This window comes from Pseudomonas sp. NFPP12 (genome assembly GCF_900103205.1).
Classification (GTDB): Bacteria; Pseudomonadota; Gammaproteobacteria; order Pseudomonadales; family Pseudomonadaceae; genus Aquipseudomonas; species Aquipseudomonas protegens.
In genome coordinates this window covers 900,583-949,127 of sequence record NZ_FMWW01000003.1, presented here as the reverse complement: position 1 = coordinate 949,127, position 48,545 = coordinate 900,583, and the positions used below count along the sequence as shown (strand labels likewise).

Annotated in this window: 40 protein-coding genes and 1 rRNA gene (1 of these 41 running past the window's edge); 25 read left to right on the top strand and 16 right to left on the bottom strand. The window is 64.6% G+C overall.

All coding sequences use genetic code 11. The features are described from left to right. The first annotated feature begins 184 nt into the window (after positions 1-184). The 7 genes from rrf (at position 185) to BLS75_RS17080 (ending at position 12,155) form a co-directional block, all read left to right on the top strand. Positions 185-300: ribosomal RNA gene (gene rrf, locus BLS75_RS17110) — 5S ribosomal RNA — on the top strand. A 163-nt stretch (positions 301-463) separates the two neighbouring features. After that, positions 464-3,916, top strand: a complete 3,453-nt coding sequence (gene recC, locus BLS75_RS17105) for an exodeoxyribonuclease V subunit gamma (protein WP_072451346.1) — start codon at positions 464-466, stop codon at positions 3,914-3,916. After that, positions 3,913-7,605 (top strand): exodeoxyribonuclease V subunit beta, encoded by a 3,693-nt coding sequence (gene recB / locus BLS75_RS17100; RefSeq protein WP_072451345.1) that lies wholly within the window; start codon positions 3,913-3,915, stop codon positions 7,603-7,605. Before recC ends, recB begins: the two co-directional genes overlap by 4 nt. Further along, positions 7,602-9,683, top strand: coding sequence for an exodeoxyribonuclease V subunit alpha (gene recD / locus BLS75_RS17095; RefSeq protein ID WP_072451344.1), 2,082 nt, complete (start codon positions 7,602-7,604; stop codon positions 9,681-9,683). Before recB ends, recD begins: the two co-directional genes overlap by 4 nt. A gap of 116 nt (positions 9,684-9,799) precedes the next feature. Beyond that, a complete protein-coding gene (locus BLS75_RS17090) occupies positions 9,800-10,381 on the top strand; it encodes a regulatory sequestration protein YfiR (RefSeq protein WP_072451365.1) in 582 nt (193 codons plus the stop codon). Continuing rightward, complete coding sequence (locus BLS75_RS17085) at positions 10,378-11,646, top strand: diguanylate cyclase DgcN/YfiN (RefSeq protein ID WP_041115800.1); 1,269 nt, start codon at positions 10,378-10,380, stop codon at positions 11,644-11,646. Before BLS75_RS17090 ends, BLS75_RS17085 begins: the two co-directional genes overlap by 4 nt. Positions 11,647-11,660: 14 nt before the next feature. Continuing rightward, a complete protein-coding gene (locus BLS75_RS17080) occupies positions 11,661-12,155 on the top strand; it encodes an outer membrane lipoprotein YfiB (protein ID WP_015634043.1) in 495 nt (164 codons plus the stop codon). A gap of 46 nt (positions 12,156-12,201) precedes the next feature. On the opposite strand, the gene BLS75_RS17075 is transcribed toward BLS75_RS17080, so the two are convergent. Then, entirely contained in the window at positions 12,202-13,152 is a 951-nt protein-coding gene (locus BLS75_RS17075; protein ID WP_011059110.1) for a LysR family transcriptional regulator, read from the bottom strand. 149 nt (positions 13,153-13,301) lie between these two features. On the opposite strand from BLS75_RS17075, the gene BLS75_RS17070 reads away from it, so the two are divergent. Further along, the gene (locus tag BLS75_RS17070) at positions 13,302-14,828 is read left to right on the top strand and encodes a CoA-acylating methylmalonate-semialdehyde dehydrogenase (protein ID WP_019096001.1); all 1,527 of its coding nucleotides are present in this window, start codon (positions 13,302-13,304) and stop codon (positions 14,826-14,828) included. Between the two features lie 10 nt (positions 14,829-14,838). Then, positions 14,839-15,726, top strand: coding sequence for a 3-hydroxyisobutyrate dehydrogenase (gene mmsB, locus BLS75_RS17065; RefSeq protein WP_011059112.1), 888 nt, complete (start codon positions 14,839-14,841; stop codon positions 15,724-15,726). Between the two features lie 328 nt (positions 15,727-16,054). Here mmsB and BLS75_RS17060 read toward each other — a convergent pair whose 3' ends face one another. From BLS75_RS17060 to BLS75_RS17050, 3 genes are all read right to left on the bottom strand, one after another. Beyond that, complete coding sequence (locus BLS75_RS17060) at positions 16,055-16,573, bottom strand: RES family NAD+ phosphorylase (protein ID WP_011059113.1); 519 nt, start codon at positions 16,571-16,573, stop codon at positions 16,055-16,057. Beyond that, on the bottom strand, positions 16,570-17,055 hold the full coding sequence (locus BLS75_RS17055) for a type II RES/Xre toxin-antitoxin system antitoxin (protein ID WP_015634047.1): 486 nt from the start codon (positions 17,053-17,055) through the stop codon (positions 16,570-16,572). Before BLS75_RS17055 ends, BLS75_RS17060 begins: the two co-directional genes overlap by 4 nt. 126 nt (positions 17,056-17,181) lie before the next feature. Beyond that, a complete protein-coding gene (locus tag BLS75_RS17050; RefSeq protein ID WP_011059115.1) occupies positions 17,182-17,526 on the bottom strand; it encodes a cupin domain-containing protein in 345 nt (114 codons plus the stop codon). Positions 17,527-17,812: 286 nt separating this feature from the next. Between BLS75_RS17050 and kynB the strand changes: the two genes are divergently transcribed. From kynB to BLS75_RS17035, 3 genes are all read left to right on the top strand, one after another. Continuing rightward, complete coding sequence (gene kynB / locus BLS75_RS17045; protein WP_011059116.1) at positions 17,813-18,466, top strand: arylformamidase; 654 nt, start codon at positions 17,813-17,815, stop codon at positions 18,464-18,466. Between the two features lie 93 nt (positions 18,467-18,559). Continuing rightward, positions 18,560-19,411, top strand: coding sequence for a tryptophan 2,3-dioxygenase (kynA, locus tag BLS75_RS17040; RefSeq protein ID WP_011059117.1), 852 nt, complete (start codon positions 18,560-18,562; stop codon positions 19,409-19,411). 265 nt (positions 19,412-19,676) lie between these two features. Beyond that, positions 19,677-21,176, top strand: coding sequence for a MocR-like pyridoxine biosynthesis transcription factor PdxR (locus tag BLS75_RS17035; RefSeq protein WP_011059118.1), 1,500 nt, complete (start codon positions 19,677-19,679; stop codon positions 21,174-21,176). A 27-nt stretch (positions 21,177-21,203) separates the two neighbouring features. On the opposite strand, the gene BLS75_RS17030 is transcribed toward BLS75_RS17035, so the two are convergent. From BLS75_RS17030 to antA, 5 genes are all read right to left on the bottom strand, one after another. Beyond that, complete coding sequence (locus tag BLS75_RS17030) at positions 21,204-22,412, bottom strand: benzoate/H(+) symporter BenE family transporter (protein WP_015634051.1); 1,209 nt, start codon at positions 22,410-22,412, stop codon at positions 21,204-21,206. A 186-nt stretch (positions 22,413-22,598) separates the two neighbouring features. Continuing rightward, positions 22,599-23,999 (bottom strand): amino acid permease, encoded by a 1,401-nt coding sequence (locus BLS75_RS17025; RefSeq protein ID WP_011059120.1) that lies wholly within the window; start codon positions 23,997-23,999, stop codon positions 22,599-22,601. Between the two features lie 67 nt (positions 24,000-24,066). Further along, positions 24,067-25,089, bottom strand: a complete 1,023-nt coding sequence (gene antC / locus BLS75_RS17020; RefSeq protein WP_065364671.1) for an anthranilate 1,2-dioxygenase electron transfer component AntC — start codon at positions 25,087-25,089, stop codon at positions 24,067-24,069. Between the two features lie 17 nt (positions 25,090-25,106). After that, the gene (gene antB, locus BLS75_RS17015) at positions 25,107-25,598 is read right to left on the bottom strand and encodes an anthranilate 1,2-dioxygenase small subunit (protein WP_053156267.1); all 492 of its coding nucleotides are present in this window, start codon (positions 25,596-25,598) and stop codon (positions 25,107-25,109) included. 2 nt (positions 25,599-25,600) lie between these two features. Beyond that, on the bottom strand, positions 25,601-26,989 hold the full coding sequence (gene antA, locus BLS75_RS17010; RefSeq protein ID WP_011059123.1) for an anthranilate 1,2-dioxygenase large subunit: 1,389 nt from the start codon (positions 26,987-26,989) through the stop codon (positions 25,601-25,603). Positions 26,990-27,357: 368 nt separating this feature from the next. Here antA and BLS75_RS17005 point away from each other — a divergent pair, with 368 nt between their 5' ends. Next, positions 27,358-28,371 (top strand): AraC family transcriptional regulator, encoded by a 1,014-nt coding sequence (locus BLS75_RS17005; RefSeq protein WP_011059124.1) that lies wholly within the window; start codon positions 27,358-27,360, stop codon positions 28,369-28,371. Positions 28,372-28,377: 6 nt separating this feature from the next. On the opposite strand, the gene BLS75_RS17000 is transcribed toward BLS75_RS17005, so the two are convergent. Continuing rightward, positions 28,378-28,851, bottom strand: coding sequence for an Lrp/AsnC family transcriptional regulator (locus tag BLS75_RS17000; RefSeq protein ID WP_011059125.1), 474 nt, complete (start codon positions 28,849-28,851; stop codon positions 28,378-28,380). A gap of 187 nt (positions 28,852-29,038) precedes the next feature. On the opposite strand from BLS75_RS17000, the gene kynU reads away from it, so the two are divergent. Together kynU and BLS75_RS16990 are read left to right on the top strand one after the other, a co-directional pair. After that, the gene (kynU, locus tag BLS75_RS16995) at positions 29,039-30,289 is read left to right on the top strand and encodes a kynureninase (protein WP_065364669.1); all 1,251 of its coding nucleotides are present in this window, start codon (positions 29,039-29,041) and stop codon (positions 30,287-30,289) included. Between the two features lie 110 nt (positions 30,290-30,399). Beyond that, positions 30,400-31,803 carry an amino acid permease gene (locus tag BLS75_RS16990; RefSeq protein WP_011059127.1) on the top strand — a complete coding sequence of 468 codons (1,404 nt, stop codon included), beginning with the start codon at positions 30,400-30,402 and terminating at the stop codon, positions 31,801-31,803. Positions 31,804-31,824: 21 nt separating this feature from the next. Here BLS75_RS16990 and BLS75_RS16985 read toward each other — a convergent pair whose 3' ends face one another. The 3 genes from BLS75_RS16985 to BLS75_RS16975 form a co-directional block, all read right to left on the bottom strand. After that, entirely contained in the window at positions 31,825-32,196 is a 372-nt protein-coding gene (locus BLS75_RS16985; RefSeq protein ID WP_019095167.1) for a MerR family transcriptional regulator, read from the bottom strand. A gap of 64 nt (positions 32,197-32,260) precedes the next feature. Further along, entirely contained in the window at positions 32,261-32,836 is a 576-nt protein-coding gene (locus BLS75_RS16980) for an NAD(P)H-dependent oxidoreductase (RefSeq protein WP_019095168.1), read from the bottom strand. Positions 32,837-32,892: 56 nt separating this feature from the next. Beyond that, positions 32,893-33,774 carry a LysR family transcriptional regulator gene (locus BLS75_RS16975; RefSeq protein WP_011059130.1) on the bottom strand — a complete coding sequence of 294 codons (882 nt, stop codon included), beginning with the start codon at positions 33,772-33,774 and terminating at the stop codon, positions 32,893-32,895. A gap of 213 nt (positions 33,775-33,987) precedes the next feature. Here BLS75_RS16975 and BLS75_RS16970 point away from each other — a divergent pair, with 213 nt between their 5' ends. Continuing rightward, positions 33,988-34,752, top strand: a complete 765-nt coding sequence (locus BLS75_RS16970) for a sulfite exporter TauE/SafE family protein (RefSeq protein ID WP_072451343.1) — start codon at positions 33,988-33,990, stop codon at positions 34,750-34,752. A 9-nt stretch (positions 34,753-34,761) separates the two neighbouring features. On the opposite strand, the gene BLS75_RS16965 is transcribed toward BLS75_RS16970, so the two are convergent. Further along, on the bottom strand, positions 34,762-35,076 hold the full coding sequence (locus BLS75_RS16965) for a putative quinol monooxygenase (protein WP_011059132.1): 315 nt from the start codon (positions 35,074-35,076) through the stop codon (positions 34,762-34,764). Between the two features lie 203 nt (positions 35,077-35,279). Between BLS75_RS16965 and BLS75_RS16960 the strand changes: the two genes are divergently transcribed. The 8 genes from BLS75_RS16960 to BLS75_RS16925 all read left to right on the top strand — a co-directional run bounded on the left by BLS75_RS16960 (position 35,280) and on the right by BLS75_RS16925 (position 44,764). After that, a complete protein-coding gene (locus BLS75_RS16960; RefSeq protein ID WP_072451342.1) occupies positions 35,280-35,870 on the top strand; it encodes an NADPH:quinone oxidoreductase MdaB in 591 nt (196 codons plus the stop codon). A gap of 67 nt (positions 35,871-35,937) precedes the next feature. Next, complete coding sequence (locus BLS75_RS16955; RefSeq protein ID WP_011059134.1) at positions 35,938-36,849, top strand: LysR family transcriptional regulator; 912 nt, start codon at positions 35,938-35,940, stop codon at positions 36,847-36,849. Positions 36,850-37,068: 219 nt separating this feature from the next. Further along, on the top strand, positions 37,069-38,736 hold the full coding sequence (ggt, locus tag BLS75_RS16950) for a gamma-glutamyltransferase (protein ID WP_072451341.1): 1,668 nt from the start codon (positions 37,069-37,071) through the stop codon (positions 38,734-38,736). A 228-nt stretch (positions 38,737-38,964) separates the two neighbouring features. Then, complete coding sequence (locus BLS75_RS16945) at positions 38,965-40,410, top strand: SulP family inorganic anion transporter (protein WP_011059136.1); 1,446 nt, start codon at positions 38,965-38,967, stop codon at positions 40,408-40,410. A gap of 190 nt (positions 40,411-40,600) precedes the next feature. Then, entirely contained in the window at positions 40,601-41,950 is a 1,350-nt protein-coding gene (locus tag BLS75_RS16940) for a GntT/GntP/DsdX family permease (RefSeq protein WP_072451340.1), read from the top strand. Further along, the gene (locus BLS75_RS16935; RefSeq protein WP_072451339.1) at positions 41,951-42,811 is read left to right on the top strand and encodes a MurR/RpiR family transcriptional regulator; all 861 of its coding nucleotides are present in this window, start codon (positions 41,951-41,953) and stop codon (positions 42,809-42,811) included. A gap of 1 nt (position 42,812) precedes the next feature. Beyond that, entirely contained in the window at positions 42,813-44,279 is a 1,467-nt protein-coding gene (locus BLS75_RS16930) for an N-acyl-D-amino-acid deacylase family protein (protein ID WP_072451338.1), read from the top strand. 116 nt (positions 44,280-44,395) lie between these two features. Next, positions 44,396-44,764, top strand: coding sequence for a glyoxalase superfamily protein (locus tag BLS75_RS16925; RefSeq protein ID WP_011059140.1), 369 nt, complete (start codon positions 44,396-44,398; stop codon positions 44,762-44,764). A 6-nt stretch (positions 44,765-44,770) separates the two neighbouring features. On the opposite strand, the gene BLS75_RS16920 is transcribed toward BLS75_RS16925, so the two are convergent. Beyond that, entirely contained in the window at positions 44,771-45,799 is a 1,029-nt protein-coding gene (locus BLS75_RS16920) for an AraC family transcriptional regulator GliR (RefSeq protein WP_053156284.1), read from the bottom strand. A 172-nt stretch (positions 45,800-45,971) separates the two neighbouring features. Further along, positions 45,972-47,891 carry a HAMP domain-containing methyl-accepting chemotaxis protein gene (locus BLS75_RS16915; RefSeq protein ID WP_011059142.1) on the bottom strand — a complete coding sequence of 640 codons (1,920 nt, stop codon included), beginning with the start codon at positions 47,889-47,891 and terminating at the stop codon, positions 45,972-45,974. A gap of 360 nt (positions 47,892-48,251) precedes the next feature. Here BLS75_RS16915 and BLS75_RS16910 point away from each other — a divergent pair, with 360 nt between their 5' ends. Beyond that, positions 48,252-48,545, top strand: partial view of a lipopolysaccharide core heptose(II)-phosphate phosphatase PmrG gene (locus BLS75_RS16910; protein ID WP_072451337.1) — the 5' portion only. 384 nt of this gene lie beyond the right edge of the window; 294 of the gene's 678 nt are visible here — the first part of the coding sequence; it begins with the start codon at positions 48,252-48,254; its stop codon lies off the right edge, out of view.

The following is a 48,545-nucleotide window of genomic DNA, read 5'->3' as shown; positions in this document are numbered from 1 at the left end:
GAGGCGTTGAGCTAACCAATACTAATTGCCCGTGAGGCTTGACCATATAACACCCAAGCAATTTGCTTAAGAAGCGAGTTGCGGTGTGTGAAGACGATACAAACCGAAAGTTTGCGAACACACAAACCTATTACATACCCATTCGCTGGCACGTTGCACAAGCAACGGACTGGCTACCGAATTTCTTGACGACCATAGAGCGTTGGAACCACCTGATCCCATCCCGAACTCAGAAGTGAAACGATGCATCGCCGATGGTAGTGTGGGGTTTCCCCATGTGAGAGTAGGTCATCGTCAAGATTAAATTCCGAAACCCCAACTGCGCATGCAGTTGGGGTTTTGTTTTTGCGCGACATAAAAGCCCGGCGCTTTCTCTGTCACTGTTTGCTCGACCTGGCTGCCACTGCCCGGTGACAGTGCTAAGGTTCCGCCCTAGCTTTTTGCATTCTCCAAGGAAGCCTTTATGCCGGACGCCTCGTCCCTCAACCCTGGTTTCATGGTGGTTCACGGTAACCGCCTGGACGAGTTGCGCAGCCTGGTGGTCAGCTGGATGCGGCGTTATCCCCTGGCGCCCCTGGAAAATGAAATTGCCCTGGTACAGAGCAACGGTATCGCCCAATGGCTGAAACTGGCCCTGGCCGAAGACCCCGAAGTGGATGACGGCGGTGGCTGCGGTATTGCCGCTGCCATTGATGTGCAATTGCCGGGCAGTTTCATGTGGCAGTTGTACCGCCTGGTCCTGGGGCGAGACGAAATCCCCCCCAAATCCCTGCTGGATAAAGCTCCCCTGACCTGGCGGCTGATGCGCCTGTTGCCGGAGTTGATCGATGAGCCGCATTTCGAACCCCTGCAACGCTTCCTGACCCACGACAGTGACCTGCGCAAGCGCTATCAATTGGCCGAGCGTCTGGCCGATCTGTTCGACCAATACCAGGTATATCGAGCCGACTGGCTGGAGGATTGGGCCGCCGGCCGCCACCAACTGCGCAATGGTCGTGGTGAAACCAAGGCCCTGACGCCTGCCAACTGCTGGCAGGCCGAGCTATGGCGCGCGCTGCTGTTGGATGTCGGCACCGAGGGGATGGCCCAGAGTCGCGCAGGCGTTCACCAGCGCTTTATCGAGCGGATCAACCAACTGGAGGTAGCGCCCAGGGGCTTGCCGTCCCGAGTGATCGTTTTCGGTATCTCTTCGCTGCCAGCCCAGGCCCTGGAGGCACTGGCCGGGTTGGCCCGCTTCAGTCAGGTGCTGCTGTGTGTGCACAACCCTTGTCGCCATCACTGGGCCGATATCGTTGCCGACAAGGACCTGCTGCGCCACCAATACAAACGCCAGGCGCGCAAGGCCGGCATGCCTCAGGCCCTGGATCCGCAAACCCTGCACCAGCACGCCCACCCGCTGCTGGCCGCCTGGGGCAAGCAAGGCCGTGACTACATCAACCTGCTGGACAGCTATGACGATCCCAACAGCTATCGCAGCGCTTTTCGCGATGGCCGGATCGATCTGTTCAGTGACAGCCAGCCGGCCAGCATGCTCCAGCAATTGCAGGACGACATTCTCGAACTGCGCCCGCTGAACGAAACACGTGAGTTGTGGCCGCAGGTTGATATCCAGCACGATCAATCGATCCGCTTTCACATTGCCCACAGCGCCCAGCGAGAAGTGGAAATCCTTCACGACCAGCTCCTGGCGCGCTTCAGTGCAGAGCCCGACCTGCGGCCCCGGGATGTGATCGTCATGGTCCCGGACATCGACAGCTACGCCCCGCATATCCGCGCGGTGTTCGGCCAGCTGGAGCGGGATGACCGGCGCTTCATTCCCTTTACCCTCACTGACCAGGGCCAGCGTGGCCGTGACCCGCTGCTGATCGCCGTCGAACATCTATTGAAGCTGCCGGACAGTCGTTTTCCGGTCAGTGAGATTCTCGACCTGCTGGACGTTCCAGCCCTGCGTGCGCGTTTTGGCGTCGACGAAGCCGACCTGCCGACCCTGCACCGCTGGATTGAAGGTGCCGGCATCCGTTGGGGAATGAATGCCGAGCAGCGCGCAGAACTGGGGCTCCCCCCGGAACTGGAGCAGAACAGCTGGCGTTTCGGCTTGCGGCGCATGCTCCTGGGTTATGCCGTCGGCCGCTCCGACGCCTGTGACGGTATCGAGCCTTATGACGAGATCGGTGGCCTGGATGCGGCGCTGATCGGTCCCCTGGTCGCCCTTCTTGACGCCCTGCAGATCGCCTACCAGCAACTCACCCAGCCGGCGGATCCGGCGGAGTGGGGCGAGCGCCTGCACAACCTGCTGGAACAGTTCTTCCTTGCCAGCAACGAGCACGATGATTACCTGCTGGGACAGCTCGACGACCTGCGGGAAAACTGGCTGGAAACCTGCGAGTCTGTGGGCCTGCAAGATCAGTTGCCGCTGACGGTGGTCCGCGAAGCCTGGCTGGCTGGCCTGGACCAGGGGCGCCTGTCCCAGCGTTTCCTCGCCGGAGCGGTGAACTTCTGCACCCTGATGCCGATGCGCGCCATTCCCTTCAAGCTGGTGTGCCTGCTGGGCATGAACGATGGCGATTACCCCAGGGCGCAGCCGCCTCTGGACTTCGACCTGATGGGCAGCGACTACCGCCCCGGCGACCGATCACGGCGCGAAGACGACCGTTACCTGCTGCTTGAAGCCCTGCTCTCGGCGCGTGACCAACTTTATGTCAGTTGGGTTGGCCGCAGCATTCGCGACAACAGCGAGCGCCCGGCCTCGGTCCTGATCGGCCAGTTGCGCGATCACCTGGCCAGCGGCTGGCGACTGCCCGATGAGCAGGACTCCCTGCTGGAGGCCCTGACCCAGGAGCATCCCCTGCAACCCTTCAGTGCCCGCTATTTCCACGACAGCGACACGCTGTTCAGCTACGCCCGGGAGTGGCAAGTGCTGCATCAGGTCCGAGAGGAACTGGGCGCAGTCGAACGCCTGGAACCCTATGTCCAGGACGAGCCCCTGAGCCTTGCCCAGTTGCAGGATTTCCTGCGCAACCCGGTGCGGCATTTCTTCAGCCAAAGGCTCAAGGTGTTCTTTGAAGCCATGGAAGCACCGCTGGCCGATGAAGAGCCCTTCGTGCTCGATGCCCTGCAGCGCTACAGCCTCAGCGACAGCCTGCTGGAAGCGGCGCTGGGCGACGCAGCGCAGCCCGAGCAAGCCTTGCAGGCCCAGGCCCAGAGGCTGCAAGCCAGTGGCCTGTTGCCCATGGCCGGTTTTGGCGAATGCCTGCAGCGCGAACTGCTGGAGCCCCTGCCGGACCTGTTGCAGCGTTATCGGCAACTGCTCGACCTGTGGCCGACCCCGGTAACCAGTGCGCTGCCGGTGAGCCTGGAACTGCAAGGCGTGCGCCTGGAAGGTTGGCTCAGCAGCCTGCACCAGCGAGCTGATGGCGGGTTGTTGGCTGTGAGCGCCATCCCCAACGGCATCGGCTCGACCAAGACCCGTAAATGGCATCGGCTGATCAAGCCTTGGGTCAATCATCTGCTGGCCTGCGCCAGTGGTTACTCCTTGACCACCGCGCTGGTGGCCAGCGATGACAGCCTGTTGTTGCCGCCGCTGGAGCAGGAGGTGGCCCGGCAGATTCTCGGCAGCCTGCTGCAGGCCTGGCAGGCCGGCATGCGCCTGCCGCTGCCGGTGGCGATCAAGACCGCCTTCGCCTGGCTGGGCCAGAGCGACCCGGACAAAGCCGCGGCCGCTGCACGCAAGACCTACGATGGCGACGGCCAGAACAGCGAGGGCGAACGCCGGCAAAGCCCGGCCCTGGCCCGCCAATTCGCCGACTACAACGCACTGATCGCCGATGAAACCTTCAGCGGTTGGGCCGAGACCCTTTATCGACCCCTGTTGAATGCTCCCTGGCGTTCGGCGCTCGGCGAGGAGGCAGGCGCATGACTGCACAAGCTCCCCTGGCCCTGGCATTTCCTCTGCGCGGCAGCCAGTTGATCGAGGCCAGTGCCGGTACCGGCAAGACTTTCACCATCTCCGCGCTCTACTTGCGCCTGGTGCTGGGCCATGGCGGCGAGGCGGCGGGTTTCGGGCGTGAATTGCTGCCGCCGCAGATACTGGTGGTGACCTTTACCGATGCCGCCACCAAGGAATTGCGCGAGCGCATTCGCACGCGCCTGGCGGAAGCCGCGCGCTTCTTTCGCGATGAAACCAGTGCCCCCGATGGCCTGATCGTCGAGTTGCGTGAGCAATACCCCGTCGAGCAGTGGGCCGCCTGTGCCAATCGCCTGGACATCGCCGCGCAATGGATGGATGAGGCCGCGGTCTCGACCATCCACAGTTGGTGCCAGCGCATGTTGCGCGAACATGCGTTCGACAGCGGCAGCCTGTTCACCCAGACCCTGGAAACCGACCACAGCGACCTGCTGGGCCAGGTTCTGCGCGATTACTGGCGGCTGTTCTGCTACCCGATGCAGGGTGATGCCCTGAACTGGGTGCGCAGCCATTGGGTCGGGCCGGCCGAACTCATGCCCCGAGTGCGGGCAATGTTCGGCAACGAGCGTCGGGACCCACCCGAACAGACGCCGAGCGAGTTGATCGAAGCCTGCCTGCAAGAACGTCGTGAAGCCCTGGTGCAGATCAAGGCGCCCTGGCGCGAGTGGGCCGCGCAACTGCGGGAGATCTGCCTGCAAGGCGTGGCCAGCAAGAGCGTCGACGGGCGCAAGATGCAGGCCCGGTTCTTCGAGCCCTGGTTCGAAAAGATCAGTGCCTGGGCCGAGGATGAATCCGTCGAGCAACTGGACATCGGCACCGGCTTCACCCGCCTGACCCCCGAAGGCATGAGCGAGGCCTGGAAAGGCGCGGCCCCCGATCACCCCGGGCTCGACGCCATGGCCGGGCTCAAGGCCAGCCTCGATGCCTTGCCCAGCCCGGATGCGGCGGTCCTGCAACACGCCGCGCAATGGGTGGGGGCACGTTTCGAAGAAGAGAAGCGGCGGCGCGCCGAGATGGGCTTCGACGACATGCTGCTGCGCCTGGACAGCGCCCTGCAGAGCGATGGCGGCGAGCGCCTGGCGACCCTGATCCGCGAGCAGTTCCCGGTGGCCCTGATCGACGAATTCCAGGACACCGACCCGGTGCAGTACCGGATCTTCGAAAGCATCTACCGGATCGAGGCCAACGACCCCGAGACCGGCCTGTTCCTGATCGGCGATCCCAAGCAGGCGATCTACGCCTTCCGTGGCGCCGATATCTACACCTACCTGCGGGCACGCCAGGCCACCAGCGGGCGCCTGCACACCCTGGGCACCAACTTCCGTTCCAGCCAGGCGATGGTCAGCGCGGTCAACCATGTGTTCCTGCAAGCCGAACAGCGGCCGCAGGGACAGGGGGCCTTCCTGTTTCGCGAAGCGGATGGCGAGAACCCGGTGCCATTCCTGGCGGTGGCCGCCCAGGGGCGCAAGGAGCAATTGCTGGTCGACGGCCAGCCGGTGCCGGCACTTAACTTCTGGCAATTGCCTTCGGAACAGCCGCTGTCCGGGGCCCAGTATCGCCAGCATCAGGCGGCGGCTTGCGCCACTGCGATTGTCGGCCTGCTCAATGGCGGCCAGCAGGGGCGCAGTGGGTTTGTCCGTGAGCAGCAAGCGCTGAAAGGCTTGCTGCCGGCGGATATCGCGATCCTGGTGCGCGATGGCAAGGAGGCCCAGGCCGTGCGCGGCGAGCTGGCGGCCCGCGGGGTGCGTAGCGTGTACCTGTCGGACAAGGACTCGGTGTTCGCCGCCCAGGAAGCCCGGGATGTGCTGGTGTGGCTCAAGGCTTGCGCCGAGCCGGACGTGGAGCGGCCGCTGCGCGCGGCCCTGGCGTCCCTGACCCTGAACCTGCCGCTGCTGGAGCTGGAGCGGCTCAACCAGGATGAACTGGCCTGGGAAGCGCGGGTCATGCAGTTCCGTGGCTACCGGGCGATCTGGCGCAGCCAGGGCGTGCTGCCGATGCTGCGGCGCCTGCTGCATGACTTCCAGCTGCCCCAGGCGCTGATGGCCCGCAGTGATGGCGAGCGGGTGCTGACCAACCTTCTGCACTTGTCCGAGCTGCTGCAACAAAGCGCCGCCGAACTCGACGGCGAGCAGGCCCTGATCCGCCATCTGGCCGAGCACCTGGCGCTGTCCGGGCAGGCGGGGGAGGAGCAGATCCTGCGCCTGGAAAGCGATGAGCAACTGGTCAAGGTGGTGACCATCCACAAGTCCAAGGGCCTGGAATACCCCTTGGTGTTCCTGCCCTTCATCTGTTCCACCAAGCCGGTGGATGGCAGCCGCTTGCCGCTGCATTACCACGATGCTGCCGGCAAGCCCCAGGTCAGCCTGCGGCCCACCCCGGAGCTGATTGCCCTGGCCGATGAAGAGCGCCTGGCGGAAGACCTGCGGCTGCTCTATGTGGCCCTGACCCGGGCCCAGCATGCCTGCTGGCTGGGGATGGCCGATCTCAAGCGGGGCAATCACAGCAGCTCGGTATTGCACCTTTCGGCCCTGGGTTACCTGCTGGGCGGCGGCGATGTCCTGGGCGAATCCAGTGCCTTGTTGCGCTGGCTGCTGGACCTGCAGCAGGGCTGCGCTGCGATTGGCGTGTCCGAGCTGCCCGTCGTCGATGACCAGCGCTATCAGCCACCGCGCAACGAGGCCACTCTGCTGGCGCCGCTGACGCCCAGCCGCCGCGCCGCGGAAAACTGGTGGATTGCCTCCTACAGTGCCTTGCGCATCAGCGACATCCTGGGGGCGGGCAGCACCGAGGCGCCGGAAAACCCCCAGGCGCAGAAACTCTTCGACGACGAACGCCTGGACCCCGAAGCTCCTCGGGAAACCCTGGCCAGCGGCGGCGATATCCACCGCTTCCCCCGCGGCCCGAACCCCGGGACCTTCCTTCATGGCCTGCTGGAGTGGGCTGGGGAGGAGGGTTTTGCCGCTGCCCCCGAGGCGATCGAGGACGCCGTGGCCCGGCGCTGCAATCGCCGCGGCTGGCAAGGCTGGATCCCGACCCTGAGCGACTGGCTGCAGCACCTGCTGCAAGCGCCCTTGCCCCTGGGCGAGGGCCAGGCACCGGTGGTGCTCGGGCAGTTGACCCAGTACCGGGTCGAGATGGAGTTCTGGTTCGCCAGCCACAAGGTCGATGTGCTCAAGCTCGATGAGCGGGTACGCCAGCAAACCCATCAGGGCGCGCCCCGAGTCACGGCCGAGCCGGTATTGCTCAACGGCATGTTCAAGGGCTTTATCGACCTGACCTTCGAATACCAGGGCCGCTATTACGTGGCCGACTACAAATCCAACTGGCTGGGCGCGGACGACGCGGCCTACACCGAGCAGGCCATGGAACAATCGATTCTCGACAACCGTTACGACCTGCAATACGTGCTGTACCTGCTGGCCCTGCACCGGCAATTGAAGGCCCGGCTGGCGGACTACGACTACGATCGCCATGTGGGCGGCGCCTTGTACCTGTTCCTGCGGGGCACCCGTGCCGCCAGCCAGGGGGCCTACTTCGCCCGGCCGCCTCGACAGTTGATCGAGCAACTGGACCGCATGTTCCAGGGCCAGCCCGAGCCACCCAAGGCCGAGCCCACCTGGGAGCAGGGAGTGCTGCTATGACCCAGGACCTGTTCGATGCACTGGACCAGGCGCCGCAACCGGCCTTCGACCTGGTGCCCCTGAGCCGCGCCGACGACTTGCTGCTGTTGCTTGAGCGCTGGGTCGAGCGCGGCTGGCTGCGTTCCCTGGACCGGGCCTTTGTCGGCTTCCTGCATGAGCTGGACCCGGGCTGTGATCCGCTGGTACTGATGGCCGCGGCCCTGACCAGCCATCAGCTGGGGCACGGGCATGTCTGCCTGGACCTGTTCGAAACCCTCAAGGAGCCGGACTTCGCCCTGTCGCTGCCGCCCGAAGGCGACGCACAAAACGGCGCACCGGCGCTGCCGTCCCAGGTGTTGATGGGGCTTGAAGGGGCGCACTGGTGCAAGGTCCTGGCCGGCAGCCGCCTGGTGGCCCTGGCGGCGGATCATGCCGAGTCTTCCCGGCAGCGGCCGCTGGTGCTGTCCGGCAAGCGCCTGTACCTGCGCCGCTACTGGGCCTATGAGCGGCGTATCGACAACGCCTTGCGCCAGCGCCTGGCCTTGGCCGAGGCCACGCCGGAAAACCTCGCGGCGCGCCTCGACGGGCTGTTCGGCCCGGCCAAGGCGGCGGGGCCCGTCGACTGGCAGAAACTCGCCTGCGCTCTGGCCACCCGGGGCGCCTTCAGCATCATCACCGGCGGCCCCGGCACCGGCAAGACCACCACCGTGGTGCGCCTGCTGGCCTTGCTCCAGGGCCCGGCGGTGGAAGCACGCAAGCCGCTGCGCATTCGCCTGGCGGCGCCTACCGGCAAGGCCGCGGCGCGCCTGACCGAGTCCATCAGCTTGCAGGTGCGTTCCCTCGCGGTGCCCGATGAGGTGCGGGAAATGATCCCCAGCGAGGTGACCACCGTGCACCGCTTGCTGGGCAATCGCCCGGGCACCCGGCATTTCCGCCATCACGCCGGCAACCGCTTGCCCCTGGATGTCCTGGTGGTGGACGAAGCCTCGATGATCGACCTGGAAATGATGGCCAACCTGCTGGACGCCTTGCCCATCCATGCACGCCTGGTGTTGCTGGGGGACAAGGACCAGCTGGCCTCGGTGGAAGCCGGCGCCGTGCTCGGCGACCTGTGCCGTGACGCCGAGGCCGGTTGGTACAACCCGCAGACCCGGGCCTGGCTGGAGGCGGTCAGCGGCGAGCACCTGGGAAACAGCGGCCTGCAGGAGGACAGCGCCCACCAGCATCCCCTGGCGCAGCAGGTGGTGATGCTGCGCCATTCCCGGCGTTTCGGCGAAGGCAGCGGCATCGGCCAGCTGGCGCGTTGGGTCAACCAGCAGCAGGCCGATGAAGCCCGGCGCCTGCTGGCGGCTCGCAGCCATGCCGACCTGTATGGCCTGAGCCTCAAGGGCGAGCAGGATCGGGCCCTGGAACGGCTGCTGCTGGAGGGCCATGGCGAGGGGCCGCAAGGCTACCGCCACTACCTGAATGTACTGCGCAGCCAGCGCCCGCCGCCGGGTACGCCTCTGGAGGATCGGCGCTGGACCGACTGGGCGCGCCATGTCTTGCAGGCCTTTGATCGCTTCCAATTGCTGTGCGCGGTGCGCAAGGGCCCCTGGGGTGTCGAAGGCCTGAACCTGCGGATCACCCAGGCGCTGTTCAAGGCCCGGCTGATCGACAGCGACCAGCAATGGTACGAGGGCCGCCCGGTGCTGATGACCCGCAACGATTACGGCCTGGGCCTGATGAACGGTGATATCGGCATCGCCCTGAAACTGCCGGAGCAGGAAGGCTCGGAGGCGGGGCGTCAGGTGCTGCGCGTCGCCTTTCCGCGCAACGATGGCCAGGGCGGGGTGCGGTTGGTGCTGCCAAGCCGGCTCAATGACGTGGAAACCGTTTACGCCATGACTGTGCATAAGTCCCAGGGCTCGGAGTTCGCCCACACCGCGTTGATCCTGCCCGACGCTTTGAACCCGGTGCTGACCAAGGAACTGATCTACACCGGTATCACCCGGGCCAAGGACTGGTTCAGCCTGATCGAGCCCCGTGCCGGAGTGTTCGAAGAGGCTGTTCGGCGCAAGGTCAAGCGTCTGAGCGGGTTGATGCTGGAGTTGGACTGACGCCCATGTTTCCGGCTTTTCTCAGGCATCGTGCTCGGGCGCTGGTCTCGCTGCATTTTCCCGGGCTGTGCTATCGTTGCGGCATCATTTCCGTGAAAATCAAAGAGAATCCCTGCATGGACGTGGCTGTCTTGAGGACAGAGCGCATTTTGGGGTGGAGACAGTGTGTGCTGTCGACCATTCTCTGCCTGTTCAGCCTGTTGGCCATCGCGCAGTCGGAGCCACCGGCGGCCGCGAGCCTGGCCGAGCAACGGGCCAAGGCTGTAACCCAAGTGGTGCTGGGCATTCTCAGCTACGCTCGCTGGCCCGTGGAGCCTGCGCAACTGCGTCTGTGCGTGGTTGGCCCCACCGAATACACCGATGACCTGCTCAAGGGCGCGACCCAGGCCACCGGCCGCCCGGTGTTGGTGCGGCGTCTGCTGGCCAACAACCCGTCGTTGGCCAGTGAGTGCGATTCGGTCTATGTCGGCAAATTGTCCAATGATGAGCGTACCCGCCTGTTCAACTCGCTGATCGGGCAGCCGGTGCTGAGCATCAGCGAGGGGGGCGACCAGTGCACCGTGGGCAGCCTGTTCTGCCTGCGGGTCGGCGACAGCCAGGTGTCGTTCGAGGTCAACCTGGATTCCGTGGCCCGCAGTGGGGTGAAGATTCATCCCAGCGTGCTGCAGCTTTCCCGTCGTCGTCCGGCGGCCCCATGAAACTGTTCAAGCCCAACGCCCGCCCTACACTGCGGTCGGTCATCGGTCGCGGCCACCTGATCGTCGCTCTGCTGGCGATCTCCATGGCCAGCCTGTCCCTGACCTTTCTCGGGGTGTTGGCCCTGCGCGTGTACGCCGATCACAACCTGCACCTGATCGCCCGCTCCATCAGCTACACCGTGGAAGCTGCAGTGGTGTTCAACGACAGTGTGGTGGCCACCGAGGCCCTGGCCCTGATCGCCTCCACCGAAGAGGTGGCCGACGCCAAGGTGTATGACAGCCAGGGCCAGTTGCTGGCCAGCTGGCAGCGCCCGGAAAGCGGCTTTCTGACCAACCTGGAAATGCACGTCGCCAGCGCCTTTCTGGAAAAGCCCATCAGCCTGCCGATCCTGCACCAGGGGCGGGAAATCGGCACCATCAATGTCACCGGCCATGGCGGCAGCCTGTTGCGGTTTCTCCTCAGTGGCCTGGTGGGCATCGTGCTGTGCATCGCCCTCAGCGCCTGGTTGGCGCTGTACCTGGCGCGCCGCCAGCTGCGGGGCATCACCGGGCCGTTGCGCAGCCTCGCCGATGTGGCCCACGCGGCCCGGCGCGAGCGGGCCTTCGATCAGCGGGTGCCGCCTGCGGAAATCGCCGAACTGGACAACCTGGGCAACGACTTCAACGCCCTGCTCGATGAGCTGGAAGCCTGGCAGACCCATCTGCAAAGCGAGAATGAAACCCTGGCCCACCAGGCCAGCCACGACAGCCTGACCGGACTGCCCAACCGGGCGTTCTTCGAAGGCCGGCTGATCCGTGCCCTGCGTAGCGCCAACAAGCTCAACGAGCGCATGGCGGTGCTGTTTCTCGACAGCGACCGGTTCAAGGAGATCAACGATAACTTCGGCCACGCCGCCGGCGATGCGGTGCTGGTGGCTGTGGCCACGCGGATTCGCGCGCAGTTGCGCGAGGACGACCTGGTGGCGCGCCTGGGCGGGGACGAATTTGCCGTGCTGCTGACCCCGCTGCACCGGGTCGAGGATGCCCAGCGCATCGCCGACAAGATCATCAGCAGCATGGAAGTACCGATTCAACTGCCCGGCAGCCTGTCGATCCTGACATCGCTGAGTATCGGTATTGCCGTGTACCCGGATCATGGCGCGACACCGGGCAGTCTGTTGAATGCCGCCGACGCGGCCATGTACCAAGCCAAGCGCGGTTCGCGAGGCGGGCAACACACAGTGGGGGCGGAGCTCCCTATCGTTCAGGTTCAAAACAGGAGCTAATTCCCTTGTTCTCGATGACGCAACGTTCGGTTCGACTGTTCAGCACTCTGGTGTTCATGGCCCTGCTGGCCCTGGCCGGCTGTCAGAGCGTGCCGCCCAAAGGTCTGACCCCGAAACAGATCGCGGTACTGAAACAGGAGGGCTTCGAACTGACGGATGAAGGCTGGGCCTTTGGCCTGTCGGGCAAGGTGCTGTTTGGCAGCGATGTGGAAACCCTGAACCAGGCCAGCACCGAGATCGTCCAGCGCATCGGCAAGGCGCTGCTCAGCGTCGATATCCAGAAGGTCCGGGTCGACGGTCACACCGACGCGTCGGGCAAGGAGGCCTACAACGTGCAACTGTCCGTGCGCCGGGCCAAGAGCGTGGTCAAGGTGTTGACCCAGGTTGGCATGCGTGAAGAAAACATCCAGCTGCGCGGCCTGGGCAGCAGCGAGCCGGTGGCCTCCAACAGCACCGTGGCCGGGCGTACCGAGAACCGTCGGGTGTCGATCGTGGTGATCGCCGACTGATCGACGACCTGCCGGGTTGCGGCTGCCGCCTTGCGGCCGCTAAGGGTCAGGGGGCGGCGAAGCGCATGCTGCGACTCTCGCCCATGAGCAGCGGCCGATTCTGCTCGGTCACCTCGCGGATGTAATCCCATAACAGGGTGATCCGCTTCAACTTCCTGAGATCCTCCCGGCAGTACATCCAGAATTGCCGGGTCAGGTTGATTTCCTTGGGCAGCACTGGCAGCAGGCGCGGGTCCTGGGCCGCCAGGAAGCACGGCAGGATCGCCAGCGAGCGGCCCTGCTGCGCTGCCACGTACTGGGCAATCACGCTGGTGCTGCGCAGGTTGGCGCTGGCCCCGGGCACCACATTGGCCAGGTACAGCAGCTCGGAACTGAAGGCCAGGTCATCCACATAGCTGATGAATTGATGCTCGCCCAGGTCGCCGGGGCGGCGGATCGGCGGGTGGCGGTCGAGGTATTCCTGGGTGGCGTACAGCTGCAGGCGGTAGTCGCACAGCTTGCAGCACACATAGGGGCCGTGCTCCGGGCGTTCCAGGGCGATGACGATATCCGCCTCGCGCTTGGACAGGCTGATGAAGTGCGGCAGCGGCAGGATATCCACCGAGATTGCCGGGTAGGCGTCGAGGAAGTGGCTGAGTTGCGGGGTGATGAAGAAGGTGCCGAAGCCCTCGGTGCAGCCCATGCGCACATGGCCGGACAACGCCACTCCGGAGCCCGAGACCTGCTCGCACGCCATGTGCAGGGTGCTTTCGATGGACTCCGCATAACCCAGCAGGCGCTGGCCCTCGGCGGTGAGGACAAAGCCGTTGGTGCGGGATTTTTCGAACAGCAAGGTGCCCAGGGCGGTTTCCAGGGACCCGATGCGCCGCGATACCGTGGTGTAGTCCACCGCCAGGCGCTTGGCCGCGCTGCTGGCCTTGCGAGTGCGCGCCACTTCGAGGAAAAACTTCAGGTCGTCCCAGTTCAGGGTGCTTAGCGAGGTGATGTTTTTTTGCATGATGGACCGGATTTTATGTGCGTTCTTATTAGAAGTTTGCACATCTATACTCCAAAAACCGTCCGATACCAACTCGCGACAGCCCCTCTTTCAAGGCGCTTGCCCGCCTTGGTTTCCCTGCATAAGAACTCAAGAAGTCAGGAGACCCCATGAACGCATCCCTCAAGCCCGACGGCACCACCCTGCAACAGGTCAAACTGCTGATCGACGGTGAATGGGTCCAGTCCCAGAGCCAGGAATGGCACGACATCGTCAACCCGGCGACCCAGGAAGTGCTGGCCAAGGTGCCCTTTGCCACTGCCGCTGAAGTCGACGCCGCGATCGCCGCTGCCCAGCGCGCCTTCCAGACCTGGAAACTGACCCCGATCGGCGCGCGGATGCGCATCATGCTCAAGCTCCAGGCCCTGATCCGCGAGCACTCCAAACGCATTGCCGTGGTCCTCAGCGCCGAGCAGGGCAAGACCATCGCCGACGCCGAGGGCGACATCTTCCGCGGCCTGGAAGTGGTGGAGCATGCCTGCTCCATCGGCACCCTGCAGATGGGCGAATTCGCCGAAAACGTCGCCGGCGGCGTGGACACTTACACCCTGCGCCAGCCGATCGGCGTGTGCGCCGGGATCACCCCGTTCAATTTCCCGGCAATGATTCCGCTGTGGATGTTCCCGATGGCCATCGCCTGCGGCAACACCTTCGTCCTCAAGCCTTCCGAGCAGGACCCGCTGTCCACCATGCTGCTGGTGGAGCTGGCGGTGGAAGCCGGGGTGCCGGCCGGTGTGCTCAACGTAGTGCACGGCGGCAAGGACGTGGTGGATGCGCTGTGCACCCACAAGGACATCAAGGCGGTGTCCTTCGTCGGTTCGACTGCGGTCGGCACCCACGTCTATGACCTGGCGGGCAAGCATGGCAAGCGCGTGCAATCGATGATGGGCGCGAAGAACCACGCCGTGGTGCTGCCCGACGCCAACCGCGAACAGACCCTCAATGCCCTGGTGGGCGCCGGCTTCGGCGCGGCCGGCCAGCGATGCATGGCCACCTCGGTGGTGGTGCTGGTGGGGGCAGCGAAACAATGGCTGCCGGACCTCAAGGCCCTGGCGCAGAAACTCAAGGTCAACGCCGGCAGCGAGCCGGGCACCGATGTCGGCCCGGTGGTCTCCAAGCGTGCCAAGGCGCGGATTCTGGAGCTGATCGAAAGCGGCGTGAAAGAAGGTGCCAAGCTGGAGCTCGATGGCCGCGACATCAAGGTTCCGGGCTACGAGCAGGGCAACTTCATCGGCCCGACCCTGTTCTCCGGGGTGACCACCGACATGCAGATCTACACCCAGGAAATCTTCGGCCCGGTGCTGGTGGTGCTGGAGGTGGATACCCTGGACCAGGCCATCGCCCTGGTCAACGCCAACCCCTTCGGCAACGGCACCGGCCTGTTCACCCAGAGCGGTGCGGCGGCGCGCAAGTTCCAGAGCGAAATCGACGTCGGCCAGGTGGGCATCAACATCCCCATTCCGGTGCCGGTTCCATTCTTCAGCTTTACCGGCTCCCGCGGTTCCAAGCTCGGCGACCTGGGCCCCTACGGCAAGCAAGTGGTGCAGTTCTACACTCAGACCAAGACCGTCACCAGCCGCTGGTTCGACGATGACAGCGTCAATGACGGTGTGAACACCACCATCAGCCTGCGTTGAGGAGCCTGACATGAACATTGCATTTATCGGCCTGGGCAACATGGGCGCGCCCATGGCCCGCAACCTGATCAAGGCCGGCCATCAGTTGAACCTGTTCGATCTCAACCAGAGCGTGCTGGCCGAGCTGGCGCAACTGGGCGGGCGTATCAGTGCTTCGCCCAAGGCCGCTGCCGAAGGCGCCGAACTGGTGATCACCATGCTCCCCGCTGCGGCCCATGTGCGCAGCGTCTGGCTGGGCGAGGATGGGGTGCTGGCGGGTATTGGCCGCGGCATTCCGGCGGTGGATTGCAGCACCATCGACCCACAGACCGCCCGTGAAGTGGCCGCAGCCGCCGCCAAGCAGGGCGTGGCCATGGCCGATGCACCGGTATCCGGTGGCACCGGCGGCGCCCAGGCCGGGACCCTGACCTTCATGGTCGGCGCCAGCGCCGAACTGTTCGCCACCCTGCAACCGGTGCTGGCGCAGATGGGTCGCAACATCGTGCACTGCGGTGAAGTGGGTACCGGGCAGATCGCCAAGATCTGCAACAACCTGCTGCTGGGGATTTCGATGATCGGCGTCAGCGAAGCCATGGCCCTGGGGGATGCCCTGGGCATCGACACCCAAGTGCTGGCGGGGATCATCAACAGCTCCACCGGCCGGTGCTGGAGTTCCGACACCTACAACCCGTGGCCGGGCGTGATTGAAACCGCCCCGGCGTCCCGCGGCTACACCGGAGGCTTTGGTGCCGAGCTGATGCTCAAGGACCTGGGGCTGGCCACCGAAGCCGCGCGCCAGGCCCACCAGCCGGTGGTGCTCGGTGCCGTGGCCCAGCAGCTGTACCAGGCCATGAGCCAGCGTGGGGAAGGTGGCAAGGACTTCTCGGCCATCGTCAACAGCTACCGCAAGCCGCAGTAAGGCGTCGCTTGTAGGGAGGGGGCGCTGGCGGGTTTGCGCGGCAATCTCGCCGCCAGTGGCTGGGTATCGTCAAACAAGGTCCTGCGGCTCAGCAGCGGCTACAAGGGGCGGTGTAGCCGCTGCCGCAGGCTGCGAACGGCTCCGCAGGAGACGCAGCGGTCTCAAACCCGGCAGAGGTTTGTCTGGGTATCGCCAGGCAAGGCCCTTCGGTCCTTTTCGCAGCTTCGCGGGCTCAGCAGCGGCTCCACGCGTCATTGAATGCAGCCCCTTCAGCCGGGGCATTTGCGGGAACCTGCGTCGGGCAGGTTCCCGCTTTTTTTTGCCCGGCTCAGTTCGGCCGGCTGGCAACGGTGCCGGAGGGAGGGTTGAGGCGGGTGTCGAGGCCGAAGCGTTCCTGGATCACCACCTGGTACAGCCCCTTGGCCAGCAGCGGATTGATCAGGATATTCCAGCTGTGCCGGGAAACCGACGAGGGCACCAGCACGAAAGGGTGGTCCGCCAGCAACTGATCGGCGAACTTCTGCTGGCCGGCGCTGGGAATCCCCGGCACCAGCCAGTTGGGGTTGGGAATACGGTTTTCATCGACTCGGTAGATGGCGGTCGGGTCCTGGATCAGGGCGCCGGTGAGTACATGGGGCACGCTGTCCAGGGCGGCAAAACCCTTGTGCACCGCCACTTCCAGAATCGCCGTGGCCGGATCGGCGCTGGCGTACACCGCCTTCACGCCCTTGGAGTTCCAGCGGCCGCCACACAGCTCGGCGCCAATGCCGCTGTCCCAGCTGTCGGCGTGCCGGGCGGCGTCCAGCCGCCAGAAGTGAAGGGTGCTGCTGCCCGGCACACTGATCACTGATAGACCCCGTATTCCAGGCGGGTGAGGAACTCGTCCACCAGTTCGAAACCGATGGGGTTGGTCAGCAGGTCCACCGGTTTGTGGCCGTCCAGGCCCATCACCGGCTTGGCCATCCACTCCTGGGCCTCTTCACTGCTGCCGAAGATGTCCTCGGCCTTGGCCAGCACCTGGGCGAAGCGCACCGCACGGGCGCTCTGTTCCGGGTTCAGCGGCTCGTCCGGGGTTTTCAGGCGCCGGTGCAGGGTGCGTTCGGAAAGGCCGATGATCTTGGCCAGGACCTGTTCGTCCTTGAGCATGGGCACCGAGGAGACGAACTTGATGATCGCCGTCAGCGGGATGCCCTCCTCGGTCAGGCGATAGATCGAGATACGATCGTCAAAGCGTGCCCGGCCACCCAGAAGGATGTCCGAGGACTGCTCTTTCAATACCAGTTTGCCTCGCCGCTTGGGAACGAGGCCGGTGCCTGTCAGCGCGACCATGAGTGCAGCTCCTGCCTTTTGCCATTTGGCAGTGATTATATAGACATTTGGCAAAAGGCGCTGGCTTGAATCGCAACACGGCCAGGGGAGCCCGGCTGGCGCGGGCTCCCGGTATCGAGGGAGGGCTCAGGCGAAGACGAAGTACTTGCGCACGGTTTCCACCACTTCCCAGGTGCCTTTCATCCCGGGCTCCACCACGAAGATATCGCCGGCGCGCAGGTGGATGGGGTCGCGGCCGTCCGGGGTGATCACGCAGTAGCCTTCCTGGAAATGGCAGTACTCCCACTTTTCATAGGCCACCCGCCATTTGCCCGGGGTGCAGATCCAGGTGCCCATGATCTTGCTGCCATCCTCGCTGGTGTAGGCGTTGAGGTTGACGGTGTGCGGATCGCCCTGGAGTTTTTCCCACTTGCAGGCGTCGAGCACCGGCAGCGGATGAGTGTCGCGAAGAACGGTGATGGGTTGGGACATGCTGTGCTCCTAGCAGGCAGAGAACTGAAGCCGCACCCTATAGCGCCTGGCGGGCAGGGGGTTGTCTGTACTCGACCTCGGGGTATCCAGAAGCGCAGCGCGGCCCCGAGTCGAGGTGGCTGGGCGCAGGGCCGGGAAGAGGCGTGGCGGTTGCAAGATTCATTCGACAATCAGGGCTTTGTTAGCAGTAATTGCGAAATATCCGCGGCTGCCCGAGTTATTTCGCAAGAATCTTTACCGGTTTCGCTCGTATCATTCAGCTCGGAGTGACCTAAGAGCCGCACGAATGGAAAATACACCACGCTGGTGGGATATCAGCCCGCCGTTGAGTACCGCAACCCCGACCTGGCCGGGAGATACGCCGTTCCAGGAGGAGCGCGTCTGGCAGTTCGGCCCCGAGTGCCCGGTGAATGTCGGGCGGGTGACCCTGTCGCCCCACACCGGTGCCCATGTCGATGCGCCCCTGCATTACCGGCCGGACGGCCTGCCCATCGGTGAAGTATCGCTGGATGTCTACATGGGCCCGTGCCGGGTCCTGCACTGCCTGGACAGCGGTGCTCTGGTGCAGCCCGAGGCGTTGCTCGGGCGCCTCGAAAACTTGCCTGCGCGAGTGTTGCTGCGTACTTATCCACAGGCTCCGCTGAGTGCCTGGGACCCGGACTTTACTGCCGTTGCTCCAGCCACTGTCGAGCTGCTGGCCAGCCTCGGCGTGCGCCTGATCGGCATCGACACCCCGTCCCTCGACCCCCAGCAGTCCAAGACCATGGACGCCCACAACACCGTGGCCCGCCATGGCATGGCGATCCTCGAAGGCGTGGTTCTCGATGAGGTTGCCGAAGGCGACTACGAACTGATTGCCCTGCCACTGCGCTTCGCTCACCTGGACGCCAGTCCGGTGCGGGCGATCCTGCGCCCCCTGGCCGATTCATTCCTACAATAAATACACAGCTGGCCCTTCGCGCCGTTGTGCATCCCGATCCGGGCTGCGCAGCCAGCGATGGGCAACCGCTGCCTGAGGCGAGGAGCCCACGCGATGAGCCAATGTCCCTTTTCAAGCAATCCGCCGGCTGAGTGGCATAACGCCGAGCTGAATTTTTCCGACTCCATGAGCTACGGCGACTACCTGGACCTGGGGCGCATCCTCAGCGCCCAGCATCCCCTGTCGCCGGACCACAACGAGATGCTCTTCATCATCCAGCACCAGACCTCGGAGCTATGGATGAAGCTGATGCTGCACGAGCTCAAGGCGGCCCGCGAGCATGTGCGCCAGGGCCAGTTGCCGCCGGCGTTCAAGATGCTGGCGCGGGTTTCGCGGATTTTCGATCAACTGGTGCACGCCTGGGCGGTGCTGGCCACCATGACGCCGTCCGAGTACAAGTCGATCCGGCCTTACCTGGGCCAGTCCTCGGGCTTCCAGTCGTTCCAGTATCGGGAGATCGAATTCATCCTCGGCAACAAGAGCGCGGCCCTGCTGCGGCCCCATGCCCATCGTCCCGAACTGTTGCAATCGCTGGAAGCGTCGATTGCCACCCCGTCCATGTATGACGAGGCGATTGCCCTGATGGCCCGCAGCGGCTTGAGCATCGACCCTGCGCGCCTGGCACTGGACAGCACCACCACGACTCAGCATGACCCGTCGGTGGAAGCGGCCTGGCGCGAGGTCTACGCCAACCCTTCGGCCTATTGGGACCTGTACCAGTTGGCGGAGAAGTTCATCGACCTGGAAGACTCCTTCCGCCAGTGGCGCTTTCGCCATGTGACTACGGTGGAGCGCATCATCGGCTTCCAGCCCGGTACCGGTGGTACCGAGGGCGTGGGCTACCTGCGCAAGATGCTCGACACCGTGCTGTTTCCCGAACTGTGGCGAGTGCGCTCCTCGCTCTGACCCGAAAACGCCCCGCCTGCCGGGGCGTTTTCATGTGCCTGCCGGCGTCTGACTCCCTGAGACCCTGGTGCGGCCGCTGCCGCAGACTGCGATCGGCAGCGCAGCAGACGCGTTCTTGAGGTCTGGAAGGTCCTCCGGACCTTATCGCAGCCTGCGGCAGCGGCTACAGAGGTCGTTAGAGAGCAGCGGGCGCTGGCGGCAGTTGCGCTCTGGGGATAAGGTGGCCGCCTTCGGTGCACCATTTTTACTCTCTAAGGCAGACCACATGTCCCGGACCTTCGAGCTTGAAACCCTCAAGATGCGGCTCAGCGATCCTGAGTTCCGCCCTCTGGACCTGCACCAGCGCATCCAGCGCGCCTTGCGCGGGCTGATCCTCGACGGCGCCCTGGGCCCCGGCGTGAAGCTGCCGGCGACCCGGGCCCTGGCCAAGTCGCTGGCGGTATCGCGCGACACCGTGGAAAACGCCTATGTGCAGTTGCAGCGCGACGGTTTTGTCCTGCGGCGCAAAGGCTCGGGGAGCTATGTCTGCGAAACCATCGGTGCCCAATTGCGTGGCCCGTCCCGCCGGCGCCAGCTCCAGCAGGGGTTGCCGGCCCACAGCCCGGAACCGGGAGCGGGCCTGAGCCGGCGCGGCGCGGCACTGTTGGCGCGGGGTGGGGTCAGCGATCAGCAGGCGGTCACGGCCTTCGCTACCGGTTTGCCGGAAACCCGCAGCTTCCCGCTGGAGGTCTGGGAGCGCCTGCAACGCCAGGCATTGAAGGATTACCGTGCCAGCGTGCTGCTGCATGGCGATCCCCAGGGCGCGCTGCCCCTGCGCAAGGCGATTGCCGCCTACCTCAACCTGGAACGCGGGGCCAAGGTGCAGCCCGAGCAGATCCTGGTGCTGAGCAGCACTCGCCAGGCGCTGTTCCTGTGCGCGCAACTGCTGGTGGACGCCGGCAAGCCGATCCTGATGGAGAACCCAGGCTACTTCGGCGCGCGCAAGGCCTTCGAGGCGGCCGAGGCGCGGATCGTGCCCATTGATGTGGATGGCCAGGGCATCCGCACCGACCTGTTGCGAGCCGACCGCAGCGGCGCCCGCTGTGTCTATGTGACGCCCTCGCACCAGTACCCCACGGGTGCCACCCTGTCCCTGGAGCGCCGCCTGGAGCTGACCCGCTGGGCCGCCGAGCACGACCGATGGATCATCGAGGACGACTACGACAGCGAGTTCCACTACGAGGGCCTGCCCACCGCCTGCGTCCAGGGCCTGGACCCGTTTCGGCGCACCCTGTACATCGGCACCTTCAGCAAGACTCTCTATCCGGGCTTGCGCATGGGCTACATGATCCTGCCCGCCGAACTGGTGGGGGCCTTCAGCAGTGCCCGCAGCATCATGGACGGGCACACGCCGCAGATCCTCCAGCTGACCCTGGCGCGGTTCATGGAGGAGGGGCACTACAACGCCCATGTACGGGCCATGCGCAAGCTCTACGCCGGGCGCCGGCAGGCCATGCTCGAGGCCATAGGCCGGCATTTGCCGGGCATTGCCAGGGCCTTGCCGCCACCCGGCGGGTTGCAGGTCCCGTGTCTTCTGGAGCCCGGCTGGAGCGAGGAGCTGACCCAGCAACGCGCGGCCAGGGCTGGCATCCAGTTGCCGGGGCTCAGCCGGCTTTATGCGGGCGAGCAGAAGCAGCAGGGCTGGCTATTGGGCTATGCGTCCCTGAGCGCCCATGAGATCGAGGCGGCGATGGCGCGTCTGGCCCAGGCCCTGGGAAAGGCCTAGCCAGCGGCCTTTTTCCAGCGCCGGCGGTCAGGGCTTGGCGCGTTCCAGTGCCAGGGCGCTGCGCGGGCCCAGGATCAACAGGTGCACGGTCAGCCCGGCAACCAGCCCCCAGAAGGCACCACCGATCCCCAGCAGAGTGACGTTGGCGGCAGTGGCAAGGAAGGTGATCAGCGCGGTTTCCCGAGTGGCCGTATCGGCCATGGCGTTGGCCAGGCTGCCGCCGATTGCCCCCAGCAATGCCAGGCCGGCCAGGGTGGTGATAAAGGCCTTGGGCAAGACCATGAACAGGGTCGCCAGGGTGACCCCGAAGGTCCCCACCAGGATGTAGAAAACGCCGCAGGCGATACCGGCGATATAGCGTTTGCCCGGGTCCGGGTGGGCATCCTCGCCGGTACAGATCGCCGCGGTGATCGCCGCCACGTTGAATGCGTGAGCGCCGAACGGCGCCATGATCAGCGAGCCCAAACCGGTGACCGTGAGCAGCGGGTTGGCGCTGGTCTGGAAGCCGTCATTGCGCAACACCAGCATGCCCGGCATGTACTGGCCGGTCAGGGTGATGACGAACAGTGGCAGGGCCACGCCGAGCAAGGCCGACACGGAGAACTGTGGCGCAGTGAACAGGGGAGCGGCGAAGCTCAGGTGCACGCTGGCGAAGTCGACCCGCTCCTGGACGATCAGCAACGCCAGGCCGATGAACAGGATGCCCACCACGGCAAAGCGTGAAGTGAAGCGCCGCAGCACCGCATAGGACAGTACCAGCACGATCACCAGCAGTGGATCGGCACTCGCGCCGCCAAAGGCGTTGATCCCGAACTGCAGCAGGATGCCTGCCAGCAAGCCAGCCGCGATGCCCTTGGGAATCAGGCGCACCAGCTTGTCGAAAGCCCCGGACCCGCCCAGGACGATGAACCCCAGGGCGCAAACCAGGTAGGCGCCGATCACCTCGGCATAGGGCGTGAAGGGCATCACCGTGGCCAGGAAGGCCGCCCCGGGGGTAGACCAGGCGGTGATGATCGGCGCCTTGTAGCGCAGGCTCAGCCACATGCCGCTCAGGCCCACGCCCAGGGACACGGCCCAGACCCAGGAGGTGGTCTGGGCGGGTGTCAGCCGGGCCAGTTCAGCGGCCTGGAACACCAGGATGAAGGTCCCGCCATAGTTCACCAGCACTGAGATCAGTGCCGCCACGGTGGGAGAGAAGATATCGGCCGGTCTAAGGCCTGTCGCGGTTCTGTTCATAAGCCACTCTCCGTCAAGGAACAGGCTCCCTGGCCCAAGCGCCGGGAGAGGCCCGATTCTAGGTAACGGATGGACTATCGTTTCGAGCCACATTCTTGTTTGCTGGCAGACCACTTTGGCGGCGCCGACAAAAAAGCCCGGCCTTGGATAAGGCCGGGCTCGGGGGTGTGGCGTGAACCTGTGGGCTTAGCGCAGGGCGGGTTGCGAAGCTTTCTTCGCCCGGCTCAGGAGGTAGAAGCCCCAGATCACCAGGACCCACACCGGGATCGCGTACACCGAGGCACGAATGCCGGGGATCATCCACATCACGCCGACGATCATCACCATGAAGGCCAGGCACAGGTAGTTGCTCAGCGGCGACCAGAAGGCCTTGAACGAAGGCACCACGCCCTGCTCGGCCATGGCCTTGCGAAAGCGCAGGTGGGTCAGGCTGATCAGCGCCCAGTTGATCATCAATGCGGCCACCACCAGGGCGAACAGCAACTCCAGCGCTTCATGGGGCGCCAGGTAGTTGACCAGCACGCAGAGCAGGGTGATCAGCGCGGAAATGCCCAGGGCCAGGATCGGCACGCCCTGCTTGTTGAGCTTCATCAGCGCCTTGGGTGCGTCACCCTGTTCGGCCAGGCCATAGAGCATGCGGCTGTTGCAGTACACGCCGCTGTTGTACACCGACAGCGCCGCAGTCAGGACCACGAAGTTGAGGATCTGCGCTGCGGCATCACTGCCGATCAGCGAGAAGATCTTCACGAACGGGCTGCTGCTGTAGGCGTCGCCGCCAGCGTTGAGGCTCACCAGCAGTTCGTCCCACGGGTACAGCGACAGCAGCACCGCCAGGGCGCCGACGTAGAAGATCAGCACCCGGTAGACCACCTGGTTGATGGCCTTGGGAATGACCTTGCGCGGTTCGGCGGCTTCGGCGGCAGTGATGCCCACCAGTTCCAGGCCGCCGAAGGAGAACATGATGAAGGCCATGGCCATCAGCAGGCCGGTGCCGCCGTTGGGGAAGAAGCCGCCGTGTGACCACAGGTTGCTCACCGAGGCCTGGCTGCCGCCGCTGCCGCTGAACAGCATGTAGCAGCCGAGGACGATCATGCCGACGATGGCCACTACCTTGATAATGGCGAACCAGAACTCGGCCTCGCCGAAGAACTTCACGTTCATCATGTTGATCAGGTTGACCAGCACGAAGAACACCGCGGCGCTGACCCAGGTGGGGATCTCCGGCCACCAGAACTGCACGTACTTGCCCACCGCAGTGAGCTCGGCCATGCCCACCAGGACATACAGCACCCAGTAGTTCCAGCCCGCGAGAAAGCCGAAATAGCCGCCCCAGTACTTGTGCGCGAAGTGGCTGAAGGAACCGGCCACCGGCTCCTCGACAATCATTTCCCCCAGTTGGCGCATGATCAGGAAGGCAATGAACCCGGCAATCGCGTAGCCCAGGATCATCGAAGGTCCGGCGGATTTGAGAACCCCGGCCGAGCCGAGGAACAGTCCGGTGCCGATCGCCCCGCCCAGGGCGATCAGCTGAATATGGCGGTTCTTCAAGCCACGCTTGAGTTCACCCTGCTTCAAGGTTTGATCCACTAATGTGCGCTCTCTTCTAGTTGTTATCAGGATCGATCGGGGTCGATCACGGCGAATGCTGACGGGATCAGATATTACTCTCGGTGAACCGCTCGTAATACAGCTGAACGCGGTTAAGTTGCTGTTCTTGCAGCCAGATCCGGATCGAGTCGACCATTGGCGGCGGCCCGCACACATACATGTCGGTGTCCTGGTCCCGCAGTTCGCTGCTGTCGAAGTGTTCGCTGATGTAGCCGCGCTTGCCCGGCCAATCCGGGTCGGCGTCGCTGATCACCGGGGTGAAGCGAAAGTCCGCCAGGCGTTCGCCATGGGCCTGGATCCGCTCCAGCTCGCACAGGTCGCGGCTGTGGCGCACGCCGTAGTACAGGTGCACCGGCTGCTGGCAGCCCTGCTCGACGATCTGTTCGAGCATCGCCAGCAGGGCCGAGAGCCCGGTGCCACCGGCCACCAGGATCAGCGGACGGCTGATCTGGCGCAGGTAGAAGGCCCCCAGCGGCGCCTCCAGCTGGAGGGTGTCGCCCACCAGGCAGCGCTCGCGGATGTAATTGCTCATCACCCCGTCGGGCAGCAGGCGGATCAGGAACTGCAACTGGTTGTCCGCCGCCGGCCGGTTGGCGAAGGAGTAGGCCCGGCTAGTGCCGGTACCGGGGATGCTCAGGCGGGCGTACTGGCCCGGGAGGAAATCCAGTGGCGCCTGATGGCCGCCCAGGTCCAGGTGGAGGATGGCGGTGCTTTCGGACACCTGGCGCACGTCGATCACCGAGCCCTGCAACTGCACCGGGTCGGCGCTGTGGCACAGGCTGGAGTCGAAATCGAAATAGAACGCTGCGTCGGACTGCACCCGGGTCTGGCAGGTGAGCATCTTGCGCTGTTCCAGGTCCTGGGCGCTGAGGGCTTCTTCGTCCACATAGTCCTGGCTGTACTGGCCGGACTCGCAACGGCCCTGGCAGGTGCCGCACACCCCTTCGCGGCAGTCCAGGGGGATCTTGATGCCGTTGCGCAGGGCGGCGTCGAGCAGGATTTCATTGGCCTTGACCGGGAAGAACAGGGTCTTGCCGTCGGCAAAGCTGAACGCGACCTTGTGCGTCATGGGAGAACTTCCGTGGGTCAGAGGTGATAGAAATCGAGCACCGAGTTGATCGTGTCGTTGAGCAGCAGCACGTGCTTGCGCTGGATCAGCCAACTGTCGCCCTGGGGCTTGAGGTCGTAGGTGGCGTGGCCGTAGAACTCCTCGGCGGTGGCCAGGCGATAGAACAGCGTGTGCCAGTTCAGGCGTACCCGCAGCAGGCCGTTGTCGCCCTCGGCAATGCGCAGGTTGCTGACCATGTGCAGGGTGCGCGGCATAGGGATGGTCGAGGCCGCCTTGCCGGTGCGCAGGCGGAATACCCGGTCCTCCAGTCCCGAACGGTTGGCGTAGTAGATCAGCGACATCTCGCGTTTCGGGTCCCGGGTGTAGACGTGTTCCGAGTCCCACTGGGGCAGGTGGAACTCGCTGTCCACGGCAAACAGTTGCAGGTAGGCGTCCCAGTCCTGGGCATCGCAAAGCTCGGACTTGCGGTAGAAGAATTGCTCGATCTGGTACTGCAATTGCGCATTCATGATCACACCTCACGCAGTTTCAGGGGCCGGCGCTGCAGGCCGTCGAGGAGGAATTTCTGCCAGTTGCGGTGCTGGTTGACGTACAGCCCCTCATGGGTGATCTCGGTGCCGGTCATGGCCGGCTGGATACCCAGGTTCTCGCTGTTGGCGGTGGGCCCGCTGACCCAATGCTGGCGCCCGCGGGAGATGTCGCTCCAGCGCTCCAGGCGCCCCTGGAAACCGCGCTGGGCCTCGCGAAATTCCACCAGGTCGTCCGGCGTGCCCATGCCCGAGACGTTGAAGAAATCCTCGAACTGGCGGATGCGGTTTTCCCGGTCGGCGTCGCTCTCGCCCTTGACCCCGATGCACTGGCTGATGATCTCGGTCTTGTTCCAGGCGATGGGGCGGATGATCCGCAACTGGGAACTGATCTGGTCGAGGAAGAACAGGCTGGGGTAGATGTTCAGGTTGCGCAGGCGGTGCATCATCCACTCGGCCTTGGCCTGGCCGTGCTCGGCCACCAGGCGCGGCATGATGCTGGCGTAGCCGGAGCGCACCGCCGGGTTGGGCATTTCGCTGAACAGCACGCTGTGGCCGTTCTCGAAGGCGAACCAGCCATCGTCGGTGCTGGCGTCGCCGGCGCCGAGCTTGCTGTAGTCCAGGGTGGCGCTGCTGCCGGCGCCGCTGTCGGCGTTGACCTGCTGGCGGTGCTGCACCGTGGCCACGTAGTTGTAGTGCACGGTGCTGACGTGATAACCGTCCAGGCCGTTCTCGTTCTGCAGCTTCCAGTTGCCGTCGTAGGTGTAGGCGGACTTGCCCGGCAGCACCTCCAGCTCACCGTCGGGGGACTGGGCGACCATCATGTCGAAGAAGATCCTGGCGTCGCCGAGGAAGTCTTCCAGGGAATTGTCGGCGGCCACGTCCAGGCTGATGAAGACGAAGCCCTTGTAGCTCTCGATGCGGGCCTTCTTCAGGCCGCGGGTGGCCTTGTCGAAGCCCTCGTCGTATTCCCCTGGCGCCTTGACCTTCACCAGGCGCCCGTCGCTCTTGTAGCACCAGGCATGGAAGGGGCAGGTGAAGGTGGACTGGTTGCCCTTGCCAACCCGGGTCAGGGTGGTGCCGCGGTGCTGGCAGGCGTTGACCAGGGCATTGAGCCGGCCCTCGCCGTCGCGGGTGATGATCATCGGCTGGCGCCCGGCGCGCATCGTGATGAAGTCGTGGTTGTTGGGCAGCTCGCTTTCGTGACAGGCGTAGATCCAGTTCTTCTCGAAGATCAGCTCCATCTCCAGGTCGAACAGCTCGGGTTCGGTGAACATGTCCCGGGCGATACGGAACACCCCGTCCGCGGGACGAAAGTCCAGGCAGCTGCCGATGAAGTCTTGCCACTGCTCGACGTTTCTTGCACCACTCATGAGTCGGTACCTTTTTATTCAGGCCAATCGGGTGCAGTCATTAGAGAGAGGGGAGGGGGCCTGCGGCTATCCGCTTAGTCGGCCAAGGTCATCCACAAAATTGCCCGTTCCCGGCAAGGCATGGAGCAGCAGGCCCCTGGGTAGCATCTACCCAGCATCGTGCAGGCAAGCGATGGATAGCTGCCTGTTGGTGCGCTGATCGGCTACTGTGAGCGCAGCCAATGAGAGTGATGGGGCCCGGTTATCCACTTAGTCGACGATTGCTATCCACTGGGTTGGCAGCGCCGTCGGCTGGCGCAAAACTTGCCCTGTCATACAAGACGCGCCGTCAGAGCGCGCTGAATAAAAATTGCCGTGGGTGCGCCGTGATGAATAGCAAGGCTGATGGGCAGTTTCGCGAGATTCGTATCGATCGCTTTGACCTTGAAGGGGCCAGGAACTGGATGGCGGGAATCTGTGGGCCTCACCGCCTGGAAACCGCCAACCCCGAACGCATTCGTTTCCACCACAGTGCCAACGTGCTCAGGTCCCGTTCCACGACCCTGGGCATCATCGAGTACGGCACCGATGTGGTGGTGGATATCCAGGACACCGAGCGCTTCAGCAGCTACAGCCTGAGCCTGCCGCTGTGCGGCGAGCAGGAACTGAGCAAGGACGGGCGCCTCTTGCGCTCGGACCGCGGCCAGGGGGTGATCATCGCCCCCAACGAAAGCCAGGTGCTGGCCATCTCCGGAGACTGTCGCAAGCTGCAGGTGGTGATTTCCCGGCCGGCCATGAGCGAGGCCCTGGAGGGCCTGTTGCAGCGCCCGGTGCTGGAGCCGCTGCGTTTCGAGCCCGGCATGGATGCGCTGCACGGTGCCGCCGCGGCCTGGTGGCGCATGGCGCAGCATTTCATCGGCGAACTGGCCCAGGGCAACGAGCTCTATGAACAGCTGGCCTTCACCCGGGAAATCGAAAGCTCATTGATCAAGGGCCTGATCCTGGCCCAGCCCAACAACTACTCCAGCGAGTTGCGGGCGATGCTCGGGGTCAAGCTGCCCCACTATCTGGTACGGGCCCGCCAGCACTTGCATGAACATGCCCGCGAGACCGTGCACCTGGAAGACCTGGAGGCCGCCGCCGGCGTCTCGCGCTTCAAGCTGTTCGAGGCCTTTCGCAAGTACTTCGCCCTGTCGCCCATGGCCTACCTCAAGCGCCACCGGCTCAATGGCGTGCGCCAGGAAATTCTCGAGCACGGCTCGGCGCGCAACATCTCGGAGATTGCCCTGGGCTGGGGCTTCACCCACCTGGGGCGGTTCTCCGCCGAGTACCGCAAGCTGTTCGACGAAACCCCGAGCGTCACTGCCCAGCGTCACCCCGCGCGGCGACCGGCCGGGTTCTAGGACGGCTTACTTGCGCTGCACCAGGTCCAGCAGGCTGTTCTGTTCCTTGATCTTCTGCAGGACGATTTCCGAGCGGATGTCGGTCACGCCCGAGGCCCGGTTCAGATGGTTGACGATGAAATCCGAGAAGTGCTTGAGGTTGCGCGCCTGGATGCGCAGCACGTAGTTGCTGGCGCCGGTGATCACGTAGGCGGCCACCACTTCCGGCCACTGCTGGACCTTGCCGATAAAGGTCTCGTGCCAGCCTTCCACGTCCTGGCGCAGGGACACGTGGACGATCGCCTCCAGCTCGATGCCCAGGCGCTCGGCATTGAGCTGGGCGCGATAGCCGCTGATGATCCCCTCCGTTTCCAGCAGGCGCAGGCGGCGCAGGCAGGCCGAGGGCGAGAGGGCGACTTTCTCCGCCAGTTCCTGATTGCTGATACGCCCGTCCTGTTGCAGGAAGTAGAGGATGCGCAGGTCCGTGGAGTCGAGGGTCATGGTTGGCATAAATCCGCGTTTTTTATTGGAGGATTAGAATTTTATTCGAGATTAGTACGACAGCGCGCTGCACTTTGCACGAAAATTCTCCCGGCCTTCGTCCATTATTTCTCAAGTTTTCGGGTTTCCAGGACCCCGTGCCCGGCCCCTTCCGGTGGGCATGACATTGACCAAGACAGGACTGCCAATGATCGATAAAAACCACTGCCTGCGTCTCGATGAACAGGACCCCCTGGCGCCACTGCGCCAACAGTTCAGCCTGCCCGAAGGGGTGATCTACCTCGATGGCAACTCCCTTGGTGCCCGCCCCGTGGCGGCTGCCGAGCGGGCCCGGCAGGTGATCGAGCAAGAGTGGGGCGAGGGCCTGATCCGCAGCTGGAACACGGCCGGCTGGCGTGACCTGTCCCAGCGCCTGGGGGATCGGCTGGCGCCGCTGATCGGTGCGGGTGCTGGTGAGGTGGTCATCACCGATACCACTTCCATCAACCTGTTCAAGGTCCTCAGCGCCGCCCTGCAGGTCCAGGCCGGACGTGCGCCCCAGCGGCGGGTGATCGTCTCCGAAAGCAGCAACTTTCCTACCGACCTGTACATAGTCGAAGGCCTGACGCAGCTGCTGCAGCAGGGGTACTCCCTGCGCCTGGTGGACAGCCCGGAACAACTGCCGGCGGCCATCGGCCAGGACACCGCGGTGGTGCTGCTGACCCACGTCAACTACAAGACCGGCTACATGCACGACATGCAGGCGACCACCGGGTTGATCCACGAGGCGGGCGCCCTGAGCATCTGGGACCTGGCCCACTCGGCCGGCGCGGTGCCGGTGGACCTGGGCCGCAGCGGCGCCGACTACGCCATCGGCTGCACCTACAAGTACCTCAATGGCGGCCCCGGCTCCCAGGCCTTCGCCTGGGTCGCTCCGGCGCTCTGCGACCTGGTTACCCAGCCGCTGTCCGGCTGGTTCGGCCATGCCCGGCAGTTCGACATGGCCACCCGCTACGAGCCTTCCAGCGGCATTGCCCGCTACCTGTGCGGCACCCAGCCGATTACCTCTCTGGCCATGGTCGAATGCGGCCTGGAAGTCTTCGAACGGACCGACATGCAGAGCCTGCGGCGCAAGTCCCTGGCGCTGACCGACCTGTTCATCGAACTGGTGGAGCAGCGCTGCGCCGGTCACGAGCTGAAGCTGGTGACCCCGCGTGAGCATGCCAAGCGTGGCAGCCACGTGAGCTTCGAGCACCCCGAAGGCTACGCGGTGATCCAGGCCCTGATCGCCCGGGGCGTGATCGGCGATTACCGCGAGCCGCGGATCATGCGTTTCGGCTTCACTCCGCTGTACACCCGCTTCAGTGAGGTGTGGGAAGCGGTGCAGATCCTCGGTGAAATCCTCGACCAGAAAACCTGGGCCCAGGCGCAATTCCAGGTGCGCCACAGCGTGACCTGAGACGTGTTTCACCCCCTGGTTGCCGCCCTGTGCGGCGACCAGGCCAGCGGCACAAGGACGGGCCGTCACAACGATTTATACGTGCACACAACAATAAAGAGGCACTCAAAGTGACCACCTCCAACAAGGGTTTCGAAGCGATATCCAATCGCGAGCACGGCCTCAGGCGGCAGTTGACCGCCGGCCAGATGAGCATGATCGCCATCGGCGGGGCCATTGGCACCGGGCTCTTCATGGGCAGCGCCTACGCCATCGGTTATGCCGGCCCCAGCGTGCTGCTGAGCTACGCCATCGGCGCGTTGATCACCCTGATCCTGATGGGCTGCCTGGCGGAAATGACCGTGGCCCATTCCACCTCCGGCTCCTTCGGTGCCTACGCCGAGTTCTACGTCAGCCCGCTGGCCGGCTTCCTGGTGCGCTATGCCTACTGGGCGGCCATCGTGCTGGCGGTGGGTGCCGAAGTCACGGCCATCGCCATGTACATGAAGTACTGGTTCGCCAACGTTCCGGAGTGGGTGTGGATCATCTCCTTCTCCAGCGTGCTGATCGTGCTCAACGGCATCAGCGTGAAGACCTTCGGCAACTTCGAATACTGGTTTTCCACCATCAAGATCGCCGCCATCGTCGGCTTCATCATCCTGGCGGTGTACGTGGTGTTCGGCTCTGGCAACCCCGACTACGGGCTGCACAACTACAGCGCTCACGGCGGCTTCTTTCCCAACGGTTTCGAAGGCATGTGGATTGCCGTGATCGTGTCGATCTTCAGCTACCTGAGCGTGGAGATGATCGCGGTGGCGGCGGGGGAGGCCAAGGACCCGCAACGCGCGGTGAAACAGGCCTTTCGCGCCACTATCGTGCGCCTGGTGGTGTTCTATCTGCTGACCCTGGCGCTGATGCTGGCCATCGTGCCCTGGGCCCAGGCCGGAAAGGCCCAGAGCCCGTTCGTCACGGTGATGCAGACCATCGGTATTCCCGGGGCCACCGGGGTGATGAATTTCGTGATCCTGATCGCCGCGCTATCGGCGATGAACAGCCAGCTCTACATCACCACACGGATGATGTTCAGCCTGTCCCGCGCCGGCTATGCGCCCAAGTCCATGGGGGCCCTGAGCAAGAACGGGATTCCGCTCAATGCCCTGCTGCTGTCCAGCTCCGGCATCGCCCTGGCGACCCTGGTCAACGTGCTGTACCCCGAGAGTTCGTTCACCCTGATGATGGCGATCTCGATGTTCGGCGCGATCTTTACCTGGTTCATGATCTTCCTCACCCACTACTGCTTCCGCCGCTATCACCAGCGCCACGGCGAGCAGCAGTTGTCGTTCCGCATGCGCCTGTTTCCCTACAGCACCCTGCTGGGGCTGGTGCTGATGGGGGCGGTGATGATCACCACCTTCTTCACCGAGGCGTTCAAAATGACCCTGGTGTTCGGGGTGCCGTTCCTGCTGTTGCTGACCCTGGTCTATTACCTGTGCTTTCGTAAGCCGCGGGTGGTCGCCGGCTTGTCGGAGGTCTGAAGCAAGGCCGCCCGGGCGGTCCTAGCGGCTGCCCAGGGGGCATTCCTCTCGCGCCTGTTGCAGGCTGGTCTCGAACAGCTCGAGCCGGCCCTGCAACTGCTGCAAATCCTCGATCTGCTGTTGCAGCTCGCGCTTTTTCTGCGCCAGGGCCGCCTGGGCCCGGTCCCAGGGGAATGCCTGCCCCTGGTGGGTGGCGAACACCTGCTGCAGTTCCTTGAGCTTGAAGCCCAACTGCTGGGCGCACTTGATGAATATCAGTTGCTCGACGCTCTGCGCGTCATACAGGCGGTAGCGACCCTGGCGTGGCGCTTCGGGCAAGAGGCCGATGGCCTCGTAATGACGGATGCTCTTGACCGTGGTTCCGGACAGTTGCGCGGCTTGGCCGATGTACATGAAGGCTCCTTTTCCAGTACCGGGTCGTCGGGCGGTGGACGGCGTTGCGCATTATCCGGCGCTTTCACTGCCTGGCAAGCTGCTCCACTTGCAGCAGCCAGTCGGCCCGGCGTTCCTGGCTGGCGTCCAGCACCGGGCCGAAGGTCAGGGTGCGCAAGGGCTTGATGCCGCAGAAGGCCAGGGTGGTGCGGCGCATCTGCTGCAAGCCGGGCATGCGGTAGAACCAGCGGAAGTACCAGGGCGGTGTATCCATGGTCACCAGCAGGTGGGCGCTGCGGCCCTTTAGCAACTGCTCCGGAAAGGCTTTGCCGGGGCGGTACTTGAAGGCGAAGCCCGGCAGCAGCACGCGATCGAGAAAGCCCTTCATCAGCGCCGGAATGCCGCCCCACCAGATGGGGAAGACCCAGGTCAGGTGCTCGGCCCAGAGGATGTCGGCCTGGGCCTGCTGCAGGTCTTCTTCCAGGGGCTGGATCTGGCGATAACCTTCGCGCAGAACCGGGTCGAAATGCAGGTCTCCGAGCTTGAGCTGGCGCACTTCATGGCCGGCTTCCTGCGCCGCTTTCACGTAGCGCTCGCTCAATGCCGCGCACAGGCTGTGGCGCGAAGGGTGGCCGAGAATCACCAGGATGCGTTTGCTCATTGCCGTGGTCCTTGAGGAATAAACCCCAAGGCTAAAGTCTGCCCCTAAGGGGAGAGTCAAGGCTCCAGCAGCGCACGGCACAAGCCCTGGGCATACAGGGGCAGGGCGTCGAAGTCGCGGGCGCACAGCAGCAAGCGGCGGCGTGCCCAGGCCTCGTTCAAGGGGCGGCTTTGCAGAGCCAGGTGCAGGTTGCGTTGCAGGGCCGCCAGGGGCACCAGGGCCAGCCCGGCGCCGCGGGCCACCATGCGCAGCACGGCGTCGAAGCCTTCGGCGCGGATGCGCAACTGCATGCGCCGGCCCAGGTGCAGGGCCTGTTCCTCCAGGTACACCGCCAGGGCGCTGTGGCTGGCCAGGCCGACATAGTCGTGGGCCAGGCTGTCGCTGAAGCTGGGGGCCGGCAGGCTACTCAAGGGGTGGTCCGGGGGCATCACCAGCACCAGTGGGTCGTCGCGAAAGGCCCGGGTCATCAGGCCCTGGGTGTCCACCGCGTCGGAGACGATCCCCAGGTCCGCCGCGCCCTGGCGCAGGGCGTGGGTGATGCGCTGGCTGGGCAGCTCCTGCAGCTCGATATCGACATGGGGCTGGCTGTGCAGGAAGTCTGCCAGCAGCTCTGGCAGGTACTCGCTGAGTGCGGTGGTGTTGCACAACAGGCGCACCTGGCCCTTGACCCCCCTGGCGTATTCGCCAAGGTCCTGCTGCAGGTGCTCGGCGTACAGCAGCAGCGTTCGTGCATGCTGGGCCAGGGCCTTGCCGGCGGCTGTCGGGCGGATGCCACGACGCCCGCGTTCGAGAAACTCGATGCCCAGCGAGGCCTCCATGGCGCGGATTCGAGCGCTGGCGGCGGCCAGCGACAAGTGGCTGCGAGCGGCACCGGCGGTGATGTTGCCGGCCTCCAGAATGTTCAGGTACAGGCGCAGGTCGATCAGGTCGAAGTGCATGGGGCATCTCTCGGGGAGCGTCATTTTTGTAGGAGCCGGCTTGCCGGCGAAGAGGCCGCGGGTTTTGCGCAAATCTCGAAATCGCTTTCGCTGGCAAGCCAGCTCCTACGGCGGTACGGGCAATAGGTTTTTGTATGTGCCTATTGCCGGGCAAGAGGCTGGCTCAGTATATGGCAGATTTTCAGCAGGGCGAGCAGGGCGCAGGATAGGCCCATGAACAGCTCGCTCGCGTTTTATCAGAATCTCGGAATGGCCCTTTCCCTGTTGGTGATCGGCACTTTTGTGCTGGCCGGCATGGTCAAGGGGGTGATCGGTCTTGGCCTGCCCACCGTTGCCATGGGCCTCTTGGGGTTGGCTATGGCGCCGGCGCAGGCTGCGGCCCTGCTGATCATTCCGGCGACCCTGACCAATCTCTGGCAACTGGCCTTTGGCGGGCATCTGCCGGCCTTGCTCAAGCGCCTGTGGCCGATGCTGCTGGCGATCTTTGCCGGCACCGCCGCCGGCTCCCTGTGGCTGGGAATCGACGCCGGGCATTGGGTGGTGCGGGGCTTGGGGGCGGCGCTACTGCTATATGCCCTGAGCGGCTTGCTGTTGCCGACCCTGCGAGTGTCGGCGGCCCAGGAACGCTGGCTGGGGCCGCTGTGCGGGCTGGTCACCGGGGTCATCACCTCGGCCACCGGAGTGTTCGTGATTCCGGCTGTGCCCTACCTGCAAGCCCTGGGGCTGAACAAGGATCATCTGGTGCAGGCCCTGGGCCTGTCGTTCACCGTCTCGACCCTGGCCCTGGCCGGCGGCCTGCTGTGGCGCGGCGCCCTGGGCGGCGCCGAGCTGGGGGCCTCGCTGCTGACCCTGGCCCCGGCGCTGCTGGGCATGTGGCTGGGGCAGTGGTTGCGCCAGCGCATCAGCGCCCAGCTGTTCAAGCGGGTGTTCTTTGTCGGCATGGGCCTCTTGGGCGGGCACTTGCTGATCAGCGGCTAGACCTTTTGCTCAGCGGCCAGCCGCGGCCGGGCTGAGCATGTCGATGGCGCGGATCTCGAAGTCGCGCTCCAGGTAGTCCATGCGCGCGTCGAGGAACTGCTGCATGTGCGGCAGGCTGGAGTGGCTATCCAGCGCCTCCTGGGAAGCCCAGACCTCGTAGAAAATGAACAGGCTCGGGTCCTGTCGGTCCCGCAGCATGTGGTATTCGATGCAGCCGGCTTCAGCGCGGCTGGCGGCTACATGGCCGAGAAAGAACGCCTCGAAGGCATCAGCCCGTTCCGGGCGGGTCTTGGCGTGAAGGATGAAGGCCTGGGGTGTGGGCATAAGGAGCACTCTTGCTGATGGGGAGGTCGGCAAAAATTCTAAGGCAACAATCCACCATTGATTCGTGCGTTTGAGTCAAATGTATTTTGAACAACCCGGGCTTATTCTCCGGCCCTGGCCTGATTAACCTGCCGCCATCGTTTTCAATCTTTACAGCCCGCCGCCATCGATGCGCAACGGGTTGTTCCCGATGAGGCTGGATCATGAAAAAAGTACTGCTGCTCAATGGCGCCAAGCAATTCGCCCACTCCGATGGCCGCTACAACGCGACCCTGCACGACACGGCCCTGGCGGTGTTCGACCGGGGTGGTGTGGAGGTCAAGGTCACCCATATCGACGAGGGTTATGACATCCAGGAAGAAGTGGCGAAGTTTCTCTGGGCCGACGTGATCGTCTACCAGATGCCCGGCTGGTGGATGGGCGCACCGTGGATCGTCAAGAAATACATCGACGAAGTCTTCACCGAAGGCCACGGCAGCCTCTACGCCAGCGACGGCCGGACCCGCTCCGATGCTTCGCAGAAGTACGGCAGCGGTGGCCTGATCCAGGGCAAGCAGTACATGCTTTCGCTGACCTGGAACGCCCCGCAGCAAGCCTTCGACGATCCCACCGACTTCTTCGAGGCCAAGGGCGTGGACGCGGTCTACTTCCCGTTCCACAAGGCCAACCAGTTCCTGGGCATGAGCGCCCTGCCAACCTTCCTCTGTGTGGACGTGATGAAACGCCCGAACATCGAAGGCGATGTGCAGCGTTACGAGGAACACCTCAAGGCAGTGTTCAATCTGCCGGGCTGAATCCGGCTACTATTGAGTGCCTTGAAATTCAGGGGCGATGTCGCCCCGCTGCCGCCAGAGGACTCATGTGAAAGCCCGATCCGACGAGTTGCAAGTCTTCGTCTGTGTCATCGAGTGCGGCTCGATTTCCGCCGCCGCCGAGCAGTTGGCCCAGACCCCTTCGGCGGTCAGCCGCAGCTTGTCGCGGCTGGAGGCCAAGCTCGACACCACGCTGATCAACCGCACCACTCGGCGCATGGACCTGACCGAGGAAGGGCGCTACTTCTTCGAACAGGCCAAGCTGATCCTCGATCAGATGGACGAGCTCGAAGAGCGCCTGTCGTCGCGCCAGCGCAATCCGTCCGGGCGCTTGCGGATCAACGCTGCGTCGCCCTTCATGCTGCACGCCATCGTTCCCTATGTGGCCGAGTTCCGCAGCCTGTACCCGGATATCCAGCTGGAACTCAACAGCAACGACCTGATCATCGACCTGCTGGAGCAGAGCACCGACATCGCCATTCGCATCGGGGTGCTGGCGGATTCCACCCTGCATGCCCGCTCCCTGGGCTGCAGCCCGCTGCACATCCTCGCCAGCCCTGACTACCTGGCCCGCCACGGTACGCCGCAGAGCGTGGCCGAACTGGCCGGGCACACCCTGCTGGGCTTCACCCAGACCGAGACCCTCAACCACTGGCCGCTGCGCCATGTGCATGGCGACCGCTGGCAGATCCAGCCGGGCATCAGCGCCTCCAGTGGCGAGACCCTGCGCCACCTGGCGCTGGAAGGGCAGGGCATTGCCTGCCTGTCGCACTTCATGACCATCGACGACATCCGCGCCGGGCGCCTGCAACCGGTGCTGGCCTCGTTCAACAGCGGCTATCGCCAGCCGATCAACGCCGTGTACTACCGCAACTCGCAACTGGCCCTGCGCATCCAGTGCTTCCTGGATTTCATCCAGGGCAAGCTGGCCGATTACGCCAACCCCGAGTTCCAGGGCTGAAGGCTCCCCCATTCCCCGCCTATCCCCTGTAGGAGCCGGCTTGCCGGCGAAGGGGCCCCCGGGTTTTGTGCAACTCTCGAAACTGCATTCGCTGGCAAGCCAGCTCCTACGGTTATCCATGGCTGAGGCTTGGGACGTTCGTGCCACGATTGGCGATTGCTCAAACCACCGTCTCGGGCCTATGTTCTTGCCGTTCAATAACAAGAAAAGGAAGGACCTATGCGCATTCTGTTGTTCAAGACCCTGGCCCTGACGGCCGCTATCGCCGCCAGCAGCTCGGCCTTCGCCGTGACCCTGGAAGGCGGCGCGGTGGCCGCGCCCAACCAGTACGGCGCCGATGTCGCGGCGCAGATCCTCAAGAAGGGCGGCAACGCGGTGGATGCCGCGGTGGCCACGGCCTTTGCCCTGGCCGTGACCTACCCCGAGGCCGGCAACATCGGTGGCGGCGGGTTCATGACGATGTACATCGACGGCAAGCCGTACTTCCTCGACTACCGGGAAACCGCGCCCAAGGCCGCGACCCGGAACATGTACCTGAATGAAAAGGGCGAGGTGATCGAGAACCTGAGCCTGGTGGGCGCCCGCGCCGCCGGGGTGCCGGGTACGGTGATGGGCCTGTGGGAGGCGCACCAGAAGTTCGGCAAGCTGCCCTGGAGCGAGCTGATCACCCCGGCCGTGGGTTATGCGAAGAACGGCTTCAAGGTGGCCGACAAGCAGTACCAGTACCGCGAGGATGCGTTGAAGCTGTTCAACGGCACCACCAACTTCGGCGACTACTTCGGCAGCATGAAACCGGGCGAGACCTTCCGCCAGCCGGAGCTGGCCGCGACCCTGGAGCGCATCGCCGACCAGGGCGCCAAGGAGTTCTACAGCGGCAAGACCGCCGACTTGCTGGTGGCGCAGATGCAGGCCGACAAGGGCCTGATCACCAAGCAGGACCTGCAGGACTACAAGGTCCAGTGGCGCCAGCCGCTGCAGGTGACCTTCCGTGGCAACACCCTGTACACCGCGCCGCCGCCCAGCTCTGGCGGGGTGGCCCTGGCGCAGCTGATCAGCATCAAGGAAGAGCGCGCGGCGGACTTCAAGGGTGTGGAGCTCAATTCGGCCAAGTACATTCACCTGCTGGCGGAAATCGAAAAGCGGGTGTTCGCCGACCGCGCCGACTACCTGGGCGACCCGGCGTTTTCCGATGTTCCGGTCAAGCAACTGACCGACCCGGCGTACCTGAAAAAACGCGCCGCCGAGGTCAACCCCAACGCCATCTCGGCTACCGAGAAAGTGCGCCCCGGGCTTGAGCCGCACCAGACCACCCACTTCTCCATTGTCGATGTCCAGGGCAACGCGGTGAGCAACACCTACACCCTGAACTGGGACTATGGCAGCGGCGTGGTGGTCAAGGGCGCGGGCTTTCTGCTCAACGACGAAATGGACGACTTCAGCGCCAAGCCGGGCGTGGCCAATGCCTTCGGCGTAGTGGGCGGCGACGCCAACGCCATCGCCCCGGGCAAGCGCATGCTGTCCTCCATGAGCCCGAGCCTGGTGACCCGCGATGGCAAGGTCACCCTGGTGCTGGGCACCCCCGGAGGTTCGCGGATCTTCACCTCGATCTTCCAGGTGCTGAACAACCTCTACGACTACCACCTGCCCCTGGAAAAGGCCGTGGCCGCGCAGCGCGTGCATCACCAGTTGCTGCCCAAGGACACCATCTACTACGACGCCTATGCGCCGCTCACCGGCAAGGTGGCCGACGAGCTGAAAGCCATGGGCTACACCCTGGAAGACCAGGGCTGGGAGATGGGCGATATCCAGGCGATCCGGGTCAATGGCACCGCGCTTGAAACCGCTTCCGATCCACGTGGCCGCGGTGTCGGCAAGGTCGTCAAATAACCGCTGAACCCCTGTAGGAGCTGGCCGGGCGGCGTTCCGCTTGCCGGCGAAAGGGCCCGCAAGCCTGGCGCCAGGTCGAGCGGCCTCTTCGCTGGCAAGCCAGCTCCTACCTTCGTTGTGCAGGCGCCGACGGCCGGCTGGTCGGAGGCGGCTCAATTCCGTAACATTCCCCGCCTTCTTTCCGCACTTCCCAGGGCCGCGCCTGCCGGTCCGTCTATCAGGTCAATCATGAAAGCAAAACGTCTGCGTGCCGATGTCCTGGCCGGACTCACCACCTCCTTTGCCTTGCTGCCCGAATGCATCGCCTTCGCCCTGGTGGCCCACCTCAACCCGTTGATGGGCCTGTATGGCGCGTTCTTCATCTGCACCCTGACCGCGCTGTTCGGCGGCCGGCCGGGCATGGTCTCCGGCGCGGCTGGCTCCATGGCGGTGGTGATCGTCGCCCTGGTAGTGCAGCACGGGGTGCAGTACCTGCTGGCCACGGTGCTGCTGGGTGGGCTGGTGATGGTCGCCTTCGGCCTGCTGCGCCTGGGCAAGCTGGTGCGCATGGTGCCGCACCCGGTGATGCTGGGCTTCGTCAACGGCCTGGCGATCGTTATCGCCCTGGCCCAGCTGGAACATTTCAAGAGCGGCGAACACTGGCTCAGCGGCCAGCCGCTGTACCTGATGGCCGGGCTGGTGGCATTGACCATGGCCATCGTCTATCTGCTACCGCGCCTGACCCGGGCGGTGCCACCGGCCCTGGTGGCGATCCTCGGGGTCGGCGCGTTGGTGTACTTGCTGGGCCTGCCGACCCGCACCCTGGGGGACATGGCCCACATCGCCGGCGGCCTGCCGAGCCTGGCGCTGCCCCAGGTGCCGTGGAACCTTGAAACCCTGGGCATCATCGCGCCCTACGCGTTCCTGATGGCCATGGTCGGCCTGCTGGAAACCCTGCTGACCCTCAACCTCACCGACGAAATCACCGAGAGCCGCGGTTACCCGGACCGTGAATGCGTGGCCCTGGGCGCGGCCAATGTGGTCTCGGGAATGTTCGGCGGCATGGGTGGCTGCGCGATGATCGGCCAGACCGTGATCAACCTCAGCTCCGGTGGCCGCGGGCGTTTGTCGGGCGTGGTGGCGGGCGCTCTGATCCTGCTGTTCGTGCTGTTTCTCTCACCGCTGATCGAGCGCATCCCTCTGGCGGCGCTGGTGGGGGTGATGTTCGTGGTGTCGCAGCAGACCTTCGCCTGGGCGTCCCTGCGGGTGATCAACAAGGTGCCGCTCAACGATGTGCTGGTGATCCTCGCGGTGACCGTGATCACCGTGTTCACCGACCTGGCCATGGCGGTGTTCTGCGGCATCGTCATTGCCGCCCTCAATTTCGCCTGGCAGCAGGCCCGCGAGCTGTACGCCGACAGCCACCTGGAAGCCGACGGCAGCAAGCACTACCAACTGCATGGCACCCTGTTCTTCGCCTCCACCACGCCGTTTCTCAACCAGTTCGATCCGGCTGGCGATCCTCGGCACGTGACTGTCGACTGTCGCCACCTGAGTTTTGTCGACTACTCGGCCATCGCCGCGCTGAAAACCCTGCGCGAGCGTTATGCCAAGGCCGGCAAGCAGTTGCGGGTGCTGCACCTGTCCGAGCGCTGCAAGAAGCTGCTCAAGCGTGCCCGAGAGCATCACGACTGAGATCGGCCACAGCGGCAGTGGATGAAAATACCCACTGCCGATTTTCATAAGCCGGCCTTTCACTTAGCTGTTCGCGACAAAGCCTGCCTCTTTACGAAAATAAGTTTCACTCGGTTTGAAGTTTGCTTCCTTAAGTGATTAATGAATTTCACAACCATTCGAAAGTGACGCTGTTTTCAAGGAGGACGCCATGGCTCCCGCTACGGGTTCTTGGCTGCTGGGCTACGCCGCAGTCGCCATCATTGCGCTGATCGTGTTGATCGCCCGCTACCGACTCAACCCCTTTATCGTCATCACCCTGGTGTCGGTGGGCCTGGCGCTGATGGCCGGCATGCCGCCTTCCGGAGTGGTGGGCGCCTACGAGGCCGGGGTCGGCAAGACCCTGGGGCATATCGCCCTGGTGGTGGCCCTGGGCACCATGCTCGGCAAGCTGATGGCCGAATCCGGCGGTGCCGAGCAGGTGGCGCGCACCCTGATCGACCGTTTCGGCGAGCGCAACGCGCATTGGGCCATGGTCTGCATCGCCTTTCTGGTGGGGTTGCCGCTGTTCTTCGAGGTGGGCTTTGTGCTGCTCATCCCCATTGCCTTTACCGTGGCGCGACGGGTGGGGGTGTCGCTGCTGATGGTGGGCCTGCCGATGGTCGCCGGGCTGTCGGTGGTCCACGCCCTGGTGCCGCCGCATCCGGGGGCGATGCTGGCGGTGCAGGCCTATCAGGCGTCGGTGGGTCAGACCCTGCTGTATGCGCTGCTGATCGGCGTGCCCACGGCGATCATCGCCGGTCCGCTGTACGCGCGGTTCATCGTGCCGCACATCCACCTGCCGGCGCAGAACCCCCTGGAGCGCCAGTTCATTGCCCGCGAGCCGCGCCCGCGCCTGCCGAGTTTCCGCCTGACCATGGCCACGATTCTGTTGCCGGTGGTGCTGATGCTGATCGGTGGTTGGGCCAACCTGCTGGCCGAGCCCGGCACCGGCCTCAACCAGTTCCTGCTGTTTATCGGCAACTCGGTGATCGCCCTGCTGGTGGCCACCCTGGTGAGTTTCTGGACCCTGGGGCTGGCCCAGGGCATGAACCGCGAATCGATCCTCAAGTTCACCAACGAATGCCTGGCGCCCACCGCCAGCATCACCCTGCTGGTGGGAGCCGGCGGCGGCCTCAACCGCATTCTCATCGACTCCGGGGTGACCGAGCAGATCGTCGGCCTGGCCCATGAGTTCCAGCTCTCGCCGTTGTGGATGGGCTGGCTGTTTGCGGTGCTGATGCGGGTCGCCACCGGTTCGGCCACCGTGGCCCTGACCACCGCTTCCGGGGTGGTGGCGCCGGTGGCCGTCGGCCTGGGCTACCCGCACCCGGAGCTGCTGGTGATCGCCACCGGCGCCGGCTCGGTGATTCTTTCCCACGTCAACGACGGCGGCTTCTGGCTGGTGAAGGAATACTTCAATATGACCGTCATCCAGACCTTCAAGACCTGGACCGTGCTGGAGACCCTGATCTCGGTGATCGCCTTCGGCCTGACCCTGGTCCTCGCGGAGTTTTTGTAGATGGACATCCTTTACCAGATCCGCTCGCGCCTGGATTTTCTCAGCGCCGGGGAAGGGCGGATCGCCCGGCTGATGCTCGACGATGTGGGCTTTGCCGCCTCTGCCAGCCTCGACGAACTGGCCCGCCGCGCTGAAGTCAGCGCCGCCACCCTGTCGCGCTTTGCCCGCAGCGTCGGCTGCCGCGACTTGCGCCAGTTGCGCCTGCAACTGGCCCAGGCCAGTGGGGTGGGCAGCCGCTTCCTGGACCCCGCCGGCACCCTGGAACAGTCCGGGTTCTACCGGCAGATCGTTGGCGATATCGAAGCTGCGCTGCACCAGCATCTGGCCGGTTTCGAGGAGGCCCAATTCGCCGATGCGGTGCGCCTGCTGGGGCGCGCGCGGATGATCCACGCCTTCGGCATGGGCGGCTGCTCGACCCTGTGCAGCAGCGAGTTGCAAGTGCGCCTGGTACGCCTGGGCTATCCCATTGCCGCCTGCCACGACCCGGTGATGATGCGCGTCACCGCTGCCGCCCTGGGGCCGCAGCACGCGGTGATCGCCTGTTCGCTGACCGGCATCACCCCCGAGCTGCTGGAGGCGGTGGCCCTGGCCCGGACCTACGGCGCCGGGATCCTGGCCATTACCTTGCCCGACTCGCCCCTGGCGCAATTGGCGGATGTGCTGCTGCCGCTGCACAGCGCCGAGACCTCGTTCATCTACAAACCCACCGCGGCCCGCTACGGCATGCTGTTGGCCATTGATGTGCTGGCCACCGAGCTGGCCCTGGCCCTGCCCGATGACAACCAGGAACGCCTGCGACGGATCAAGCTGGCCCTGGACCATTACCGTGGCGGCGACGATTGCCTGCCCCTGGGAGACTGACATGCGCTACCACACGCTGATCCGCAACGCCCTGATCATCGACGGCAGCGACCGTCCCGGTTACCCCGCCGACCTGGCCATCCTCGACGGGCGCATCGCGCGCATCGGCGATCTGTCCGCGGCCAGCGCCGAGCAAGAGATCGACGCCGCCGGGCGGGTACTGGCCCCGGGTTTCATCGACGTGCACACCCATGACGACACGGTGGTGATCCGCCAGCCGCAGATGCTGCCCAAGCTCAGCCAGGGGGTGACCACGGTGATCGTCGGCAACTGCGGGATCAGCGCCGCGCCGGTGACCCTCAAGGGCGACCCGCCGGACCCGATGAACCTGCTGGGCGAGCGCTCGATGTTCGTCTACCCGCGTTTTCGTGACTACCGCGCGGCGGTGGATGCCGCGCGCCCGGCGATCAACGTGGCGGCGCTGGTGGGGCACACCGCGCTGCGCAGCAACCATCTGCCGGACCTGTTTCGCACGGCCACGGCCGATGAAATCAGCGCCATGCGCGGGCAACTGCGCGAAAGCCTGGAGGACGGCGCCCTCGGCCTGTCCAGCGGGCTGGCCTACGCCAGCGCGTTTTGCGCCGAGACCGATGAAGTGCTGCAACTGGCCCAGGAATTGACGGCGTTCGGCGCGGTGTACACCACCCATTTGCGCAGCGAGTTCGAGCCGGTGCTGGAGGCCATGGACGAAGCTTTTCTGATTGGTCGCGCGGCCCGGGCGCCGGTGATCGTCTCGCACCTCAAGTGCGCCGGCGCCGGCAACTGGGGGCGCAGCCCGCAACTGCTGGCGGCCCTGGAAAACGCCGCCCGGGAACACCCGGTGGGCTGCGACTGCTATCCCTACGCCGCCAGCTCCTCGACCCTGGACCTCAAGCAGGTCACCGATGCCTACCGCATCACCATCACCTGGTCCACACCGCACCCCGAGCAGGGCGGTCGTGACTTGAGCGAGATCGCCGCCGACTGGGGCGTCAGCCTGCTGGCCGCTGCCGAGCGCCTGCAACCGGCGGGGGCGGTGTACTACGGCATGGATGAAAACGATGTGCGGCGCATCCTCGCCCATCCGCTGTCGATGATCGGCTCCGATGGCCTGCCGGAAGATCCTTTCCCCCATCCAAGGTTGTGGGGCGCCTTCCCCCGGGTACTGGGGCACTTCAGCCGCGACCTGGGCCTGTTCCCGCTGCACACTGCGGTGCACAAGATGACCGGGCTGTCTGCGGCGCGCTTCGGCCTGCACCAGCGTGGCGAGATCCGTGAAGGGCACTGGGCCGACCTGGTGCTGTTCGACCCGGCGCGGGTGCGTGACGTGGCGGATTTCAAGGAGCCGCAGCGCGCCGCGCAAGGCATCGATGGGGTCTGGGTCAATGGCGTGTGCAGTTTTGCCCAGGGCCGGGCCAACGGCGAACGCCACGGGCGCTTCCTGCCCCGGGAAGGTGACCTGCGCCCGGGATTTACATCCGCTGGCTGATTTGTTGACCTCCATCACAATGATGGCGCTGTGCTATTAAAGAATCCCCGAGCGGCGCCGAACTGCTGATAATCGCCGTCTGTATAGTCGGCTCATTTCAGTCAGGGAGTCGCGCAATGAGCTTTGGCAAAACCACCCCCATCCTGCGGATCTTCGATGAAGCCAAGGCCCGGGAGTTTTACCTCGATTTCCTGGGTTTCTCCCTGGATTGGGAACACCGCTTCGAAGCCGATTTTCCGCTGTACATGCAGGTCTCGCGGGGCGAGTGCGTGCTGCACCTTACCGAGCACCATGGCGACTGCTCGCCGGGTGCGGCCCTGCGGATCGAGACCGATGAACTGGAAACCTTCCAGCAGCAGTTGCTGGCCAAGCAGTACCGCTTCTCCCATCCGCAGATCCAGGCCATGCCCTGGGGCAGCCAGGACATGACCATCAGCGACCCGTTCGGCAATCGCCTGGTGTTCACCAACGCCATCAGCGTGTAACGGGTTTCAGGCCTTGCCGGAGCTCTGCGCGCTCAGGCGGAACTGCCCCGGGGTCAGCCCGGTGCGGGTCTTGAAACTGCGGTGGAACGAGCGCGGTTCGGTGAAACCCAGGCAATCGGAGATGCCCTGGATCGACAGCTCGCTGTGGCGCAGGTAGTGCTCGGCCAGCTCCTGGCGCAGGTCGTCGAGAATCTGCTGGTATGAAGTGCCAGCCTGTTGCAGTTGGCGCTGCAGGGTGCGTACCGACAGGTGCAGGTGCTGCGCCACCTGCTCCTTGCGCGGCAGGCCGTCCTTGAGCAACTGGCGCAGCACGTTGTGCACCTGCAAGGCCAGGGGCGCATCGCCCAGGGAAGCCATCATCGCCTGGGCATGTTCTTCCAGGGTCTTGAGCAGGCGCGCGTCGGCCTGGCGCAGGGGCATCTGCAGGTACTCCAGCGGCGCCACCAGCGCCGAGCAGGGTTGCTGGAACAGCACCGGGCAGCCGAACAACGCCTCGTACTGCGCCGCCTCGACGGGTTCCGGCAGGGCGTGTTCGAACCACACCGCGCTGGGCGACAACTGCGAATCGGCGATCCAGCGCGCATACAACAGCCAGGACGCCAGGACGTTTTCCACCAGGTGGCGGCGGATGTCCGGGCGCTGATGGCGGCAACTCCAGATCAGCCGCACCTGGTTGCCAGCGACTTCGGCGCGGCTGGTGCCCATGTCCCCCACCAGTTTTTCGAATGGCATGATGCGGCCCATGGCTTCGCCGAGGGTCGCGCAGTTCATGGTGATGTAGCCCAGCACATTCCACGAGCTGGGTTTGACGAAGCGCGCCGAATTGAGCCCGAACAGCGGATCGCCCGAGTGCTGGCAGAAGTAGTCCAGCAGCCGCTCATGCACCTCCATCGGCAGGCGCAGGCTGGTGTCGTTCAACTGCGCGGCGCTAAGCCCGGCCGCGGCCAGCGCCGGCTCGGTGGCAATACCCAATTGCTCCGCATAGAGCAGGTATTTCAGCAGGGGCGGGACCGAAGTAAAACCGAGGCTGGGCATGAACGGGTTCCTGGTGACTAATCCCTAGGACAGCAGGACGAAGACCGGGAAAGGTAAGGGCAAACCCTGATGGGTGTAAATGCTCGGGTCCGGGGATTGGCGCCTTTCGCCGGCAAGCCAGCTCCTACGGAGGGTGTAGGAGCCGGCTTGCCGGCGAAGGGGCCTGCGCGAATCAGACGCGGAAGTGGCTGACCATCATCTGCAACTGGCCGCCCAGGCGCGCCAGTTCAACGCTTGCGGCTGCGGTTTCATCGCTGGCGGCGGCGGTCTGTTCGGACACGTCGCGCACGTTGATGATGCTGCGGCTGATCTCTTCGGCCACGGCGCTCTGTTGCTCGGCAGCGGCGGCGATCTGCTGGTTCATCGACTGGATGTTGGACACGGTGCGGGTGATGCTTTCCAGCGAGGCGCCGGCCTTGCGGGTCAGTTCGACGCTGCTGTCGGTCAGGCTGCGGCTGTTGTTCATCACCGTGGCCACTTGCTGGGTGCCGTTCTGCAGGCCGGCCACCAGTTCCTCGATCTCTTCGGTGGACTTCTGGGTGCGCTGGGCCAGGGCCCGCACTTCGTCGGCGACCACGGCGAAACCACGCCCGGCTTCACCGGCGCGGGCGGCTTCGATGGCGGCGTTGAGCGCCAGCAGGTTGGTCTGTTCGGCCACGGCCTTGATCACGTCCATGACGCTGCCGATCTTGTCGCTTTCCTGTTGCAGCACGGTCATGGCGTCGGTGGAGCGCACCACTTCGCTGGCCAGGCGCTCGATCTGCTCGATGGCCTGGGCCACCACCTTGTCGCCCTGGCGGGCTTCGCCGTCGGCGGCGGCCGCGGCCTGGGAGGCTTCTTCGGCATTGCGCGCGACTTCCTGCACGGTGGCGGTCATCTCGTGCATGGCGGTGGCCACCTGGTCGGTCTCGACTTTCTGGCTGTTGACCCCGGCGCTGGTTTCTTCGGTCACCGCGGACAGTTCTTCGGCGGCGCTGGCGATCTGGGTCACGCCGTCGCGGATGCCGCTGATCAGCTCGCGCAGGGTCACGCCCATGCGCACGATGCCTTGTTGCAGCACGCCCAGTTCGTCGCGGCGGGTGACCCGCAGGTTCTCGGTCAGGTCGCCGGAGGCGATGCGCTCGACCACGGCCAGGGTTTCCTGCAGCGGGCGGGTGATCTGCCGGGTGATGATCACGGCGGCCAGTACACCGACCAGCAGCGCCAGCAGGGTGCTGATCAGCTGCAGGCTGCGGGCCTGGGCGCTCTCGATGTCGCGGCGGTCCAGCTGGATCTGGTACAGGGCGTCACTGCGACTGACGATGTCGGCGCCCTGGTCGGTCATTTCCTTGCGCGCCTCTACGGCGTTGGTGAAGGCGACCTTGAAGGCCTGCAGCGAGCTGCGGTAGCCGCTCAGGGCGGTTTCGAGCTGTTGCAGGGCATCGCGCTGGGTGCTGCTGAAATGGGACTTGAGCTGATCCATTTCGGCAATCGCAGCGTTGAGCTGGGTGACGGCTTTCTGTTCGGTGTCCGGGTTGTTGGTGGTGACGTAGCCGCGCACTTCATAGCGCGCCAGCTGGAAGGCTTCCTTGGCCTGGGTGATGGCCTGGAACTGCGTAAAGCGCTCGTCGCTCAGGGGCAACTGCTTGACCCAGGAGTTGATCCCGTTGATCAGGTCATTGGCGCGTTCGGCGTTCTGGTTCATCGCCAGTCGTGCGGCGTCGCCGCTGCGGTAGGCGTTGCGCATCTTGTTCAGCGAATCCTGATAGGCACTGATGGTCGCGCCCAGGCCTTGCAGGAGCTTGATGTTTTCCGGGCTCTGGAACGAGGCCAGGAGTTTTTTCTGCTGGGCGCTGAAATCGTCCAGGGTGTTCTGCACGCCTTGGGCGGCGGTTTCGTCGCCGTTGGCCAGCATGTACTGCAGGCGGGTGACCCGCAGCTTGGTCAGGCCGCTGTTGAGCTGGGTGATGTCGCTCATCCAGTTGCTGCGGTCGATCAGGCTGCCCAGGCTGGTCCAGCCGGTCAGTGCAAGGACGGTGGTCAGGGCCAGGACCAGGCCGAAACCCAGGCCCAGCTTAAGGTTGACGCTGATGTTGGCAAACCAACTACTCATTGAATTCCTCCAGGAACGTAGCTCTTCTTGATCTTGAGTTAGCTGGAAGATTGTTGTTGTTGGTGACCAGCAAGGTGTTTTGTAGGGGGTGTATCGGCGGGATGTGCCATAGCTGAAACGATTTCGTCGGCATTGTCCCAAGACAATGTTTTAGGCGATGGACGGCTATTTTGCGGGATGTGCCGCCGGTCCGTTGAGCTTTTTTTCACATTGATTTCACTCGGGCCCCACGCCCGGCGCCCTAGAGTCTGGGCGGTCGATGCCATAGGCATCGGCCAGCGTTCAATTGTCATCAGGCTTTCGTAGCCTTGCTGTGCGCTGCTCAAGACATAGGAACATTCTCGTAAGGGCGGCTGGGAATTGACTACAAGACTGGTGTTGCCGGCGAGCAAGCGGCCCTTCCTGGGGCGCGTCCTGGTCCGTTACAAGAGCCTGCTGGTGCCGTTGCTGGGCGCCTGCCTGGTGATTCCCCTGGGGCTGTTCCTGCTCCGGCCGGCCTCGGTGCCCGACCTGAGCCACGGCAACGGGGCCGGGCTCCAGGCCCTGACGGCCGCCTGGGACAAGGGCGAAATGATTGTGCTGGTGCGCCACATGGAGCGCTGCGACCGCTCCAATGCCGCGTGCCTGGGCCCGGCCGATGGCATTACCGACCGG

Excerpts from the sequence above, each read along its gene's own strand:
- recC (WP_072451346.1), top strand. The coding sequence starts at position 464 with ATGCCGGACGCCTCGTCCCTCAACCCTGGTTTCATGGTGGTTCACGGT.
- recB (WP_072451345.1), top strand. The coding sequence starts at position 3,913 with ATGACTGCACAAGCTCCCCTGGCCCTGGCATTTCCTCTGCGCGGCAGC.
- recD (WP_072451344.1), top strand. The coding sequence starts at position 7,602 with ATGACCCAGGACCTGTTCGATGCACTGGACCAGGCGCCGCAACCGGCC.
- BLS75_RS17090 (WP_072451365.1), top strand. The coding sequence starts at position 9,800 with ATGGACGTGGCTGTCTTGAGGACAGAGCGCATTTTGGGGTGGAGACAG.
- BLS75_RS17085 (WP_041115800.1), top strand. The coding sequence starts at position 10,378 with ATGAAACTGTTCAAGCCCAACGCCCGCCCTACACTGCGGTCGGTCATC.
- BLS75_RS17080 (WP_015634043.1), top strand. The coding sequence starts at position 11,661 with ATGACGCAACGTTCGGTTCGACTGTTCAGCACTCTGGTGTTCATGGCC.
- BLS75_RS17075 (WP_011059110.1), bottom strand. The coding sequence starts at position 13,152 with ATGCAAAAAAACATCACCTCGCTAAGCACCCTGAACTGGGACGACCTG.
- BLS75_RS17070 (WP_019096001.1), top strand. The coding sequence starts at position 13,302 with ATGAACGCATCCCTCAAGCCCGACGGCACCACCCTGCAACAGGTCAAA.
- mmsB (WP_011059112.1), top strand. The coding sequence starts at position 14,839 with ATGAACATTGCATTTATCGGCCTGGGCAACATGGGCGCGCCCATGGCC.
- BLS75_RS17055 (WP_015634047.1), bottom strand. The coding sequence starts at position 17,055 with ATGGTCGCGCTGACAGGCACCGGCCTCGTTCCCAAGCGGCGAGGCAAA.
- BLS75_RS17050 (WP_011059115.1), bottom strand. The coding sequence starts at position 17,526 with ATGTCCCAACCCATCACCGTTCTTCGCGACACTCATCCGCTGCCGGTG.
- kynB (WP_011059116.1), top strand. The coding sequence starts at position 17,813 with ATGGAAAATACACCACGCTGGTGGGATATCAGCCCGCCGTTGAGTACC.
- kynA (WP_011059117.1), top strand. The coding sequence starts at position 18,560 with ATGAGCCAATGTCCCTTTTCAAGCAATCCGCCGGCTGAGTGGCATAAC.
- BLS75_RS17035 (WP_011059118.1), top strand. The coding sequence starts at position 19,677 with ATGTCCCGGACCTTCGAGCTTGAAACCCTCAAGATGCGGCTCAGCGAT.
- BLS75_RS17030 (WP_015634051.1), bottom strand. The coding sequence starts at position 22,412 with ATGAACAGAACCGCGACAGGCCTTAGACCGGCCGATATCTTCTCTCCC.
- antC (WP_065364671.1), bottom strand. The coding sequence starts at position 25,089 with ATGACGCACAAGGTCGCGTTCAGCTTTGCCGACGGCAAGACCCTGTTC.
- antB (WP_053156267.1), bottom strand. The coding sequence starts at position 25,598 with ATGAATGCGCAATTGCAGTACCAGATCGAGCAATTCTTCTACCGCAAG.
- antA (WP_011059123.1), bottom strand. The coding sequence starts at position 26,989 with ATGAGTGGTGCAAGAAACGTCGAGCAGTGGCAAGACTTCATCGGCAGC.
- BLS75_RS17005 (WP_011059124.1), top strand. The coding sequence starts at position 27,358 with ATGAATAGCAAGGCTGATGGGCAGTTTCGCGAGATTCGTATCGATCGC.
- BLS75_RS17000 (WP_011059125.1), bottom strand. The coding sequence starts at position 28,851 with ATGACCCTCGACTCCACGGACCTGCGCATCCTCTACTTCCTGCAACAG.
- kynU (WP_065364669.1), top strand. The coding sequence starts at position 29,039 with ATGATCGATAAAAACCACTGCCTGCGTCTCGATGAACAGGACCCCCTG.
- BLS75_RS16985 (WP_019095167.1), bottom strand. The coding sequence starts at position 32,196 with ATGTACATCGGCCAAGCCGCGCAACTGTCCGGAACCACGGTCAAGAGC.
- BLS75_RS16980 (WP_019095168.1), bottom strand. The coding sequence starts at position 32,836 with ATGAGCAAACGCATCCTGGTGATTCTCGGCCACCCTTCGCGCCACAGC.
- BLS75_RS16975 (WP_011059130.1), bottom strand. The coding sequence starts at position 33,774 with ATGCACTTCGACCTGATCGACCTGCGCCTGTACCTGAACATTCTGGAG.
- BLS75_RS16970 (WP_072451343.1), top strand. The coding sequence starts at position 33,988 with ATGAACAGCTCGCTCGCGTTTTATCAGAATCTCGGAATGGCCCTTTCC.
- BLS75_RS16965 (WP_011059132.1), bottom strand. The coding sequence starts at position 35,076 with ATGCCCACACCCCAGGCCTTCATCCTTCACGCCAAGACCCGCCCGGAA.
- BLS75_RS16960 (WP_072451342.1), top strand. The coding sequence starts at position 35,280 with ATGAAAAAAGTACTGCTGCTCAATGGCGCCAAGCAATTCGCCCACTCC.
- ggt (WP_072451341.1), top strand. The coding sequence starts at position 37,069 with ATGCGCATTCTGTTGTTCAAGACCCTGGCCCTGACGGCCGCTATCGCC.
- BLS75_RS16945 (WP_011059136.1), top strand. The coding sequence starts at position 38,965 with ATGAAAGCAAAACGTCTGCGTGCCGATGTCCTGGCCGGACTCACCACC.
- BLS75_RS16940 (WP_072451340.1), top strand. The coding sequence starts at position 40,601 with ATGGCTCCCGCTACGGGTTCTTGGCTGCTGGGCTACGCCGCAGTCGCC.
- BLS75_RS16935 (WP_072451339.1), top strand. The coding sequence starts at position 41,951 with ATGGACATCCTTTACCAGATCCGCTCGCGCCTGGATTTTCTCAGCGCC.
- BLS75_RS16930 (WP_072451338.1), top strand. The coding sequence starts at position 42,813 with ATGCGCTACCACACGCTGATCCGCAACGCCCTGATCATCGACGGCAGC.
- BLS75_RS16925 (WP_011059140.1), top strand. The coding sequence starts at position 44,396 with ATGAGCTTTGGCAAAACCACCCCCATCCTGCGGATCTTCGATGAAGCC.
- BLS75_RS16920 (WP_053156284.1), bottom strand. The coding sequence starts at position 45,799 with ATGCCCAGCCTCGGTTTTACTTCGGTCCCGCCCCTGCTGAAATACCTG.
- BLS75_RS16915 (WP_011059142.1), bottom strand. The coding sequence starts at position 47,891 with ATGAGTAGTTGGTTTGCCAACATCAGCGTCAACCTTAAGCTGGGCCTG.